Consider the following 46,892-nt stretch of genomic DNA (forward strand, 5'->3'; position numbering starts at 1 on the left):
TAGCCTTCCAAAATGAGTTCGCAGACTTTGTAGCCCTGGTCGACAAATCACAATTTGCTTGTGAGATAGCTATAAAAGTGTGGAGAAATAGCTTGAAATTTAGTATAATATAGCTAAACTATTTGTTTAAAGTGAGAAAAAAATGGGAAATTTTAGCTTTCTTTTAAAAAATGACGAATATGAATCTTTTTCAAAACCTTGCATTGAAGCTGAGAATATGATTGCTACATCAACTGTGGCTACTGCCTTTATGGCGCGTCGTGCTTTAGAGCAGGCTGTCCATTGGATATATAGTCACGATTCATATTTAGAAGCTCCCTATCGTGCTACTCTATCTTCTTTAGTATGGGATGATGATTTTAGGGATATCGTAGATTCTGAACTCCACAAGCAGATAGTTCTGTTGATTCGGTGGGGAAACCATGCTGCTCATGGTGGTGAAATTAAGGAACGAGAAGCTATTTTAGCTTTGCATCATTTGTATCAGTTTGTTAATTTTATCGATTATTGTTACAGCAATGAGTTTGTGGAGCGTTATTTTGATGAGAAGTGCTTACCACTTTCAGCAAACATCAAATACCGAGAAACTCCACAATCTATGATAAAGTTACAAGACAGTTTACCAGAACTGCCTGATTTTCATGAACAGATGGCTGCTCAGTCCGTAGAAGTTCAAGAGACTTATACTGAAAAACGTGAGACTGCAGCGCAACGGCAAGATGTGCCTTTCCATATTGATCAATTATCTGAGGCAGAGACAAGAAAGCTCTTTATTGATATTGATCTCCGTCTAGCAGGATGGATATTTGAAGAAAACTGTCGTGTTGAGATAGCTGTTGATGGTCTGAAGCACGGTTCAGGAATTGGTTACTGTGACTATGTACTTTATGGTAAAAATGGGAAAATTTTAGCGATTGTAGAGGCTAAAAAAGCCTCTGTCAATCCAGAAGTAGGGGAAGTACAGGTCAAAGAATATGCTGAAGCTCTGGAGAAACATATCGGCTATCAGCCAATTTGCTTTATTACAAATGGGTTGAAGCACTATATACTTGATGGTCCGAACCGCCGCCAGATTGCAGGCTTTTACTCTCAAGAAGAATTGCAATTAGTGATGGATAGACGTCATCTTCAAAAACCACTTGAGGATATTTCTAGTAAAATTAGAGACGATATTTCCGGGCGTCACTACCAAAAACATGCGATTGCAAGCGTTTGTGAAGCTTTCTCTAATCATCGTAGACAGGCACTTTTGGTTATGGCAACTGGGGCTGGGAAAACTCGTACAGCAGTTTCTCTAGTTGATACCTTATCACGTCATAACTGGGTAAAAAACGTTCTCTTCTTAGCCGATAGAACTTCCTTGGTTAAGCAAGCCTATGATTCGTTTAGAAAATTACTCCCAGATCTTTCCGTTTGTAACTTCTTAGAAGATAAAGAAGGAGCTCAATCAAGTCGCATGGTCTTTTCAACTTATCCGACCATGATTGGAGCGATTAGTGGTCAAGAAGAAGTAAATCAACGCCCTTTCACTGTTGGGCATTTTGACCTTATCATAATTGACGAGTCTCACCGTTCTATTTATCAGAAATACAAGTCCATTTTTGATTATTTTGATGCAAGGATTGTAGGCTTAACAGCTACTCCGCGTCAAGATTTAGATAAAAACACCTATGGATTCTTTAATTTGGAGAATGGTGTTCCAACATATGCATATGATTTGGAAGAGGCTGTTAAAGACGGATATTTAGTAGCCTATCATTCTATCGAAACTAAACTGAAACTACCTACGGATGGTCTACATTATGATGATTTGTCTGAAGAAGAAAAGGAACATTTTGATAGCAAATTTGAAGACGATAGCTGTGAAAAAGATATTGATGGGAGTGTATTTAATTCTTTTATTTTCAATAAAAGTACAGTAGAAATTGTTTTAAATGAACTCATGACAAGAGGAATTCAGACAGCCTCGGGGGATGAAATTGGTAAAACTATTATTTTTGCTAAAAATCATGATCATGCGGAATATATCAGAGGTATTTTTAACAACCGCTATCCTGAAAAAGGGAGCGACTATGCTCAGGTGATTGATTATAGTATGAAGCATTATCAGACCTTGATTGATGATTTTAAAATTAAGGAGAAGTATCCTCAAATTGCGATTTCTGTCGATATGTTAGATACAGGTATTGATGTACCAGAGGTTGTGAATTTAGTCTTCTTCAAGAAAGTACGCTCTAAAACTAAGTTTTGGCAGATGATTGGTCGAGGAACCCGTCTATGTAAAGATTTATTTGGACCTGAGCAGGATAAGGAAAACTTCTTGGTATTTGATTATGGGGACAATTTTGATTATTTTCGTGCAGATCCAAGAGATGGAGAGGGGCGTCACATTGTTTCGTTGACTCAGCGTTTATTTAATATCAAAGTGGACTTGATTCGAGAACTTCAGGGACTCCAATACCAAGAAGATCAGTTTGCGAGAGCATACCGTCAGCAGCTTGTCTCGGAACTTCAAGGTCGTATAGAGAGCTTAAATGAGTTGGACTTCAGGGTTCGTATGGTTTTAGATACAGTTTATAGCTATAGGAAATTGGAAAGTTGGCAGAATCTAACTGCTGTTACAAGTGAAACCATTCAAAAAAATCTCTCTCCGCTTTTATTTGATGAAGATAAAGAAGATGAGATGGCGAGGAGATTTGATTTGTGCTTACTTCATATTCAGTTGGGGCAACTGACAGCTAAATCTTCCACTGTTCATATTTCCCAAGTGATGAAGACGGCTAGAGCTCTTTCTGCTATTGGCAATATCCCGCAGGTTTTTGAGCAGGTTGAAATTATCAGGAAAGTACAGGAGCCTGAATTTTGGAAAGAAGTTAGCTTGTCTGATTTGGAAAAAATTCGTCTTGCTATTCGAGATTTATTACAGTTTTTGGATAAAACAGACCGTAAACCCTACTATGTTAACTTTGAAGATCGTATACTCTCCACTGTTCACGAGACCACAGCATTTTTGCAGGTCAACGATCTTCGATCTTATAATGAAAAAGTTGAGCATTATTTGAAAACTCATCTGGATGAAGAGTCCATTTCTAAGCTATACCATAATAAAAAGTTGACATCTGATGATATGCTTGCACTTGAAAAATTGCTCTGGGAAAAATTAGGTAGCAAAGCAGACTACCAACATCATTATGAAAATAAGGCAATTCCGAGATTGGTGCGTGAGATTATTGGCTTAGATAGAGAGTCTGCCAATCGTATTTTTTCTAAATTTTTGTCGGATGAGAATCTTAATGCCAGGCAGATTTCATTTGTAAAATTGATTGTAGACTACATTGTAGAAAATGGTTGCTTAGAGATGAAAGTGTTAACGCAAGAGCCATTTAAATCTCATGGATCTGTTCAACTACTCTTTCAACACCAACTACCAGTACTTCGTAATATTGTTCAAACCATTGAGCTCATCAATGATCGAGCTGGAGAAGTGGCTTAAATTCTAAAGTGATTGCCATACTGAGACTCATTTAAAATTAAAAAGAGTAGAAATTTATGCTATATATGAGAAGTTTTATTAGAAAGAATGTCATCGTTTTCCTAGAATACAGTATCAGTTGTTAAGTGGTTGATAAATTTCAAAGTAGATACTTGTACCACGATGTTTGTTGATCGAGTTATTATAAAAGAGCTACTTTGATTTTAAAGAAATAGAAAACAAAAAGCCGAGCAAGAATTCAATTGCAGGAGAAAATGAAGGAATACTCAGTGAAAATCAAAGAGCAAACTAGCCGCAGGCTGCTCAAAACACGGTTTTGAGGTTGTAGATAAGACTGACGAAGTCAGTAACCATACCTACGGCAAGCTGACGTTGACGCGGATTGAAGAGATTTTCGAAGAGTATAAATCTTCCTAGAATAAAGCAAAACGCATAGTATCAAGGGTTTTCAACACTTGATACTATGCGTTTTCTGATGTTAAAGACTTTCTACCAGGTTTTTTAAAGCATAATTGTTAGTTGTAGTCATTTATTATTCTTCAAAGAAAAATGGTGGGGCGAATTTTTTCAGTTCTTCAAAGCACTTTTGAGCAGCATCTGTATCTTCACAGATGATAAGGCAAACATCATCACCACAAAGGGTTGCGATAATATATTGGAAATCAAGAGCATCAATAATTGTAGCGAACGATTGTGCTAGACCAGGAAGAGTTTTGAGTAGGACTTGGTGCTGAATAGGTCGCAACATGATGAGGGCATCTTCCATATAGTTTTCTAAACGTTTTTCCCATTTTGAGATGGAACCATTATTAAGAACATAATAAGCGTTATCTTCTTCGCGGACTTTTGATAGGTTCATATTTTTGATGTCGCGTGAGAGGGTTGCCTGGGTCACTTGAATGTCGTTCTCAGCAAGAAGGGACTGCAATTCAGCCTGTGTATGAATCTTGTTTTTTGCGACAAGAGCGCGTATGAGTTGGTGGCGGTGTTCTGATTTATTCATAATAATGTAACTCCTTTCAGCAAGGTAAGGTAAGCGTGGACTGAGCGAGGTCGACAGTCAAGTGATAGTCGGTATTGTCACGGATGGTGATTTCAAAGTCAGTCGTATAGAGGACTAAACGAAGAGTATCTCCTTCTTTTAGCTTATAAATAGTAGGTTGCAGTTCAAATTGCACATCCATCCATTCATCTGCAGTAACATCCTCTACTAACAGTAAATCATTTCTATTTTGTAAATTAAGGTAACCTTTTGTCATGACTCGTTGTGCATTTGGTCTAAATGGTAATTCACAGAGATTTTCCAACATGTGGTAGCGTCCATTATCAATGGTTTTAGCACTGATAATAGCTGGATAAGGTTGTAGGTATTTCTTCTGTCCAAATTCTAGCAGTTGGGCAGATAAGAGCCCCTTATTTGTACTGGATTTGATACGAAGATTAAGTTGGGCACGACCGTTCAAGTGAAGATCCTTAGTCACAGGAAGGTCAATAGTAATTTGATTTGTTTTCCCTTGATAGAGTTCCGTATTGAAGGTCTGGTATGTCTTACCATAACGTTCAAAATCCTTATCTGAGTACTGGTTTTGAATGACCTGTTCTTCTTGACCGAGTGAGAAGGTTTCAAAGTTTTCTTGCTCACCAAAGTTATCAAGAGATAACCAAGTCTGAGGAGCAGTATTGTCCTGCCAGATAACGGTCGGAAGTTGAAAATCTGTATCTTGTCCCAATAATTTCTTGGTTAATAAGGCATTCATGGATTCACGGAAGTCAATGGACTGCCAGTTGTTCATGTACACATGGGCGCCATTGTGGAAAAAGAGATGCTTGTTTATGTGAGCAGGAAGGGCATGGAACATCTGGTAAACATGAAGTGGTTTGACATTCCAATCCTGTGAACCGTGGGTAAAGACAACCTCTGCTTTTACCTTATGGGCATTGAGCAGATAATTACGGTCATGCCAAAACTGGTTATAGTCCCCAGTTTTTCGGTCTAGCTGAGCTTTCACTTTTTCTAAGTCAGCTTGGTGAGCTTCATTGCCACGGATATAGTCGCCAGCCAAGAGATTACGAGAGTAGGTTAGTTCAGCAAGGGAGTCAAAGTCCTCGCCTGGATAACCACCTGGACTAGTCACCAGACCGTTTTCACGGTAATAGTTGTACCATGAAGAAATGCCAGCCTCAGCAATGATGACTTCTAAACCATCAACACCTGTAGTGGCAAGGCCGTTTGACATGGTACCTAGATAGGAAAGTCCAGTTGTGGCTACTTTTCCATTTGACCAGTCAGCCTTGACTTGACGCTGGCGCGTATAATCGGTAAAGGCACGGCAACGGCCATTAAGCCAATCAATGACATTTTTATAAGCCTCGATTTGCTGGTAGTCGCCATTAGTCATGAAACCAGTAGAGTCTCTGGTACCAACACCTGAAACATAGAGATTGGCAAAACCTCGTGGAAGGAAGTAGTCGTTGAGTGTATAGCTAGAGTTGATGTGACTTAGCTTTTCCTCAGCTTCCGACACAAGCTCAGCTTGGCCTTGGGGTTGGACGAGATTGAGTTGAGGTTCCTCTAGTTCAATCTTATGAGCAGGTTTAACCTCAAGCTCGCCCTCCATCTTATAGAGAGCCTTATCGCTTGCCTTGTCATTTGTTCCCTGATGATAAGGACTGGCTGTCATGATGGCAGGGATTTGGCTCTCATAACGTGGACGAATAATGCTAACCTTGACTAAGTCTGGTAGACCTTTTTGGTCAGTATCGACACGAGACTCAACGTAAACGACTTCACGAATGACATCATGGCTAGAAAAAGTAGCCAAACTCTTGCCGTTAAAGTAGTGGTAGTCATTATCCTCCGGAATAAGACCATCACTAACAAGTTGGTCGATAAGAGTATTTCCCTTTTTGGTGCGAGTATTGAGTAACTGATAAAGATTTTCAATCAAGTCACCATATATAATGGGAAATCCAGTTTCTTTACGAAAAACGTCACTATCTTCGAAGTCAACCAAATAAGAAAAGCCTAAAAGTTGAAAAGCAACAGTATAAAAAATAGCTGCTGTCAAGTCTTTGTCAGATTTGAAAAAAGTTAATATGTTAGTTTCTTTATCTACAGCCAAGCAGAAGAGTGGATAGTCGGTGTTCTCATAAGTGAAAAAGAAGCGACGTAAAAAAGTTTCCAGTAATTCCTTGGGATTGGCTGTGTTTTGTAAATCAAAGCCACATTTTTTTAGTTCAGATAAGATATTTTCTTTTGGAAAAGTGATATAACTATATTGATTAAAACGCATAGAACCTCCATATAGAATGATAGTTAAGGTTATTATATCAAAAAAAAAGCAGAAAGGGAATTGTTAACTGCAAAAGGAAATAATCCAATAAAAATGAATAAAGTGCTAAATTCAATATAGAGAACAGTGTAATAATAGACGTAATAGGTATAATATAAAAATTCTAGGAGATTTATATTATATGTTTTCTATTTTTATATATAATATAGTATAAATATAAAAAACGATGACAAAAATACAAATGAATAGAAAGTAAATTAGTAAGCTGATGAAATTTTTCTCAAGAGCAACCTTTTATAGGTGAAAATGGTATAATATAGTGAGAAGGATAGAGGAGAAGTGTAAATTGATCGCACAACTAGATACAAAAACAGTCTATAGTTTTATGGAAAGCGTCATTTCGATCGAAAAGTATGTGAGAGCAGCTAAAGAATACGGCTACACTCATCTGGCTATGATGGATATTGATAATCTTTATGGTGCTTTTGACTTTCTAGAGGTTACAAAAAAATATGGCATTCATCCTTTGCTAGGGCTTGAAATGACTGTATTTGTGGATGCTCAGGAAGTGAATTTGCGCTTTTTAGCTCTATCTAGTGTGGGCTATCAGCAGTTGATGAAGCTTTCAACAGCCAAGATGCAGGGGGAGAAAACATGGTCAGTTCTATCTCAGTACCTAGAAGATATTGCAGTAATTGTGCCTTATTTTGAAGAGCTTGAATCATTAAATCTAGGCTGTGATTATTATATTGGAGTTTATCCAGAAACACTGACAAGAGAATTTCATCATCCAATCTTGCCCCTTTATCGGGTCAATGCCTTTGAAAGCAGAGATAGAGAAGTTCTGCAAGTTTTAACAGCGATTAAAGAAAACCTACCGCTCAGAGAAGTTCCCTTGCAATCACGACAAGATGTCTTTATATCAGCAAGTTCTTTAGAGAAATTATTCCAAGAACGATTTCCGCAAGCCTTAGACAATTTAGAAAAGCTTATTTCAAGCATTTCTTATGACTTGGATACTAGTCTGAAACTGCCTCGTTTTAATCCAGCTAGACCAGCAGTAGAAGAGTTGAGAGAACGTGCTGAATTGGGACTTGCTCAGAAGGGGTTGTCTAGTAAAGAATATCAAGAACGTCTAAACCAAGAATTGGCTGTTATTCATGATATGGGCTTTGATGATTATTTCTTAGTTGTCTGGGATTTGCTGCGTTTTGGACGTTCAAATGGCTACTATATGGGAATGGGACGGGGTTCTGCTGTTGGTAGCTTGGTTTCTTATGCCTTAGATATTACAGGGATTGACCCAGTAGAGAAAAATCTGATTTTTGAACGCTTTCTCAATCGTGAACGCTATACCATGCCTGATATTGATATTGATATCCCAGATATTTATCGTCCAGATTTTATCAGATATGTTGGTAATAAATATGGTAGTAAGCATGCGGCTCAAATCGTTACTTTTTCTACCTTTGGGGCTAAGCAAGCTCTACGAGATGTCTTGAAACGCTTTGGTGTTCCTGAGTATGAATTATCTGCAATTACTAAGAAAATCAGTTTTCGTGACAATCTCAAGTCGGCCTATGAGGGTAACCTCCAGTTTCGTCAGCAAATCAATAGTAAGTTAGAATACCAAAAAGCCTTTGAAATTGCTTGCAAGATAGAGGGCTACCCAAGACAAACCTCTGTCCATGCGGCTGGTGTTGTGATCAGTGACCAAGATTTGACCAATTACATCCCTCTAAAGCATGGTGACGAAATTCCACTGACTCAATATGATGCTCATGGTGTTGAAGCTAGTGGGCTTTTGAAGATGGACTTTCTGGGACTACGAAATTTGACCTTTGTCCAGAAGATGCAAGAATTGCTTGCTGAAATAGAAGGTATTCACCTTAAAATCGAAGAAATAGATTTGGAAGACAAAGAAACACTAGCTCTTTTTGCTTCTGGAAATACAAAAGGTATCTTTCAATTTGAGCAACCTGGTGCTATTCGCCTGCTTAAGCGTGTGCAGCCAGTCTGTTTTGAAGATGTCGTAGCCACTACTTCCCTAAATCGACCGGGTGCTAGTGACTATATCAATAATTTTGTGGCAAGAAAGCATGGGCAGGAAGAAGTGACTGTTCTGGATCCAGTACTGGAGGATATTTTGGCTCCAACTTACGGAATTATGCTCTATCAGGAGCAGGTTATGCAGGTTGCCCAGCGATTTGCTGGATTTAGTCTTGGGAAAGCCGATATTTTGCGTCGGGCTATGGGGAAAAAGGATGCCTCTGCCATGCATGAGATGAGGGCTTCCTTTATTCAAGGTTCATTAGATGTTGGTCATACTGCGGAAAAGGCAGAGCAGGTCTTTGATGTCATGGAGAAGTTTGCAGGTTATGGTTTTAACAGGTCACATGCCTATGCCTACTCAGCCTTGGCCTTCCAGTTGGCTTATTTCAAAACGCATTATCCAGCCATTTTTTATCAGGTTATGTTGAATTTTGCCAACAGTGATTACTTAATAGATGCCTTAGAAGCAGGATTTGAAGTAGCCCCTCTGTCCATCAACACCATTCCCTATCACGATAAAATTGCCAATAAGTCTATCTATCTAGGTTTGAAATCGATTAAGGGAGTCAGCAAAGATTTGGCGCTTTGGATTATTGAAAATAGGCCTTATTCTAACATTGAAGATTTTATAGCTAAATTACCTGAGAATTATCTGAAACTTCCTCTGCTAGAACCTTTGGTAAAAGTTGGTCTTTTCGATTCATTTGAAAGAAATCGTCAAAAAGTATTCAATAATTTAGTTAATCTATTTGAATTTGTAAAAGAGTTGGGAAGTTTGTTTGGAGATACTATTTATAGTTGGCAGGAATCGGAAGATTGGACGGAACAAGAAAAATTCTATATGGAACAAGAACTTTTAGGAGTAGGAGTTAGCAAACATCCACTACAAGCTATTGCAAGTAAGGCTATTTACCCGATTATCCCAATTGGGAATTTGTCAGAAAATAGCTATGCTATTATTTTGGTTGAAGTTCAGAAAATAAAAGTAATTCGTACCAAAAAGGGCGAAAACATGGCTTTCTTACAGGTAGATGATAGTAAGAAAAAATTGGATGTTACCCTCTTTTCAGACTTATATCGTCAGGTTGGACAGGAAATAAAAGAGGGATCCTTCTACTATATAAAAGGAAAAATACAATCACGTGATGGCCGTCTGCAAATGATTGCACAAGAAATAAGAGAAGCAGTTGCTGAACGCTTTTGGATACAGGTAAAAAATCATGAATCGGATCAAGAAATTTCACGTATTTTAGACCAGTATAAAGGTCCAATCCCAGTCATCATCAGGTATGAAGAGGAACAGAAAACCATCGTTTCTCCCCATTATTTTGTAGCTAAATCCAATGAATTAGAAGCGAAATTGAATGAAATGGTTATGAAAACGATTTATCGCTAAAAATACGGAAAATAGAAGAATTTTAAAATCAAATGTGGTATAATCAAGAAGACTGTTAAAAGAAAAAGGAGCATAAACCAATATGAAACGTATTGCTGTTTTGACTAGTGGTGGAGACGCCCCTGGTATGAACGCTGCTATCCGTGCAGTTGTTCGTCAAGCAATTTCAGAAGGAATGGAAGTGTTTGGTATCTATGACGGATATGCTGGTATGGTTGCCGGTGAAATTCATCCCCTAGATGCAGCTTCAGTAGGAGACATCATTTCTCGTGGTGGTACTTTCCTTCACTCAGCTCGTTACCCAGAGTTCGCTCAACTTGAAGGGCAACTAAAAGGGATTGAGCAATTGAAAAAACACGGCATTGAAGGTGTAGTTGTTATCGGTGGAGACGGTTCTTACCACGGCGCTATGCGTTTGACTGAGCATGGTTTCCCTGCTATCGGTCTTCCAGGTACAATCGATAACGATATCGTTGGTACTGACTTTACAATCGGTTTTGACACAGCGGTTACAACTGCTATGGATGCTATTGATAAGATTCGTGATACATCATCAAGTCACCGTCGTACTTTTGTTATTGAAGTTATGGGACGTAACGCTGGTGATATCGCTCTTTGGGCTGGTATTGCAACTGGTGCAGATGAAATCATCATTCCTGAGGAAGGATTCAAGATTGAAGACATCGTAGAAAGCATTAAATGTGGTTATGAGTGTGGTAAAAAACACAATATCATCGTCTTAGCTGAAGGTGTGATGTCAGCAGCTGAATTTGGTCAAAAACTTAAAGAAGCTGGAGATACAAGCGACCTTCGTGTGACAGAACTTGGACATATTCAACGTGGTGGTTCTCCAACTGCGCGTGACCGTGTATTGGCGTCACGTATGGGTGCCCATGCTGTTAAACTTCTTAAAGAAGGTATTGGTGGTGTTGCGGTTGGTATCCGTAACGAGAAAATGGTTGAAAACCCAATTCTTGGAACGGCAGAAGAAGGAGCATTGTTTAGCCTTACTGCAGAAGGTAAGATTGTAGTTAACAACCCACACAAAGCCGATATTGAGCTATCTAGCTTGAATAAGAGCTTGTCATAATTTACAATTTAGTTAATAAGACCAAAAAGGTCATATCTATAAAGGAGTCACAAAAATCATGAACAAACGTGTAAAAATCGTTGCAACTTTGGGTCCTGCGGTAGAAATCCGTGGTGGTAAAAAATTCGGTGATGACGGATACTGGGGTGAAAAACTTGATGTTGAAGCTTCAGCTAAAAACATTGCTCAATTGATTGAAGCTGGTGCTAACACATTCCGTTTCAACTTCTCACACGGTGACCACCAAGAACAAGGTGAGCGTATGGCAACTGTTAAACTTGCTGAAAAACTTGCAGGTAAAAAAGTTGGTTTCCTTCTTGATACAAAAGGACCAGAAATCCGTACAGAATTGTTCGAAGGTGAAGCTAAAGAGTATTCATACAAAACTGGTGAGAAAATCCGTGTTGCAACTAAACAAGGAATCAAATCAACTCGTGAAGTGATTGCATTGAACGTTGCTGGTGCTCTTGATATCTATGATGATGTTGAAGTTGGTCGTCAAGTTTTGGTTGACGACGGTAAACTTGGTCTTCGTGTGGTTGCTAAAGATGACGCAACTCGTGAATTTGAAGTGGAAGTTGAAAACGATGGTATCATCGCTAAACAAAAAGGTGTGAATATTCCTAACACTAAAATTCCTTTCCCAGCCCTTGCTGAACGTGATAACGACGATATCCGCTTTGGTCTTGAACAAGGTATCAACTTTATTGCGATTTCATTCGTACGTACTGCAAAAGACGTGAACGAAGTTCGTGCAATCTGTGAAGAAACTGGAAACGGACATGTTCAATTGTTCGCTAAAATCGAAAACCAACAAGGTATCGATAACTTGGATGAAATTATCGAAGCTGCTGATGGTATTATGATTGCTCGTGGTGATATGGGTATCGAAGTACCATTCGAAATGGTTCCAGTTTACCAAAAAATGATTATTAAGAAAGTCAATGCTGCAGGTAAAGTTGTTATCACTGCAACAAACATGCTTGAAACAATGACTGAAAAACCACGTGCAACTCGTTCAGAAGTATCAGACGTATTCAACGCTGTTATCGACGGAACTGACGCAACAATGCTTTCAGGTGAGTCTGCAAATGGTAAATACCCTCTTGAGTCAGTAACTACAATGGCTACAATTGATAAGAATGCTCAAACTCTTCTTAATGAATACGGACGTCTTGATTCAGATTCATTTGAGCGTAACTCTAAGACAGAAGTAATGGCTTCTGCTGTTAAAGATGCGACTAACTCAATGGACATTAAATTGGTTGTAACTCTTACTAAGACAGGTCACACTGCACGTTTGATTTCTAAATACCGTCCAAATGCTGACATCTTAGCATTGACATTTGACGAATTGACAGAACGTGGCTTGATGTTGAACTGGGGTGTTATCCCAATGTTGACAGATGCTCCATCTTCAACTGACGATATGTTCGAAATCGCTGAACGTAAAGCGGTAGAAGCAGGTCTCGTTGAGTCAGGTGATGATATCGTTATCGTTGCTGGTGTACCAGTAGGAGAAGCTGTTCGTACAAATACAATGCGTATCCGCACAGTACGTTAAGAAAAATATAAAAACCTATCATATCCAGCTTTAGAGCTTGTGTGATAGGCTTTTTTGGGCTCTTTGTCAACTGTAGTGGGTTGAAGTCAGCTAAGCTCGAGAAAGGACAAATTTTGTCCTTTCTTTTTTGATATTCAGAACGATAAAAATCCGTTTTTTGAAGTTTTCAAAGTTTCGAAAACCAAAGGCATTGCGCTTGATAAGTTTGATGAGATTATTGGTCGCTTCCAGTTTGGCGTTAGAATAGTGTAGTTGAAGGGCGTTAACAATCTTTTCTTTATCCTTGAGGAAGGTTTTAAAAACAGTCTGAAAAAGAGGATGAACCTGCTTTAGATTGTCCTCAATGAGTCCGAAAAATTTGTCAGGCTCTTTATTCTGGAAGTGAAAAAGTAAGAGCCGATAGAGATTATAGTGGTGTTTCAAGTCTTCTGAATAGCTCAAAAGCTTGTCAAGAATCTCTTTATTGGTCAAGTGAATACGAAAAGTAGGGCGATAAAAACGTTTATCACTCAATTTACGACTATCCTGTTGAATGAGCTTCCAGTAGCGCTTGATAGCCTTGTATTCATGAGATTTTCTATCGAATTGGTTCATGATTTGGACACGCACACGACTCATAGCACGGCTAAGATGTTGTACAATATGAAAGCGATCTAGAACGATTTTAGCATTCGGGAGTGAAACAGTCTGGGAGACTGTTTCAGCCTGAGCCTAGAAATTTGAAAGCGAATCTGTTTAGCCAAGGCATAATAAGGACTAAACATATCCATAGTAATAATTTTGACGCGACATCGGACAGCTCTATCATACTTAAGAAAGTGATTACGAATGATAGCTTGTGTTCTTCCCTCAAGAACAGTGATGATATTGAGATTGTTAAAATCTTGCGTAATGAAGCTCATCTCCATCTCCCGATTGAAACAGTCACTCCCCGGACTGTTTCAACGTCCCAAGACATAATCTCAGGCAGATTTCTAACATTACACTCAAAGTGGAAGTCATTGAGCTTTCGAATGACAGTTGAAGTTGAAATGGCCAGCTGATGAGCAATATCGGTCATAGAAGTCTTTTCAATCAACTTTTGCGCAATTTTTTGGTTGATAATACGAGGAATTTGGTGATTTTTCTTGACGATAGAAGTTTCAGCGACCATCATTTTTGAACAGTGATAGCACTTGAATCGACGCTTTCTAAGGAGAATTCTAGTAGGCATACCAGTCGTTTCAAGGTAAGGAATTTTCGACGGTTTTTGAAAGTCATATTTCTTCATTTGACTTCCGCACTCAGGGCAAGATGGAGCTTCATAGTCCAGTTTGGCGATGAGTTCCTTGTATGTATCCTTATTAATGATATCCATAGGGGATTTACCCACTACAAATATTATAGAGCCCAAAAAGGTGGCTATGTCACCTTTTTGTGTCAGTGTAGGTATTTGTGACGCGGTGGTGGGGCATCAATGGAGTTTCTTGAAGGTAATACTCTTCGAAAATCTCTTCAAACCACGTCAGCGTCGCCTTACCGTAGGTATGGTTACTGACTTCGTCAGTTTCATCTACAACCTCAAAACCATGTTTTGAGCTGACTTCGTCAGTTCTATCTACAACCTCAAAGCAGCGCTTTGAGCAACCTGCGGCTAGCTTCCTAGTTTGCTCTTTGATTTTCATTGAGTATGAAATAAGATATGCACAAATTGATTAGAAAAGTCAAATGAATTTCTACAAATGTTTTAGCAATCGCAATCTACTTGTCTAGATTCGATCTGATATATTTTCGATTTAATGATATGGTATTTAAAACCTCCAAAGCAGCTTGCTCCATTATTTTACTTACGTGAGTGTAGATGTTATTTATTGTTTTAGCGTCTTTGTGTCCCACTCTAACCATTATAGCTTTTAATGGGATATTCTTCTCAGCTAGTGTACTAAAGAGTGTGTGCCTGAAAATATGGGAACTAAGGGGCTGGTTTATCGGTTTCGCTAGTTTAGTATTTGCCTTTTGAAAAGTGATCTTAAATGCCTTTCTCTAAATTTACATATCACTATTGTTTAACAAAATATAATCTGCTTTAGGTCACTTATTCTTTTTTGAAATGTAGAATGAACTTTTTCAAAGTTTTTCGAATCTTTTAAAATCTGTTTGTTTTATATCGTCATTCTCCCTCTTTTTTAATTCTCCCTATACAGCCTGACAACTTTTCCGATGGTGCGAATACGGTTGCTTTCGTCTAGGCAGATGTCGGGGTATTCGGGATTGAGTTTTTTGAGGTAGCCTTGGCGAAGTTTCTTGACCTAGTTAGCACCGTCTACTTGGAAGATGACGATGGTATTATAGTCAATCTGTGGGGGATTCTTGATAAATAGGTAGTTGCCGTTTCTTATCTTTGGCTCCATGGACTTGCTGACGACATAAGCGATTGCGTCGTAGTCGTCTGGGATTTCATCCTCATAGAATGGAAACTCCATATCTAAATTGTCGTCCTGCATCGAGCGGCTACCTGCAGAGATAAACTACCTAACACGAGAGTAAGTAGTCTGTCTGTAGTCGTCCAGTCTGATGATTTTTGCGATACTTCGTTTATCATCGTTTTTCTTCTCATACAGTTGCCTCTCGGCATAGGTCAGTACCTTTACCTTGTCTGGGTGATGCCCGTTGGTCGTAGATAGATTGGATATCGCTAGGAGAATCCTTTTGAACTGGAGGAAAGAGGACATCAATCAAGCTACTGAATACTTTAACTAAGTCAAATATAGTATTTTTCTTAGTAGACCTAACCCTTTTTTCATAGTTTCCAAGGGTGTTTTTACTTATACCAATCTTGGTACTCAATTCTTATTGAGTCCAACCATTACTAGTCTATATTGTTTTATTTTTCGCATGTAACAATTGCAATCTCTTCTTTATCCACGAATGAAATCGCTTTCTGTTTTTATAAGTAAAGCATAACACGAAATCCACGAAAATGAAAACTTTGTTGTGTTTTCGTAAAAAAATTGTTGACAGAGCACGAAACGCCTATTATAATTAAATCAAGCTTAAGGAAATAACAAAAAAAACAAATCGGAGGGAAAGACGATGAGCATATTAAATGAGAAAGTAATCAATATCTGTAAATCAGTAGTTAAAGAAACTTTAATCCAAGACATTTAGGAGAAAAAGATGAAGAAATCAAGAAAATTAGCCATATTAGGAATCTGTTCAGCTTTGTTTTTAGGCTTGGCAGCTTGTCAGCAAGATGCTACAACTTCGAATGGGACGAGTCAAAGGCAAAGTAGTTCAACGAAAGTTCCATGGAAAGCTTCATACACCAACCTAAACAATCAGGTAAGTACAGAAGAGGTCAAATCTCTCTTATCAGCTCACTTGGATCCAAATAGTGTTGATGCCTTTTTTAATCTCGTTAATGATTACAATACCATTGTCGGCTCAACTGGCTTATCAGGAGATTTCACTTCCTTTACTCACACAGAATACGATGTTGAAAAAATCAGTCATCTCTGGAATCAAAAGAAGGGTGATTTTGTTGGAACCAACTGCCGTATCAATAGTTATTGTCTTTTGAAAAATTCAGTCACCATTCCAAAACTTGATAAGAATGATCAATTGCTTTTCCTAGATAACGATGCGATTGATAAGGGGAAGGTCTTTGATTCACAAGATAAGGAAGAGTTTGATATTCTATTTTCTAGAGTTCCAACTGAGGCAACGACGGATGTCAAGGTTCACGCTGAAAAGATGGAAACATTCTTCTCCCAATTTCAATTCAACGACAAAGCTCGAATGCTATCTGTAGTCTTGCACGACAATCTGGATGGTGAGTATCTGTTTGTAGGCCACGTTGGAGTCTTAGTACCGGCTGATGACGGTTTCTTATTTGTAGAGAAATTGACTTTCGAAGAGCCCTACCAAGCGATTAAATTTGCCAGCAAGGAAGATTGTTACAAGTATTTAGGCACCAAGTATGCGGATTATACAGGCGAGGGACTGGCTCAGCCTTTTATCATGGATAATGATAAGTGGGTTAATATCTAGAGGTAATCTAACATGGATATAGTATTAGGCATTTTATGTTTATTCTTGATAGGTATATGGGTGAGTACGATAATTAACAGTCGAAAACCAGGAAAAAATGAAAGATTTATAGGTTATATTCAAAGATACGATATTGATGGGGAAGGCTATCAATCAGAAGTATGGGAAGTGACTGAGGAGGAAGATTAAGAAGTAAAAACAGCGTCTTCTTTTTAGTATTGCACCTATTTCCAGACAGTCCATTTGTAGTTTTATCCAGATTGATATATAATTTAAGGTAGAGAAAATAGGAGGATCAATCAGATGGAATTAAAAGATTTTACAGAAAAAGAACAGGAAATGATTAAGAATGGGCTGACGACGTCTAAGATTAGTGACAAGGAAACTGCTGAGAAGATTCTTGCGCTTGTCCCACAAGACTTGATTAAGCGAATCCCATTTTTCGTCAGAAAACATGCTACGACACGTACGATTAAACGCATTTCAATCGAACACCCTGAGCTTTACGCTGCAGCTCAAACAAGTGGTGAGATTCCAGAAAAAGAACGAGAAGAATTACGTCAGATTATCACAACTATCTTTGAACAAAAGATGAATAAGCATAGTATTAAGTAGAGAATGAAAAAATATTTTATTGGTGGTTTGGGAAGTAATGTCTATCATAGCAAGGATCTTCTTCAAGAACTAGATTCTCAGGTTTATTTTCTAAATCCATATGAAAAACATCTTCGAGATGAAACAGAATTGAAATCATGGTTTAAAAAATCGATAGAAGAGGAAGAATCTATCTGTCTGATAGGCCATTCTCTTGGAGGAGATTTGGCTCGTTATCTCGCATCGGAATTTCAAGAAGTGAAGAAACTGATTCTTTTGGATGGTGGCTATCTAGATTTAGATAAGATTTTACCTTTAGATACAGAGTTAGAGGAAACTAAAAATTATATCAAATCTCAAATTGTTTCGGACTTAGCTCTTCTTATTTCTAAAGAAAAATCTGAAGCAAAGCATTGGTCAGAAAATATGGAGAAAGCCGTAAGGCAGTCCTATCACTGGAATTCTGAGTATAATAGATATGAGTTGGCTATAAATTATGAAAATATAGAAGCGATACTCCGCTTACGGAGAAAAATACAAGCTTTTAAGAGAGAAGTGGGAGATACCTTGTTTATTAGTCCTCGCTATCCTAATGAAGCTACATGGAGAGAGGAAACACTAAAAGAATTACCAGATTATTTTGATACTATTTTTCTAGAAAACGTTGGCCATGAGCTTTATACTCAAGCACCCAAAAAAATCGCTAGTATGATTAATGAGTGGCTCTCTTATTCTCACTGAGTTGCTTGTATGGCTTGAAATGGTATAAGATGAAAATCTACAAGTCACTAATTCTCATATAACAAAAAAAACGAACAGGCTCTTTTCTGTCATTCAGAAGAGAACTTGTTCGTTTTTATCTTGATTTTCTTAAAAAGCTCGATAAACATAGGGATTTTCTGGTTTATCGACTTTTGTAAAGCTGTCGATTTCCAAGGTTGGGAGATTTTGTTTGAGTTCTTTATGGTAGTGATTGAGCAGTTTTCCTTTGGCCGTAATCCAAGTGTTGTTTTCATACTGCCGGGTATTTCCCTTGGTCAGCAATCCATAGACACCAGAATCTGCGATACAGTGGATAATGCCGAATCGGAACAGAAATTGACTATTGGCATGACTGGGGTCGTTATAGACAAAGCCTGTAAACTGGATTGTCTTGCCCTCAAACTCATCTGGATAGTCGTAGATAGCCTCCATGACCTCCATATAGTTTTCATTAGTGATCTGAATGCTATCCTGGGACAAGTATTTATCCGCCGCCGTTCGCATTTCCTTTTCATAGGCTGATTTTGAAAAATAAGAACTGGTGTCTGGTTTCAAATATTGGCTTGTCGTCCCTTCACTTGTCTGAATGGCTAGATCCGTTCCTTCCGATAGGGGGAAATGATAACCTTTAGCAGAAACGGTCTGAGAATCCAAGCTAACAGTTGGGAAAGTTAAGCCGATGACAAGTGGAATAGCCAGAAGAGAAATACTCGTCATCTTGGCCAATCGGCTGTTCAGATGACTGTGGGTTTTGATTTGCTTCATCCAGATATACAATTGAACAATTGCCAAGATAAAGGAAAGCACCATGGAGATATAGGGCAGATAGGAATAGTGCATGTTGATGTACTGGTTTAGTTTGCCCGACAGATGGAGGTAAATAGTCAGTTCAAAATAGCCAGCTAAAACTAAAAATCGAATCATAGGATGACTCCAATCAAGAGAGAATAGGCTAAAACGACCAGAGTCACAATCGTAATGAAGTGACTAATAAATCGTGCTTTCAAGTAATTTTTCATCATGAGAATATTTTTGATATCCAGCATTGGGCCAATGACGAGAAAGGCCAGAACTGGAGCCAAACCGAAACTCGAGAGAAGAGAAGCACCTATAAAGGCATCCGCCTCACTACAGAGCGAAAGAAGAAAGGATAAAATCATCAAGAGCAGGATGGCAAAAAGAGGGGTCGCACTGATAGAGGTCAGAATCCGAGTCGGAACGTAGACCTGTATTATAGAAGCAAAGAGGCAGCCAAATACCAAATAACGCCCCGTATCAAAAAATTCATCAATGGCCTGCACAAAGACTTGAAAAACTTTTTTTGCAGAACTCAAGTAAGAAAAATCATGCTCATGACAAGTCAGACGATTTTCTTTCTGAATCGGTTCTTGCCAGAAAAATCCTAGAAAAATTCCTAGTATTACAGCCACAAGAATGGAACCCAGAGCTCGTAATAGGGCGACATGGAAGGAGTTGCCAAAGGCAGAATAGGTCGCAAAAAGAACAATGGGATTGATAACAGGTGCTGTCACAAGAAAGGGAACGGCCGTGTAACTGGGAACCTTTTTTTCCAGAAAACGATTGATAATGGGGACGATTCCACATTCACAAGAAGGGAAAAGTATACCAACGAAGGTGCCAAAAAAGATTCTCCCCCAACGATTTCGAGGGAGAAAATGATAAACCCTGTCAGGTGTGATATAGACCTCAATCAGCCCTGAGACAATGCTTCCTATCAGAACGAAGGGAAGGGCTTCAATGATAATGGAGAGGAAAATGGCTCCAGTTTGAAGTACACTAGATGGGAGTTGTTGAAAAGCAGTCATCTAGTTTTTCTTTTCTGCTTTGGCTTTTTTCTCTTTGTCATCAGGGAAAGTGACTTGTTTCAAATCTGGGAGTTTAGCAAACTCTTCAAACATCTTGTCCAAGTCGTCTCGTTTTGTAAATTTTACAGCCATAGGTGTACCTCGATTCTAAATTCTACCTCTATTATACTATTATTTTGAGGAAAAGGGAAAAGTTAAAATTGAGTATCTAACGAATAATAGAGTTTGATATATCCTGATATACACTATGATTGTGATATAATAGTTGTGGAATAACGGAGGAAATTATGGATCATGAAAAAAATCGGTCAGATTACCGATGAAGTAAAAGAAATTTTTGATATTGTTCTTGAAGCGAGCGACATAAAGGTCAACAAAGACGGTTTGAGAAGTCATATGATAAAAGGCCATCACAATGATGTGATTCATCATATTGAAGACCTGGAACTCATACTAAGGAACCCAGATTTCGTCGGCATCAATCCACGAGAGAAAGACGCCAGTTTTGAATATGTAAAAAGATTTGATAATAATGTTCTTGTTGCGATTAAGTTGCGATTAAGTTACATAAAAGTGGTGATTTCTTTTATGTTCCGACCATGTATCGTTTACAAGATTACAAGTTACAAAGTCGTATTAAGTCTGGTAGATTGAGAAAACATAACATTAAATTGTCTGAAAATTTATTGACAGATTAGAAAAAACATAGTATAATGAAACGTAAGATGAATTCAGGTTTCCTGAACCGATAGGAGTATACAATGAAAAAACTAGGTTTTGTCCTTTTATCTTCAGCCTTGCTATTGACAGCTTGTGCAGTCCGTTTTGAAAAATCAACCGAGACAACCGATTCGTCCAAGGTGACAGCCTTGTCTGAAGACAAGCAAAAAATGCTTGATAAGGCTACTGCTGACTATAAGACTTTTGTGCAAGACCAAATCGATAAACTGTTGACAGATACAGAAGGCTTTGTCAAACTGTTGAAAGAAGGTAAGTTAGAAGAAGCTAAGAAGGTCTATCCACTGATTCGTATGTCTTATGAGCGTTCAGAACCGATTGCCGAGAGTTTTGGTGAGTCAGATGTCAAGATTGACTTCCGTTTGGCAGACTACATGGACGAAAACAAGACAGAAGAGGGATGGTCAGGTTTCCACCGTATTGAGCGTATCCTTTGGGAAGACAATACAACTAAAGGAACTGAAAGCTATGGTGATCAGTTGGTCAATGATATCAAGGAATTGAAAGCCAAGATTGCAACTGTTGATGTGGACTACAAGGTTATGCTGACTGGGGCAGTCGACTTGCTTAACGAAGTTGCAACAAGTAAGATTACAGGGGAAGAGGAAATTTATTCTCATACAGACTTGTATGACTTCCGTGCCAATATCGAGGGAGCTGAGAAGATTTTCCAACTCTTTAAACCTTTGCTTGAAAAATCAGACGCTAACCTAGTTAAAGAATTGGAAGCGGACTTCAAGTCTGTCAATGATTTGTTGGACAAACACATGACCGACAAGGAACACTACAAGCTCTATACAGATTTGACAACAGAAGATACCAAAGAATTGTCAGAAGCTGTGACAAAACTTGGTGAGCCTCTATCACAAATGGGTAAATTTCTTAGTGGAGAATAAGAGTCATGACTGAAAAAGACGAAAAGTTTTTTGAGAAGAAAATGGACCGTCGAGAATTTCTAAAAAAAGCAGGGATTGGAGGGGCTGGTTTAGCGCTAGGACTCTCTGGTGCTTCTGCTTTTTTCGCACCTAAGCTAGGAAGTCAGGAAAAAATCTCGTACGGAAATGAAAAAATTGCTTTTTATGGCAAGCATCAAGCTGGGATTAGTACGCCCATGCAAAAGAATATCTATTTTGTTGTCTTGGACCTGCATACGACGGATAGAGATAAGATTATCCAGCTATTCAAGGATTGGACGGATTATAGTGCCAAGTTGGTTGAGGGGGAATTGGTCAAAAAAGATGGCCAGAATGCTCTCTTGCCTCCGAGTGATACTGGTGAGACAGTCGGGCTCAACCCTCATCGTTTGACGCTGACTTTTGGTGTGTCTGCGAGTTTCTTGAAAAAGATGAACTTGGAAAACAAGCGTCCTCAAGTTTTCAGGGATTTACCGCCTTTTCCTAAAGAGCAATTGCGTGAAAAATATACTGGTGGAGATATTGTCATCCAGGCCTGTGCAGATGATGAGCAGGTTGCCTTTCACGCTATTCGCAATCTCATCCGTAAGGGGAGAAATGCCGTGACCCTTCGTTGGAGTCAGTCTGGTTTTGCAGCTATCGGGGATCGAATGGAGACTCCGCGTAACCTCTTTGGTTTTAAAGATGGAACAGCAAATCCAACCAAGGAGCAAGACTTTGACCGCGTTATCTGGGCTGATAGTAAGGATTGGATGGAAAATGGTTCATATATGGCAGTTCGTCGGATTCAGATGTTTTTAGAGACTTGGGATCGCACTAGTCTTGAAGAACAAGAAAATACTTTTGGTCGTTACAAGGAAAGTGGTGCTCCCTTTGGTAAGAAGAATGAGTTTGATGAAGTGGATTTGAGTCTCTTACCTGATGATTCGCATGTTCGTTTAGCTAAGGAAGTAGACAAGCCCCTTTTGCGACGTTCTTATTCTTACTCTGATGGAATTGATGAAAAAACTGGCCAGTTTGATACAGGATTGCTTTTCATTTCTTTCCAGAAGGATCCTGATAACTTTGTCAAGGTTCAAACCAATCTAGGTGCTACTGATAAGATGAATGAATATATCACTCACATCGGTAGTGGACTCTTTGCTTGCTTTGGTGGTGTGGAGAAAGGAGGCTACATTGGTCAGAAATTATTGGAAGGCTAGAAGCTGGTTACTAGTTTTAGCTTTGTCATTTTTAATTCTTTCCCCAGTAGGTGCCCAAGAAAGCTTGAGTTCTTACTTTGTGAAAATCACAGATGCTTCTAAAGCAGTGAAAAATGGGAATCAGTCTGAGGCCCAGAAACTTGTTCAAGAGATGGCATCAGACTTTGAAAGAGTAGAAGATAGCAATTCTGAGGCTGGTAAAGTCGTTAAGGAAAAGTTAGCTCAGTCAGGCGAGATTACTGAAGACAAACTCACCGAAATTTCTGCAGCCCTATTAGCCTTTGAAAAAGAACAAAATCCTGTTGACCTAGATGCGGAAAAAGAAAAATTGGTAAACCGTCTAAGTCCTTGTTTTGAAGCCTTAGAGCAGGCCATTGCCTCCAAAGATTTGGAAAAGGTACGAGAAGCTTTTAAGAAAATGAATTCCACTTGGACTATCAATGAAAGTGTGGTTCGTGACAATAGTACGGCCCATTATGGACGTGTTGAAACAGCTATTTCTTTCTTGCGTAGTAGTATGGAAACCGAGCCTACGGATTTTAACTCCATCCAGACTTCCTTTGAGGACTTAAAAAAGGCTATCGATGATTTTGCAAGCGGAAAAGAAGTCGCAGAAGCATCTTCTGATTTAAGTCTCAAAGATGGTATTGCTCTTTTGAAGAAAGCTTTGGAACAATTCCAAGCTGGTGACCAAGCATCAGGAGCAGCTAGCATGAAGGAATTCATCACTATCTGGCCAACGATTGAGGGTTCTGTTAGCACGACCAATCCTTCCCTCTATACACGAGTGGAAAGTGAAAGCCCTGTGATTATGGTCAAGGGAGGTGAGAAGGAATACCAAGAAAAATTAGAAAAACTGATTGCAGATTTATCACAAATTGATACTAGCGCACGTTACAATGCCTTTGATGCTATGCTGATTCTTCTAAGAGAAGGAGTAGAGGCCCTCTTAATCGTCATGGCCTTGGTGACGACCTTGAAAGCAGCCAAGATGCGAAAAGGGCTCAAGTGGGTTTATGGTGGTGCTATCACTGGAATCATGGCCAGTCTCCTTATTGCCTTCATCCTGCAAATTTCCTTTCCAGTAGTAACATCAGGCTCCAATCGTGAAATCATCGAAGGAGCAGTGGGGATTTTTGCGGTAGCTATGATGATTTTGATTGGAATCTGGCTCCACAGCAAATCCTCGGTCAAAAAATGGAATACCTTTATGGAGTCACAAATGGAAACAGTGACCAAAACAGGCTCCTTTATTTCCATGTTTGCCCTCAGTTTTCTAGCTGTTTTCCGTGAGGGAGCAGAAACCATTCTCTTTTATGTTGGGATTTTACCAAGAATTTCCAGTTTTGAATTTGTCTTGGGAATTTCACTTGCCTTGCTGGTTCTGGTAATTATTGCCCTTGTGATGAACAAGGCCAGTCAATTCTTCCTGCCACATAAGGTCTTCTTTATCCTGACTTGGATGATTTATGCCCTAGCCTTCAAGATGCTGGGGGTTAGTATCCATGCTCTTCAGTTGACCAATATGGCACCAAATCACTTAGTGACAGGCTTTCCAACGATCGACTTGCTTGGAATTTATCCAAGTTGGGAAGGCTTGGTTAGCCAGCTAGTCTTTGTTATTATTGTCTTGATTGTCACTTTTAGACAGGGTGAAAAATAAATGGATAGAAAAGAATTGACAATCGTTGAACATCTGGTAGAATTTAGAAAGAGACTATTGGCAGTAGTCATTTGTTTCTTTTTGGTATTCTCTGCTTCTCTGCTGTTTGCAGACCAGATTTACCAGTATGTGACCCAATCTTTTCAGCAAAAGTTGATTGTTTTAGGGCCTAATGATATTTTATGGATTTACATACGTTTGGCTAGTCTGATGGCCTTTACTATCACCTTGCCTTACACGGTGTATCATATTTGGTCTTTCATTAAACCCGGTTTAAAGAAGGAAGAAGCTAGAGCTGTCTTTGCCTATATTCCAGCTAGTTTCCTTTGTTTTCTAGTTGGACTGGCTTTTGGTTTTTACTTTGTAACACCGGCCTTACTTCAGGTTTTATTAGGGTTGGGAGAAGGTCTATTTGAAACGCAGTTAACCGCCCAAAATTATCTGTCTTTTGTTTTTCAAACGACCTTGCCTTTGGCTCTGATTTTTGAATTGCCAGTTATCATTGCCTTTTTGACGTCGATTGGACTCATTGGACCAGAATTATTGACTGCTTATCGCCGATATGCCTATTTTATCTTATTGGTACTCGCAGTCATCTTAACACCAGCTGACTTTGTCAGCGATTTGGCAATGACTGCCCCCTTGATATTACTCTATGAATTAAGTATTGCTATTAGCAAACACATTATGAAACGCAAGCAGAAAGGAGAGAGGAATGGGAATCTTACGTGATATTGGAGCACCAGGATTGATTATCATCGTTTTAGGAGCTCTCTTGATATTTGGACCAAAACGATTGCCTGAACTAGGCGAGTCAATCGGTAAAATGCTATCTGAATTTAAAAAAGCAGTTAAAGGAGCTGAAAATCAAGATAAGGAAGACTAAACCTTGTCTAATAAAAAACTTTGTACTCTGGAAGCCATCGCGTGGCTAGCTAGAGTGCAAAGTTTTTTTATTTTTTAGTTAAAATGAAGACTGTGTTCCTTATAAGTACAAGGTTATTAAGAGAGTGGTGGACATTAAAATGATGATTTTGAGTTTTTGTTATTTTTGCTTTGGAGCAAGGTAACATAGTCACTTTTGGTGTGAAATAAGTGGGAAAGAAAAACAGTTCTTTGAGTCTGGTCGATAAAGTAAAGCAAGATATACTGACCGATAATTTTTCCTCGCGTAGGGTACTTACTGTTGATTTTTAGTCCGATTTTTTCATCTGCATCAAAGCCAGCTTCAGGAAAAGTTTCTAAACTTTTTAAGCCGTCTAAAATTCTGGCTACAGTATTCTTAGCAGACTGAGGTGATAAAAGAACAGTAGTAATGTAGTCATGGATACTGTCAATTGCTTGACTCACTTCGGTAGATAGAATCACTTTATAAGTCATATCGTAGCCTCATATCATCTAGGGAAGTTCCTTGTCCGGATTCGTATTCTCTTAAGGAGCGTTCAGATTGGGCTTGTAGTTCCTGAATCAATCGCTCACGATGTATATCTTCTGCAGTTTTTATTGGCAAATCCTGTTCGAGTACAATCTGCTCGATAAAAAGACTAATAGCATCCGTCATAGTCATTCCTTTTTCCTTGATGATAGCTCTAGCTTGTTCCATTGATGACTCATTGATTTTAAAATTGTATTGCTTAGTAAGTGATGTCGTCATGGTATATCTCCAATCTATGCTATATATAGCTAGTATATATCTTTTATATTTTTTAGGCAAGAGAAAACTTTGTACTCTAGAAACTATCGAGAGTGTAAAGTTTTTTTAGTTTGGAACATGAAAACAGCAGTTGATTTCAAGAAACAAAAAAGAACAGCCGAAGCTGTCTTTTTCTCATTATTTGAGACCGTATTTTTTGTTGAAACGATCCACGCGTCCATCTGCTTGAGTGAACTTTTGACGTCCAGTGTAGAATGGGTGTGAGTCTGATGAAATTTCCACACGGATCAATGGGTAAGTTTCGCCTTCGAACTCAACTGTTTCGTTAGAGCGTTTTGTTGAACCGCTAAGGAATTGGTAACCAGTAGTTGTGTCCATGAAGACAACTGGGCGATATTCTGGATGGATATCTTTTTTCATTTTGCAATATTTCCTTTCTGCCATGGTCTCTTTGCGAGCCATAGATTGTTACTATACTAGTCTATCAGATTCTGAAAAGTTTGGCAAGTATTTTATCAGTTTTTAAGCAAGTTTTTTAACTTTTGGTAGATGATTTCGTTTTCCTCTAGGCTATAGGAATTGGCACCGCTTGCTAGAGGATGGCCTCCACCATCATGTTCTTTGGCAATTTCATTGATAGGATGAATTTTACTGCGTAAGCGAACGCGGTAGTGGCCAACAGCCTGCTCCACAAAAATTCCCCAGAGACTAACACTATCAATGCGTCCAGGTGCACCGACAATGGCTGCAGTTTCAGCATCGGTAACATTAAATTGTTTCAAGATTTCCTGACTCAGGATAACACGAGCAGCACCATTTTCATCCACTTCCAGATGGTCGTAGATGTAGCCTTGAAGTTTAGCAATTTTGTAACTCATAGTGTCCATTTTGCGAGTGAGAGCCGCAAAGTCAAAGTTCTGTTCTCTTAGATAGGCAGCCAGGCGAAGAGTCCGTGCAGTGGTAGAAGGGTAGAGGAAACGACCTGTATCGCCAACGATTCCTGCAAAGAGCAACTCAGCAGCGCAATCTGACAAGGCTAGCTGGGTTGTTTGGGCAAATAGGGTAATCATCTCACTAGCGCTACTTGAACTAGTATCTACCCAAGATAAGTCGCCATATACATCATCATTTGGATGATGGTCAATCTTAATGAGAAAATCACTTTGACTATAGCGCTTATCATCGATACGAGCGGTATTAGCTGTATCACAGACGATGACAAGGGCTCCTTGGTAGGCATTATCTTCAACAGAATCCATTTCAGCCATCCAAGTAAGAGTTGGTTCATCAAAACCAACTGCTTTGATGTTTTTTTCTGGGAAATGATGTTTGAGAAGAGCTTTCAAACCCACCTGACTTCCCAAGGCATCAGGGTCTGGTTTCATATGACGATGAATGATAATCGTGTCGTATTCTTTGATTTTTTCTAAAATTTGATGGCAAATTTCCATAAATAACCTCAATTCTTTCTCATTTCATTGTAGCACAAGAATTTTTATTTTTAAAATGAAAAAGATGTGATATAATGGAGAAAGATAAATTGAGGAGGACGATATGGTATTAGCAAAAATTGTATTTGCCAGTATGACCGGTAATACCGAAGAAATTGCAGATATTGTAGCAGACAAATTACGTGACTTGGGCTTGGATGTCGATGTTGATGAATGTACAACTGTTGACGCTTCAGACTTCTTGGAAGCTGACATCGCTATCGTTGCGACCTATACTTATGGTGATGGTGAATTGCCAGATGAGATGATGGACTTCTACGAAGACCTAGCAGATCTCAACTTGAATGGCAAAATCTACGGAGTGGTTGGTTCAGGAGATACCTTCTACGATGAATTCTGTAAGGCTGTTGATGACTTTGATCGTGTTTTTGTTTCGACAGGAGCAGAAAAAGGTTCAGAATGTGTTAAAGTTGATCTCTCTGCTGAGGAAGAAGACATTGAGCGCTTGGAACAATTCGCAGAAGAATTGGCTGCTAAAGTAGGATAAGTATAAACGTGCGCTGATGTAATCAATCAGTGCATTTTTCTTATCGTGAGTTAGGATTTTACTAGCCTATTTGGTGGCTTTTTGATACAATAATTCAAATAAAGGAGGAGACTGTATGGATTTAGATAGTATTCGTCAAGAAATTGATCAAATCGACGACCAAATCGTCAAGCTCTTAGAAGAACGAATGCATTTGGTTGAGGGTGTAGTTGCCTATAAGAAAGCTTCAGGTAAACCGATTTTAGATACCAAGAGAGAAGCGGTTATTTTTGAAAAGGTTAGAAGTCGTGTAGGAGATAAGCGCTATCAGGAAACTATTGTCGCGACTTTTTCGGACATACTCAAACGTTCGCGTGATTATCAGAATCAGAATATCAAATGAAAAAAGAACAATTTTATCCGCTAGGCATTTTTATAGCTGCTATGTTGGGCGGACTTGTGCGCTACCTTGTTTCTACTTGGTTATCAGCCAGTCCAGACTTTCCTTGGGGCACTCTCTTTGTCAACTATCTGGGAATTTTCTGCTTGATTTATCTTGTCAAGGGATATCTGGTCTATAAGGGAACCAGTAAAGGCCTTGTTTTAGCACTGGGGACGGGCTTTTGTGGCGGTTTAACAACCTTTTCCAGTCTCATGCTTGATGCTGTAAAATTACTGGATACAGGGCGTTATCTTAGTTTGATCATGTATTTGTTTTTGAGCATCGGTGGAGGACTGCTTTTAGCTTACTATTTAGGGAGGAAGAAATGGTAATCGTCTATCTTGCAATTGCTTGTGGTTTCGGAGCTTTAGTGCGCTATTTCTTTTCCCGCTATAATCAAACTTCTAAATTGCCCCTCGGAACGCTCATAGTCAATCTTCTAGGTTGTTTTTTAATTGGATTATTCTACAATCATGTGGAGTCTAAGGAAGTCTATGCTATTTTAGCAACAGGATTTTGTGGAGGTTTGACAACTTTTTCGACCTTGAATGACGAACTCCAAAGATTGTTAAGTGATAGGAAGGGATTTTATTCTTATTTAGCTTTGACCTGCCTCGGTGGTTTGCTTGCGATTTTTTTAGGAATTCTGCTATAAATTTCTTTACTTTTTGGTGGAAATTTGGTAAACTGTATCTTGTGTGTAATGGACGCACAAAAATACAGTTTATCCGCTGAGGAAGATTCCTCAAGATTGACAAAGATAGGAGAATAAAATGAATCCATTAATCCAAAGCTTGACTGAAGGTCAACTTCGTACAGATATCCCATCATTCCGTCCTGGTGACACTGTTCGTGTACATGCGAAAGTTGTCGAAGGTAACCGTGAACGTATCCAGATTTTTGAAGGTGTTGTTATCGCACGTAAAGGTGCTGGTATCTCAGAAAACTACACAGTTCGTAAAATCTCTAACGGTGTAGGTGTTGAGCGTATCTTCCCCATCCACACTCCACGTGTTGAAAAAATCGAAGTTGTTCGTTACGGTAAAGTACGTCGTGCGAAATTGTACTACTTGCGTGCTCTTCAAGGTAAGGCAGCTCGTATCAAAGAAATCCGTCGTTAATTCGACTAAAACTCTGCTTTTTCAGCAGAGTTTTTATCTAGCTCCCTTAGTTCAATGGATATAACAACTCCCTCCTAAGGAGTAGTTGCAGGTTCGATTCCTGCAGGGGGCATAATAAGAAGCGTAAAGAAACATAAAGAATATTCAAAGTGTTTATTTGTAGGCAATCATCACAATTTAGTTTTTTAAAATAGGTTAGTATTTTTGGAATCTTTGACCAAAGTGTGACCAAAATTTGACCAAAAGTCAATGAATATAGAATAAAGTAGATCAGGAAGCTGGTCTATTTTATTTTGTAGTTATTGAGAAAAAGTGGTTTGTTTTAATTTGACTATTATACACATAATGCGTATAATAGTAAGTGTAAGGAGGTAACGAATATATATGCCACTTACAGGTAAAGAAATGGTGAAACTAGCTCTTGAGAATGGATGGGTTGAAGTTCGTCAAAGAGGAAGTCATCATCATTTTAAGAAAGAGGGTTTTTCTTATCTTGTCACGATTCCAGTTCATGGAAATGAAGATTTGGGAAAGGGATTGGAGAGAAAGATTCTCAAAGATTTAGGATTGTAATTTTTACTTTCCTAAGTCTTTTTACATCAGAGGTAGTAGAATGTTGGGGGTAGTAGAATGTTAAAAACGTATCCAGCTATTTTTCATAAAGAAGGAACAGGATATTGGGTAGAATTTCCAGAATTTGGTGGTGGTACAGAAGGAAAAAATATCGAAGAAGCGATGAAAAATGCTCGAGAAATGCTTGAAAATGTTTTAGCTTCTTATATCGATGAAGGGATGGCGTTGCCTACTCCAAGTGATATTTTAAAGATTGAAGTTTCAGATGGTTTTGTATCAATGATTCAAGTTGATCCTGCGCCTTTTGTGAGAAGTAACAAGGCGATTAGAAAGAACGTGACCGTTCCTGAATGGCTAGTTCGTCTTGCTGATCGAGAAAAGATTAACTATTCAGAAGTTTTGGCACAAGCATTAGAGAAGAAGTTGCAAGTTTAAATTTAAAGACTGTATTTATTAGGGAATAAGTTTGATATGTATTGGTAAAAGTGATACAATAGATATACAAGAAGAAAAGGAGAAATGCTATGTCACAAATTGCTGTAAGAGTAGATGATGAATTGAAAAAAGAAGCGACTGCGATTTTTAATGAGTTGGGGTTGGATATGTCAACTGCTGTGAAGTTATTTTTGAAGCAAAGTGTGTTGACAAGAAGTATTCCTTTTGAAGTTAAACTTGATTCTGAGTAAGGTGAAATAAAAGTGTGGATAGATATAATCTAAAGGGGTTCGGTTATGGTTTATACAATAGATCAGATAAAGGAAAAAATTGTTCCTGTTGCTAAACAATATGATTTATCTAAAATTTATCTATTTGGCTCTTATGCTAGGGGCGAAGCTGATGGGAAAAGTGATGTTGATATTGCTTTGGAGTTAGAGGATGATTCTATATATTTTGATGTATATGGTAGACTTTTGACTATTTTTGATGGTAATATAGATATTCTATTGGTTAGTGATTTACTTTCTCCAAAAACAAACATTGGGAAGTTAGTCAAGAAAAATTTTTTGAATGATAGAGAGGTTATTTATGAGAAGTCAATCTCTTGAAACTGATATAGCATATTTGAAGGATATGGTTTTATATCTTGATAAGGCCGATGCTGTTTTGTATAAAGCAAGAAGATATAATTTACCTTTAGATGATGATATGGTAGTTGATTCTATCGCTATGAATTTAGGACAGGTAGGAGAACAGTTATCGTTAGGCAAATTATCAGAGGAAGTAAAACAGAAGTATTCAGATAGGATAAACTGGACTCAGATAAAAGGTTTTAGAAATTTTATTTATCATAATTATTCTAACTTAAATTTTAAAATTATAGAGGGTATATTGAAGGAATCTGTTCCCAAAACGAAAGAATCTTTACACTCGATTATAAGAGAATTAGAAGGTGAATTATAAAATAGAAAATGAAAGAGAAACTCTAAAAACGTATGGAAGATTTGCTAGAAATCGACAAATTTTATTCCTCAAAAAACGAATACTTCCATAAGAGAAATTATTATTGATGAAGATTTAATATCTGTATTGGATGCATTGAAAGAGGAACAAGATAAGGTTCTTTATAATCGTGAAGAATTAAAGAAATATGATTTGGTCTCTTGTGATAGAAGGTATAAACTTTCTACAAATTATGGATTGAATAAATACTTGAAAGTATTTTTATCCGAACTTGGGATAGGTAGCCAAACCATGATAGCAAAAGCAGGCAGGCATATTTACGGTTTATATTTATTAGACTTCCTGCAAAACTAGAATCCTAGTTCATGATTGATAATACCAACAATCAAATTCATTCGTAAGCCGAAGCGTTTACGATGATTTCGATAGGTTGTTGAAAATATTTTAAACGTTTTCATAGTGAAATGAAATAAGAACAGGACAAATCGATCAGGACAGTCAAATCGATTTCTAACAATGTTTTAGAAGTAGATGTGTACTATTCTAGTTTCAATCTACTATACTCTGTCAAAAATATTCTCAACCTTGATTCTCTCCTTAGATAGCGCATGGTTACAGGCTTTATCTTCAGCTGTTAGCAGCTTGAGTTTGCTGGATTTCCTCGGAGTTTGCGCTTGAGGATATAGCTTCATGAGCCCTTGATAAGCACTGTCAGCCAAGATTTTACCAGCTTGTCCGATATTTCTGCGACTCATTTTGAACAACTTCATATCATGACAATAGTTCACAGCGAGCTCCAAAGAAACAATTCTCCCTTGACTTGTGACAATCGCTTAAGCCTTCATAGCGTGGCATTTCTTTTTACCAGAATCATTCTCTAATTGTTTTTTTAGAACGATTGATTTTTACTTCCGTCGCATCAATCATTACCGTGTCCTCAGAACTGAGAGGAGTTCTTGAAATCGTAACACCACTTTGAACAAGAGTTACTTCAACCCATTGACTCCGATGGGTTAAGTTGCTTTCGTGGATACCAAAATCAGCCGCAATTTGTTCATAAGTTCGATATTCTCGCACATATTGAAGTCGCCATAAGAAGGTATTCTAGGCTTAGTTTAGGTTTTCGTCCCCCTTTTGCGTGTTTACCTTGATAAGCTGTTTTCAATACAGCTAACATCTCTTCAAAAGTCGTGCGCTGAACACCAACCAGGAGCTTAAATCGTGCATCAGTTAGTTGTTTACTTGCTTCATAATTCATAGAACTATTCTACCATATTTTGTTTCGCAGGAAGTCTATTATCAAAAGGTGTTGATATATGGGCTGTTTCAAGATTACTAAGGCATAAAGATATACAACAAATTATTCAAACTTACGGACATACTCTAAAAGAGGGTTATTGATAAATAGTATAGGAAGAGCCTTAAAATAAGGTTTTTTCTATTTATCGATTCCAGCAGGGGGTATGTAATTAGATACTATAGTAGATTGAAACTAGAATAGTGTATCTGGACTTCTAAAACATTACTAGAAATTGATTTGTCCTATTCCTATTTCATTTTACTATAAAAACCGCTCAACTGAGCGGTTTTCGTCTATTCATACCCTCTTACAGTACCCATGTTCGGATGGCATGGGCAACACCGGATTCGTCATTTGTTTTAGTGATGTATTTGGCGATTTTTTTGATTTCTGGATTTCCATTTTCCATGACAACGGGGTTCCCAACGACTTCCAGCATGGCACGGTCATTTTCTTCGTCACCGATAGCCATGGTTTGATTTTTGGTCAATCCGAGTTTTTCAGCTAGGTGAGTGATGGCTGACCCCTTGTCTACATTCTTTTTAAGGAGTTCGAGGTAGAAAGGAGCAGACTTGTTGATAGAGTAGCGTTCGTAAAATTCTGCTGGTATCTTTTCAATTGCAGCATCGAGAACCTCAGGCTCATCGATGAACATACACTTGACGATTTCCTTGTCAGCCATTTCTTCAGGTGTGCGGTAGAAGATAGGCATGTTGACGAGGGTTGATTCGTGCACAGTGTATGTTCCGATATTGCGATTGGCAGTATAGATACCGTCCTTAGTAATAGCATGCATGTGGACACCGAGCTTACGACTGAGAAATTCCATATCCAGATAATCCTCATAAGTCAAGGATTCGCTGATAATCTCATGCCCTGTAGCAGTTTCTTGGACAAGGGCACCATTGAAGGTCACAACATAGTCACCCTCGTCTCTCAACTGCAAGTCGTCCAGAAGTTTGGCAACACCTGCGATAGGGCGGCCAGTTGCAATGACGACTTTGACACCAGCTTCTTTGGCATCTTGGATGGCAGAAAAGACTTCAGGAGTAATCTCCTTTTGACTGTTGACTAGGGTTCCGTCAATATCGACAGCGATTAGTTTAATACTCATAAAATTCCTCTTCTAGTTTTTATTTGGGGTAAAATGATCGTTCTCAATTAAGTGTAAAAATTGCTGGGTAATGCTAGCAAAGATGCTGTTTTGGTCCAACATTTCTTTTGGAAAATAAAAGCGATTATCTCCGTGGCGACTGCCAGCAAGGGATTGGACGATAGGAGACAGGCTAGAGAGTTCGGCCAGTTGACCATTTTTTTGTAAAATCTCAATCTGTGTCCGTGGATTTTCAGATTCGGGACGATAGATATCATAAGGGAGGTCAAAATTCTTATGAATGGCAGTGTAGTAGTCGGGATCAAAGCCGATATCCTCAACCAATTTTCTCATGCTAGCGAGTTGGTCTTGGTCTTCTTGTGAAAAAGTAATGGATTTAAAGACCTTGCGGTTGACAAAGCGTTGCGACAGGTCTGCAAGAATCTTGTCAGGACTGGTCATCCAGAGTTGGAAGTAGGTATTCATCACACCATCATCCAGAGCTAGATAGTCAGACAAGGTCACATTTTTTTCGAAGAAAGGCAGGAGGTGTGGAGAAGTTCGGGCAAAGAAATCCTTGTCCTCAGGATAGAGTTCCTTGGCGCGTTTGAGAAGATTCTGTAGGAGAACTTCCATGGCGCGTGTTGCGGGGTGGAAATAAACCTGCATGTACATCTGGTAGCGACTGAGGACGTAGTCTTCGATGGCGTGCATGCCATTGCGCTGAAAGGCGATACCATTTTCGACAGGACGAATGACTCGGAGGATGCGAGTCAGGTCAAATTCCCCATAGGATGCTCCTGTAAAATAGGAGTCGCGCAAGAGATAGTCCATACGGTCCGCATCAATCTGACTGGAAATGAGTTGCACCACCTGCTTGTTAGGATAGGTATGGTCTATGACACTGGCAACTTTTTCTGGAAAGTCTGGCGCCACTTGTAGCAGGACTTGGTGAATCTCCGTCTCAGGACTTTGGATGATTTCCTGGGTGATGCCCTCATGGTCTGTATCAAAGAGATGTTCAAAAGTATGGGAGTAGGCACCATGACCCAGGTCATGGAGGAGAGCAGCGGTCATGGTGAGGAGGGATTCGGCAAGATTCCATCCCTCAGGATATTTTTCTTCAAAAATCTCCGTGATACGTCGTGCAATTTCATAGACTCCTAGACAGTGGGAGAAGCGGCTGTGTTCTCCACCGTGGAAGGTATAACTGGAAGTTCCCAGTTGCTTGATACGGCGCAAACGTTGAAATTCTTTTGTATTGATCAAGTCATAGATGATTTGATTATTGACATGGATGTAGTTGTGAACAGGGTCACGGAATACTTTTTCGTTCATATGACCATTATAGCAAAAAGCTAGAGTTTTTGGTAAAATAGTAGGACAAGAGACAAGAAAGAGGACTTGATGTGAAGATTCGGATGCGAAATACGATTCAGTTTGATGAGCAGTTGGAAGTGATTGACCAACTTTATGACGTGGAAGTGCATGAAAAGGGAGATTATAGCTACCTGCTTTTCTATAATGAGGAAAAGGAAAAAGTAGTGATTAAATTTCATGGTCAAGAACTGGTGATGAGTCGTTTTTCCAATCCCAAGACCATTATGCGCTTTTTAAAGGATAGTGATAGTTTAGCCTATATTCCTACACCTATGGGCATGCAGGAGTTTATCATCCAAACGAGTCATTATCAAGTTGATAGACAAAAGATTGAACTAGATTATCAACTACAAAATCAAGAGGGACATCCCTTTGCTAGCTATCAATTGGAAATTACTTGGGGCTAGGCTCTTATTTTTTTCAAATTTACCTGGCTATCTTCTCGGATTGGCTTCCTAATGTGGTAGATTAGGCTAATTTTTGGTATAATAAAAGTTATGGAAATCGAAAAAACCAATCGTATGAATGCGCTCTTTGAATTTTATGCAGCGCTTTTGACAGATAAGCAAATGAATTATATAGAGCTCTATTACGCTGATGATTACAGCCTTGCTGAGATTGCCGAGGAGTTCGGTGTCAGTCGTCAGGCTGTCTATGACAATATCAAGCGAACAGAAAAGATTCTGGAAGATTATGAGATGAAATTGCACATGTACTCGGACTACATTGTCCGCAGTCAGATTTTTGATCAGATTTTGGAGCGCTATACCAAGGATGACTTTCTGCAGGAGCAGATAGAAATTTTAACAAGCATTGATAATAGAGAATAAGAGGAAGAAAAATGGCATTTGAAAGTTTAACAGAACGTTTGCAGAACGTCTTTAAAAATCTACGTAAAAAAGGAAAAATCTCTGAATCTGATGTCCAAGAGGCAACCAAAGAAATTCGCTTGGCCTTGCTCGAGGCCGACGTTGCCTTGCCTGTTGTAAAGGATTTTATCAAGAAAGTTCGTGAGCGTGCAGTCGGCCATGAGGTCATTGATACACTTAATCCTGCGCAACAGATTATTAAAATCGTTGATGAGGAATTGACAACCGTTTTAGGTTCTGATACGGCAGAAATTATCAAATCACCTAAGATTCCTACAATCATCATGATGGTTGGTTTGCAGGGGGCTGGTAAAACAACTTTTGCTGGTAAATTGGCCAACAAACTCAAGAAGGAAGAAAATGCTCGTCCTTTGATGATTGCGGCGGATATTTATCGTCCAGCTGCTATTGACCAGCTGAAGACACTGGGTCAACAGATTGATGTGCCTGTCTTTGCTCTTGGTACAGAAGTACCAGCTGTTGAGATTGTTCGTCAAGGTTTGGAACAAGCTCAAACTAATCATAACGACTATGTCTTGATTGATACTGCGGGTCGTTTGCAGATTGATGAGCTCCTCATGAATGAGCTTCGTGATGTGAAAGTATTGGCTCAACCAAATGAAATCTTGCTTGTCGTTGATGCTATGATTGGTCAGGAAGCAGCCAATGTTGCGCATGAGTTTAATGCTCAGTTGGAAGTAACTGGGGTTATCCTTACCAAGATTGATGGCGATACTCGTGGTGGTGCGGCTCTATCTGTTCGTCACATCACTGGAAAACCAATCAAGTTCACTGGTACAGGTGAAAAAATTACAGATATCGAAACCTTCCACCCAGACCGCATGTCTAGCCGTATCCTTGGTATGGGGGATATGCTCACTCTGATTGAGAAAGCTTCTCAGGAATACGATGAGCAAAAAGCTCTTGAAATGGCTGAGAAGATGCGTGAGAATACCTTTGATTTCAATGATTTCATTGCTCAGTTGGATCAGGTGCAAAACATGGGCCCAATGGAAGACTTGCTCAAGATGATTCCAGGTATGGCCAACAATCCAGCCCTTCAAAACATGAAGGTGGATGAGCGTCAGATCGCGCGCAAACGTGCCATCGTGTCTTCCATGACACCTGAGGAACGTGAAAACCCAGATTTGTTAAATCCAAGCCGTCGTCGTCGTATCGCTGCAGGTTCTGGAAATACCTTTGTCGAAGTTAATAAATTCATCAAGGACTTTAACCAGGCTAAACAGCTCATGCAGGGTGTTATGTCTGGAGATATGAACAAGATGATGAAGCAAATGGGGATCAATCCAAACAATCTTCCTAAAAATATGCCAAATATGGGAGGAATGGATATGTCTGCCCTTGAAGGAATGATGGGACAAGGTGGTATGCCTGACTTGTCAGCTCTCGGAGGAGCAGGAATGCCAGATATGAGTCAGATGTTTGGTGGTGGACTCAAAGGTAAAATTGGTGAATTTGCTATGAAACAGTCCATGAAACGTATGGCTAACAAAATGAAGAAAGCGAAGAAGAAACGCAAGTAAGACGAAGGAAGGCCGCAGAGCTTTCCTTTTTTAGAAAAATAATAAAGGTCTATTTTGAATCTGTAAAGAATAAAAAATAATAATACTCAATGAAAATCAAATAGCAAACTAGGAAGCTAGCCGCAAGCTGCTCAAAACACTGTTTTGAGGTTGTAGATAAGACTGACGAAGTCAGTCACATATATACGGTAAGGCGACGTTGATGTGGTTTGAAGAGATTTTTGAAGAGTATAAATATAAAGAAAAATCAGAAATTGAGATTAGAGAACTCTTTTGATTTCAATCCTTATTTTTGATAAAATGAAGCTGTAATGTATTAAAAATGAAGCATTACAAAGATAGGATAAGCCAACTTAATTTTTTATAAAATTAAAATTACAAAAGCTTGACAAAGCTAAGAAAGGATACTACCATGAGCACAGCACAGCACAGCACAGCACAGCACACAGGTGAAAAGTCTGGACTTGAGAAATTAACTCTCACTTCCAAAGATGTTTTTACAGATAATATTTCAAAAATTGGTCAACTTTTTCCTGAAGTTCTGACGGAAAAGAGGGATGAATACGGCAGATTACATCCTGCGATTGACTTTGAGAAGCTTAAACAGTTTTTATCAGAGGAAATTGTGGATGGTCGAGAATCCTATGAGTTTACTTGGGTTGGAAAGCGTGAAGCTATTGCAGAAGCTGGGCGACCAACTACCAAAACCTTAAGACCAGATCTTGATGAAAGTGTTGACTTTGAAAACAGTGAAAATGTCTTTATTACTGGAGATAATTTAGAAGTCTTGAAAATCTTACAAGAATCCTATCTAGGAAAAATCGATATGATTTATATCGATCCACCCTATAATACAGGGAAAGACTTTGTATACTCTGATAAGTTCCAAAAAACAGACGAAGAGTTGAAGGAAGAGATGGAACTTTTGGATGAAGAAGGACGCCAAGTAATTGGGCTCACAAAAAATGAAAAAACTTCGGCCCGTTATCACTCAGACTGGCTCAATATGATGTATCCACGCCTCCGCCTAGCGCGTAATCTTCTCAAAGATTCAGGTGTCATCTTTATCTCTATCGATGATAATGAACAAGCTAATCTGAAAGCTATCTGTGATGAGATATTTGGGGAGGAGAATTTTATAGCTAATGTAATTTGGGAACGTGCATATTCGCCTGTAAATTTGAAAAAGCACTTTTCAGAGAGTCATGACTATATTTTGGCGTATTCAAAAAATATAGAAATTTCAGTATGTAATGGATTACCTAGAAGTGATGAGGCTAATGATCGTTATTCAAATCCTGATAATGATCCAAGAGGAATATGGAAATCTGGAGATCTATCAGTTGGTCCAGCAATTCAAAATAATATTTACGAAATTGTGACACCAAGTGGACGTAAAGTTATGCCACCAAGTGGTTATAGTTGGAGATTGAATCGAGATAGATTTGAAGAATTTGTTTTGGATAAGCGCATTTGGTTTGGTCCGAATGGAGATAATGTACCATCGATAAAACGATTTTTATCAGAGACTAAACAGACGATAACTCCAATGACAATTTGGAAATATCAAGATGTTGGACATTCACAATCTGCTAGTCAAGATTTAAAGAGACTATTTGATGGAAATGCTTATTTTACATATCCAAAATCAGTACCATTATTAAAACGTGTTATACAGCTTTATAGTCAAGAAGAATCTATTATTTTTGACTTCTTTGGTGGTTCTGGTACTACGGCAGATGCAGTCATGCAACTGAATGCGGAAGATGGTGGAAATCGTAAGTTTATCCTGTGTACTTTGGATGAGGAAGTAGCTGATAAGTCTGCTGCTAAAGAAGCAGGTTATGAAACTATTGATCAGATTTCACGTGAACGGATACGTCGTGCTGCTGCAAAGATTCAGGAAGAGCATCCAGAGTTGGTTGGCAAACAAGACTTTGGATTTAAGGCCTACAAGTTAGCTTCTTCTAATTTCAAAGATGTTTCAGCTCGGCCAGATCAATTTATCCAAGGAGAACTTTTTGATAGTGTATCCAATATCAAGGAAGGACGTACTGGGCTTGACCTACTTTTCCAAGTTATGCTGACATGGGGAATGGAATTGTCATTAGCTATTGATTGGGAGAAAGTAGCAGGAGCAGAAGTTTATGATGTAGATCAAGGATCACTCATGGCTTGTTTTGAAGATGAAATCTCTGAAGAAGTTATCCGTCACATCGCTCAAGCACAACCACTCCGTACTGTTTTCCGTGATAGCTCATTTGCCAATTCAGCAGATAAGATTAACGTAAGTGAAATCTTCAAAGAATTGTCACCACATACGAAAGTGAAGGTGGTGTAGGCTATGAGTTTTAATAAAAACGTCAAAAATATCAAAAAGAAGAATAATAGCAAAAATAGCAATTTTGAGAAGCTTGATGAAATGATTCAAGATGAAATTAGAAAACTAAAAATAGTTAGACGAGCTCGTATTTTGGCTAGTGAACGACTTGAGGGATATGCTAGTAAGTGGGACATGTATTTACTTTTGATGGCTATTTTATCTAGTACCTTATTAGTTATTTCATTGATAGTTCCAAATGAAGGTTTGATAAAAAAAGTGGTTTCAGGATGTTTTTCTATGTATACAGTTATCATTCAATATTATGTGTCCACATTAAACTATAGAGAACGTGCTTTGAAATTCCATTATCACCATATAGAAATTAATAAACTTAAAGAATCACTTCAATGGTTATCTCTACAAGGTTATAATTTTAAAAAGAAGAATGCTAAATTTAAAGTTATAGTAGAAAAATATAATCTTATTCTTCAGCAACAAGAAAATTATAGTGAGTACGATTATCATAGAGCAAAGTGTAAAGAAATTAGACAGTTAGATTTTAGCATGGATAATATTTTCGTAAATATTCAACCGATTGTTATTATCTTATTTATTCTTAGTTACTTGTTCTTGGGAGGTATTTGCAATGAGATTACAATTTAAAAAACAACAATTCCAGTTGGATGCGGTTAGTGCCATTGCAGATTTATTTCAAGGGCAAGCCAAACATACTGGAGTTCAGTATATGGCGGATCCAGGTCGTCTCAAGTCAGATGAGGTAGATTTGGTTTTAGATGCTTATCGAAATGCACCGATTCAATTGAGTCAAGCAAGTGTACGAGAAAATGTTCATGCCATGCAAACTCGCTATGGTTTACGCCCTTCTGATAGTCTTTCTATTGATATGATTGCTGGAAGAGAAGCTTATAATTTTTCAATAGAGATGGAGACGGGAACAGGGAAGACCTACACTTATATCCGTACAATTATGGAGTTGAATAAACGGTATGGCTGGCTTAAATTTGTCATTGTCGTTCCAAGTGTTGCTATTCGTGAAGGAGTTCTCAAGTCTCTTCATATTATGTCAAGCCACTTTCAGATGGAGTATGGGAAGCAACCACGCTATTTTGTTTATGATTCCTCACGTTTAGGTGATTTGGATAGTTTTGCCAATTCGTCAGACCTTCAAATCATGGTCATCAACTCTCAAGCCTTTAATGCGAAAGGGAAAGATGCGAGACGGATTCATTCTGAACAGGAAAGTTTCCGTTGGCGTCGTCCAATTGACGTCTTGGCAGCTATGAATCCGATTATGATTATTGATGAACCTCAGTCTGTTGAAGGGAAACAAACCAAGGAAAGACTAAAAGATTTCAAGCCATTGTTTACGCTACGTTATTCGGCTACCCATAAAGAAAAACATGATATGGTTTATAGATTGGATGCCATGGATGCTTACAATCAAAAATTAGTGAAGAAGATTGCAGTTAAGGCTATTGAGCAAACTGGGACGACTGGGACACAAGGATATCTATATCTACAAGAAATCATTCCACAAAAAACAGGAGCACCCAAAGCAAAAGTTGAGTTTGAAGTAAAAACGCAGTCAGGTGTTAAGAGGAAATTGAAGGTGGTGGAAGAACCCTTTGATTTGTACGCTGAATCAGGGAATTTATCTGCTTATAAAGGAATGACCCTTAGTCACTTTGATGCAAGAGAGAACAAACTTCAAGTTGGTGTGACGCAAGAACTTCATGTCGGTGAAGTGATAGGGGAAGTGGATGAGTCGAGCATCAGAAGAATTCAAATCCGAGAGACTATAAAAAGTCATATCGAAAAGGAAAGTAAACTGTACAATCGAAGAATTAAAGTATTATCCCTATTTTTCATCGATGAAGTGGCTAAGTATAAGCAATATGATGAACATAATGATGCCTATAATGGTGAATATGCTCAGATTTTTGAAGAAGAATATCGAAATCAAGTAAACCAGTTTATCCAAACACAGGAACCAACTCCTTATCGTCGATATTTGGAGGCTAATCTTGAGGGAAATTCAGTTCATGCCGGTTACTTTTCGGTAGATAAAGTGAAGAAGTCAGATAAGACCATTTTTGTGGACTATAAATCTGCCAGTGAAAAGAAAAATAATCTTTCAAATGACATTGATGCCTATGACTTGATTATGAAGGACAAGGAGCGTTTATTGAGCTTTGAAGAGCCAGTTCGTTTCCTCTTTTCTCACTCAGCTCTAAAAGAGGGATGGGATAATCCTAATGTCTTTCAAATCTGTACGCTGAAGCAATCTTCAGCAGAGACTCGAAAACGTCAAGAAATCGGTCGTGGTATGCGTTTAGCAGTTGACCAAAACGGAATTCGTCAGGATTTTGAACTCTTAGGAAATGATGTTCATGAAATCAATAAACTGACAGTAATTGCAAATGAAAGTTATGATCAATTTGCTCGAAGTCTACAAGAAGAAATCAAAGAACTCTTAGCAGAACGTCCTGTAAAAGTGGATGTTACTCTCTTTACGAATAAAGTTCTAACGAATCAAGAAGGTCAAACAATACGAATTACCAAGGAACAAGCAGATTCGATTCATTTTGATTTGATTCGACAAGGCTATATAGACCGTGAAGGGCAATTGACTGCAGAATATTTTACTACAAAAGAAAATCATCAGTTACAACTGTCTGAAACACTAGCAGGTTATGAGGATAAGCTGGTAGAGATATTGGAGAGCGTTTATCATGTTGGACAGTATGAAATTGAAAATGCCAATCATTCAGTCATTCAGTTCTCAAATGAGGTCAATCAAGAAAATATTGCTCGAAAAGAATTCTTAAATCTCTGGAAGCAAATCAATCGAAAGACCAGCTATCAAGTAGAATTTGATGATGCGGAATTGGTAAAACATTCGGTTGACTATATCAATGAGAAATTAGTCGTTAGCAAACCAAGTTTCCAAATAACTCAAGCAAGTGCAGCAGATATGAGTAAAGAAGAGGGACTGAACTTTACGGTAGCTGAAAATGATCGCCAACAAGAATATCTAACGGATTCGCAGATTATGACCAAATATGATTTGCTAGGGGAGATTGCTGAGCAGACTGGTTTAACTCGTAAATTGGTTGCGGAAATATTAAGTAAAATCTATGTCTACCAATTTGACAAGTTTAAACAAAATCCAGAAGAGTTTATTCTTAAGGTTTCAAAGCTTATTAATGAACAAAAAGCAAGTCAAATTATCAAGCATATTCAGTATAATGTGTTAAATGAAGAGTATGATATGGACTTGTTTTATGACAATCCTGAAACTGCTAACAGATCAGATGATCACTTACTTGAATCCAAAAAAGGGATTTACAATTTTGTAAAAGTTGATTCAAATACGGAGAAGACGTTTAAAGAATCTTTGGAACAATACGAGGATGTTCGTGTTTATGTGAAGTTACCAGGGAAGTTCAGTATTGCGACTCCACTTGGAAACTATAACCCTGACTGGGCAATCGCCTTCCGTGAAGGTAGTGTCAAGCATATCTATTTTGTTGCAGAAACAAAAGGCTCTATGTCTAGTCTTCAATTAAAACAAGCTGAGCAAGCAAAAATTTCCTGTGCGCGTGCTCATTTTAAAGCGTTAGCTCAAGCTGGATTGATTAATGATCAGCACATCTATGATGTGGTTTCAAGTTATGAGGAATTATTAAATATTGTAAGATAGGGAGGTAAAAGAAATGGAATTTATTGTATATCGTAAGGGAAGAGAAGTAGCTGTTTTTCAACGTAGGAGTGATGCAGAGAGATATGTGCACTCTAGAACTGGATTTTTTGGTGAACCAGATGCTTACTGTCAGATTGAACAAAGAGGTTGTTATTTGACAGAAGCAGCTGTAACTTACAAGGGATTGGCAGATGACTGTGATGAATTGATGATTTTGCGAAAATTCAGGGATTCTTATCTAGCTTTTAAAGATGGTGGTCAGGAGGAAATTGAATCCTACTATAAGATGGCTCCTCAGATTGTTGCCAAGTTAGAAGAACATTCAAATCGTGAGGAAATACTAGAGTCTATCTGGTCAGGACTTGTCTTACCTTGTGTTTCCTTGATTAAAATAGGAGAGAATCAAACTTGCCATCAATTGTATAAAACATATACACTAGAATTGTCTCAAAAAGTGGTCCAATAAAACGAGTAGAGTATAGGAAAAGAGTTCGGGTCCTCGCTAACTTGTATAGTGAAGAGACCCCCTATTCTATTTAGATCCCCAATACCAAAACAAACGTGTCAAACTAATCACTAATAGAACATACTTGGAAGATTTTGAATGGAATGAGGAAGATACAAAGGAAGACAATTTCTCTAGCTGGCTTGATGAAATGGTAGGATTGTAAGGGGGGATTTTTACCCCTTGGGTTTTAAGAGTATATATAATTAAGATAAACTAAAAAGACTAACACAAAAAAAGAAAGTAGAGAAAAGAAAATGAAGTTATTAAAGGGTTTGGGCTTTGCCTTGGTATTGTTTTACATGGTTATATTTATTGGAGTAAACTTTGTGACTGTTGGGGTTGATAATGATAAAAAAGAAGAAACAACAAAAGAGATACAAAGGTATGAATTGTTAGACTAGACTAAAATAAAAAAGCATTATACAATAGTAATATGAAATCAACTAAAGAAGAAATCCAAGCTATCAAAACACTTTTAAAAGACTCTAGTACAGCTAAATATCATAAACGCCTTCAAATCGTTCTATTTCGTCTGATGGGTAAATCTTATAAAGAGATTATAGAGCTTTTAGACTGTAATCAAACAACGATTTGGCCAACTGTAAAAAAATATGAGGAGTTCGGACTCGACTCTCTCCTTCAAGAAATACGTGGTGGTCGTAACCATGCATATATGACAATTGAGGAAGAGAAAGCCTTTCTTGCCCGTCATTTGAAGGCTGCAGAGGCAGGAGAATTTGTTACAATTGATGCCTTATTTCAGGCTTATACAAAGGAGTTAGGTTCTTCCTACACACGTGATGCCTTTCTCTTTCCACACTTGTTCAATGGGGTTCATCTCTGGTGTGTATGGAGGAATAAAGGTAAAGCCAATATTAGTCGGAATCTTTAAGGTACTTGATTTATGCCATATGGCATTGTCCATAACGAGTAAAAGATAATCATCTGGATAAGCTTGTGAAAGCTCTTCTAAAAAGGCGTTCATCCACTCAGTATGACATCCACCAGCGATTAAGAAAAATGATTCGCCTGTATGGGCATCAACAGCTCCATAACAATAGCAAAATTCTCGTATATAGTGACTATGGACATGTGAACCTACTCCCATTGGAGCCCAACAAGATCCCAGTTTACTGATTCTACCGAAACCAGCCTCATCTTGGTACATCAAGCGAACCTTACGAAAATGCCTACTGGTTTTAAAGCGCTTTCTTGTCTTCTTGAATTGAGATTTTATTTTTAGACGCGACAATGGTTTGAACGTCTGCTTTCTTGGGATGTTCTGGACGTGGCCTAATATTTCGCCAACCATGGCGCTTCAAGAGTTGATAAAAGTCATCACGTGTGTAGGAAGAACCTAACTCCTTTTTATAAGCCTGAAATAAGGCATCAATTGTAACAAATTCTCCTGCCTCTGCAGCCTTCAAATGACGGGCAAGAAAGGCTTTCTCTTCCTCAATTGTCATATATGCATGGTTACGACCACCACGTGTTTCTTGAAGGAGAGAGTCGAGTCCGAACTCCTCATATTTTTTTACAGTTGGCCAAATCGTTGTTTGATTACAGTCTAAAAGCTCTATAATCTCTTTATAAGATTTACCCATCAGACGAAATAGAACGATTTGAAGGCGTTTATGATATTTAGCTGTACTAGAGTCTTTTAAAAGTGTTTTGATTGTTTGGATTTCTTCTTTAGTTGATTTCATATTACTATTATATAATACTTTTTGATTTTAGTTTAGTATTAACATAATCGGCTTTTTCCTCATACCATTGATTAATAGCTGTCATAAATCCGTCATAGTTCCAAGCCAAGTTTTCTGCTAGTGAGAAATTTCCTGAAGACCAGGCGCTCCAAATGTCCTTACTAGACAAGCGTGTGTGATTAATGGTGATCGAAGCTTCTGCTGCACGAATGAAGGTTGTTTTTTCTAGTGCAGTTGACCATTTGATAGGAACATAGCTAGTAACTAGACCTTCGTCTGTTGTTTCTTTTCGAATGGCATTGATACGGTCTAAGATAGCCTGTTTATATGGCGTTAAGAAAGTCCCTTCAATCCCAACTAGAGTAGTACCAGAAGAAGTACTAGTGACCTAAGAGTTTAAGATATTGTAGGATTGACCATTGATTGCTTGAGTGGAAACCAGCCTATCATTAGTGGCTACTGATTGTGATGTAACAATTCCTACCCCAAGAAGTGATAGAGCTGAAATCGTTGCAAGTGTGAACTTTTTAGCTTTGGTGTCCATTTCGTGTCCCCTTATTTTTTATTATATAGTTATTTAGTTTTAAAAAAGCGTTCCAAACATTCAAAAATAGTTGGGACTTCCCTTAATAAATCTGTTCCTTTCTTTTTCAAGATAGCC

46 protein-coding genes, 1 tRNA gene and 8 pseudogenes are annotated in these 46,892 nt (G+C 38.4%); 36 read left to right on the top strand and 19 right to left on the bottom strand.

Annotated features, from left to right (window positions below; all coding sequences use genetic code 11):
* Together B4W83_RS13780 and B4W83_RS02495 are read left to right on the top strand one after the other, a co-directional pair.
* A pseudogene (locus B4W83_RS13780) lies at positions 1-113 on the top strand (restriction endonuclease subunit S); the annotation flags it as partial.
* Between the two features lie 29 nt (positions 114-142).
* Positions 143-3,493, top strand: coding sequence for a DEAD/DEAH box helicase family protein (locus B4W83_RS02495; RefSeq protein WP_000526331.1), 3,351 nt, complete (start codon positions 143-145; stop codon positions 3,491-3,493).
* A 532-nt stretch (positions 3,494-4,025) separates the two neighbouring features.
* On the opposite strand, the gene B4W83_RS02500 is transcribed toward B4W83_RS02495, so the two are convergent.
* Positions 4,026-4,496, bottom strand: a complete 471-nt coding sequence (locus B4W83_RS02500; protein WP_001043011.1) for an arginine repressor — start codon at positions 4,494-4,496, stop codon at positions 4,026-4,028.
* Between the two features lie 16 nt (positions 4,497-4,512).
* A complete protein-coding gene (locus tag B4W83_RS02505; RefSeq protein WP_001212059.1) occupies positions 4,513-6,786 on the bottom strand; it encodes a Xaa-Pro dipeptidyl-peptidase in 2,274 nt (757 codons plus the stop codon).
* 346 nt (positions 6,787-7,132) lie between these two features.
* Between B4W83_RS02505 and B4W83_RS02510 the strand changes: the two genes are divergently transcribed.
* The 3 genes from B4W83_RS02510 (at position 7,133) to pyk (ending at position 12,888) form a co-directional block, all read left to right on the top strand.
* On the top strand, positions 7,133-10,234 hold the full coding sequence (locus B4W83_RS02510; protein ID WP_000561548.1) for a DNA polymerase III subunit alpha: 3,102 nt from the start codon (positions 7,133-7,135) through the stop codon (positions 10,232-10,234).
* An 82-nt stretch (positions 10,235-10,316) separates the two neighbouring features.
* Complete coding sequence (gene pfkA / locus B4W83_RS02515) at positions 10,317-11,324, top strand: 6-phosphofructokinase (protein ID WP_000820864.1); 1,008 nt, start codon at positions 10,317-10,319, stop codon at positions 11,322-11,324.
* A gap of 58 nt (positions 11,325-11,382) precedes the next feature.
* Positions 11,383-12,888, top strand: a complete 1,506-nt coding sequence (pyk, locus tag B4W83_RS02520) for a pyruvate kinase (RefSeq protein WP_001042799.1) — start codon at positions 11,383-11,385, stop codon at positions 12,886-12,888.
* A 90-nt stretch (positions 12,889-12,978) separates the two neighbouring features.
* On the opposite strand, the pseudogene B4W83_RS13120 reads toward pyk, so the two are convergent.
* From B4W83_RS13120 to B4W83_RS13885, 4 genes and pseudogenes are all read right to left on the bottom strand, one after another.
* Positions 12,979-14,245: pseudogene (locus B4W83_RS13120) on the bottom strand (transposase).
* A gap of 49 nt (positions 14,246-14,294) precedes the next feature.
* Positions 14,295-14,552 (bottom strand): hypothetical protein, encoded by a 258-nt coding sequence (locus B4W83_RS13250; protein WP_023933598.1) that lies wholly within the window; start codon positions 14,550-14,552, stop codon positions 14,295-14,297.
* A gap of 76 nt (positions 14,553-14,628) precedes the next feature.
* Positions 14,629-14,895: a tyrosine-type recombinase/integrase gene (locus B4W83_RS02535; protein WP_078929922.1), complete on the bottom strand. Its 267-nt coding sequence runs from the start codon at positions 14,893-14,895 to the stop codon at positions 14,629-14,631.
* 158 nt (positions 14,896-15,053) lie between these two features.
* Positions 15,054-15,714 (bottom strand): annotated as a pseudogene (locus B4W83_RS13885) (S24 family peptidase).
* A gap of 330 nt (positions 15,715-16,044) precedes the next feature.
* On the opposite strand from B4W83_RS13885, the gene B4W83_RS02550 reads away from it, so the two are divergent.
* From B4W83_RS02550 to B4W83_RS02560, 4 genes are all read left to right on the top strand, one after another.
* Positions 16,045-16,917: a DUF4300 family protein gene (locus B4W83_RS02550; RefSeq protein WP_000749591.1), complete on the top strand. Its 873-nt coding sequence runs from the start codon at positions 16,045-16,047 to the stop codon at positions 16,915-16,917.
* A 12-nt stretch (positions 16,918-16,929) separates the two neighbouring features.
* Positions 16,930-17,106: a hypothetical protein gene (locus B4W83_RS12705; protein ID WP_000355833.1), complete on the top strand. Its 177-nt coding sequence runs from the start codon at positions 16,930-16,932 to the stop codon at positions 17,104-17,106.
* A 114-nt stretch (positions 17,107-17,220) separates the two neighbouring features.
* On the top strand, positions 17,221-17,532 hold the full coding sequence (locus tag B4W83_RS02555; RefSeq protein ID WP_000420573.1) for a hypothetical protein: 312 nt from the start codon (positions 17,221-17,223) through the stop codon (positions 17,530-17,532).
* Between the two features lie 3 nt (positions 17,533-17,535).
* Positions 17,536-18,252 (top strand): alpha/beta hydrolase, encoded by a 717-nt coding sequence (locus B4W83_RS02560; RefSeq protein WP_000759787.1) that lies wholly within the window; start codon positions 17,536-17,538, stop codon positions 18,250-18,252.
* Between the two features lie 129 nt (positions 18,253-18,381).
* Here the strand turns inward: B4W83_RS02560 and B4W83_RS02565 are convergent, their stop codons facing one another.
* The 3 genes from B4W83_RS02565 to B4W83_RS13655 are packed head-to-tail and all read right to left on the bottom strand — an operon-like array spanning position 18,382 to position 20,231.
* A complete protein-coding gene (locus B4W83_RS02565; protein ID WP_000617854.1) occupies positions 18,382-19,197 on the bottom strand; it encodes a TIGR03943 family putative permease subunit in 816 nt (271 codons plus the stop codon).
* Positions 19,194-20,099, bottom strand: a complete 906-nt coding sequence (locus B4W83_RS02570; protein ID WP_000123628.1) for a permease — start codon at positions 20,097-20,099, stop codon at positions 19,194-19,196. Before B4W83_RS02570 ends, B4W83_RS02565 begins: the two co-directional genes overlap by 4 nt.
* Entirely contained in the window at positions 20,100-20,231 is a 132-nt protein-coding gene (locus tag B4W83_RS13655) for an SPJ_0845 family protein (RefSeq protein WP_000268685.1), read from the bottom strand. It abuts the gene before it with no gap.
* A 162-nt stretch (positions 20,232-20,393) separates the two neighbouring features.
* Between B4W83_RS13655 and B4W83_RS02580 the strand changes: the two genes are divergently transcribed.
* From B4W83_RS02580 to tatA, 6 genes are all read left to right on the top strand, one after another.
* Positions 20,394-20,753 (top strand): PBECR3 domain-containing polyvalent protein, encoded by a 360-nt coding sequence (locus tag B4W83_RS02580; protein WP_007284914.1) that lies wholly within the window; start codon positions 20,394-20,396, stop codon positions 20,751-20,753.
* A 107-nt stretch (positions 20,754-20,860) separates the two neighbouring features.
* Positions 20,861-21,733, top strand: a complete 873-nt coding sequence (gene efeO, locus B4W83_RS02585) for an iron uptake system protein EfeO (RefSeq protein WP_000732987.1) — start codon at positions 20,861-20,863, stop codon at positions 21,731-21,733.
* 5 nt (positions 21,734-21,738) lie between these two features.
* Positions 21,739-22,953: an iron uptake transporter deferrochelatase/peroxidase subunit gene (efeB, locus tag B4W83_RS02590; RefSeq protein ID WP_000136411.1), complete on the top strand. Its 1,215-nt coding sequence runs from the start codon at positions 21,739-21,741 to the stop codon at positions 22,951-22,953.
* Positions 22,928-24,616 (top strand): FTR1 family protein, encoded by a 1,689-nt coding sequence (locus B4W83_RS02595; protein ID WP_000252108.1) that lies wholly within the window; start codon positions 22,928-22,930, stop codon positions 24,614-24,616. Before efeB ends, B4W83_RS02595 begins: the two co-directional genes overlap by 26 nt.
* Positions 24,617-25,348 (top strand): twin-arginine translocase subunit TatC, encoded by a 732-nt coding sequence (gene tatC / locus B4W83_RS02600; RefSeq protein WP_000375159.1) that lies wholly within the window; start codon positions 24,617-24,619, stop codon positions 25,346-25,348.
* Positions 25,332-25,502, top strand: a complete 171-nt coding sequence (gene tatA / locus B4W83_RS02605; protein WP_000512107.1) for a twin-arginine translocase TatA/TatE family subunit — start codon at positions 25,332-25,334, stop codon at positions 25,500-25,502. Before tatC ends, tatA begins: the two co-directional genes overlap by 17 nt.
* A gap of 134 nt (positions 25,503-25,636) precedes the next feature.
* Here tatA and B4W83_RS02610 read toward each other — a convergent pair whose 3' ends face one another.
* The 4 genes from B4W83_RS02610 to B4W83_RS02625 form a co-directional block, all read right to left on the bottom strand.
* Positions 25,637-25,996 (bottom strand): type II toxin-antitoxin system RelE/ParE family toxin, encoded by a 360-nt coding sequence (locus B4W83_RS02610; protein ID WP_000221462.1) that lies wholly within the window; start codon positions 25,994-25,996, stop codon positions 25,637-25,639.
* Positions 25,986-26,270, bottom strand: a complete 285-nt coding sequence (relB, locus tag B4W83_RS02615; protein ID WP_000213592.1) for a type II toxin-antitoxin system RelB/ParD family antitoxin — start codon at positions 26,268-26,270, stop codon at positions 25,986-25,988. The genes B4W83_RS02610 and relB overlap by 11 nt, the downstream gene beginning before the upstream one ends.
* Positions 26,271-26,447: 177 nt before the next feature.
* On the bottom strand, positions 26,448-26,690 hold the full coding sequence (locus B4W83_RS02620) for a type B 50S ribosomal protein L31 (RefSeq protein ID WP_000710764.1): 243 nt from the start codon (positions 26,688-26,690) through the stop codon (positions 26,448-26,450).
* A 95-nt stretch (positions 26,691-26,785) separates the two neighbouring features.
* Positions 26,786-27,721 carry a DHH family phosphoesterase gene (locus tag B4W83_RS02625; protein ID WP_000401752.1) on the bottom strand — a complete coding sequence of 312 codons (936 nt, stop codon included), beginning with the start codon at positions 27,719-27,721 and terminating at the stop codon, positions 26,786-26,788.
* A 103-nt stretch (positions 27,722-27,824) separates the two neighbouring features.
* Here B4W83_RS02625 and B4W83_RS02630 point away from each other — a divergent pair, with 103 nt between their 5' ends.
* From B4W83_RS02630 to B4W83_RS13785, 12 genes and pseudogenes are all read left to right on the top strand, one after another.
* A complete protein-coding gene (locus tag B4W83_RS02630) occupies positions 27,825-28,268 on the top strand; it encodes a flavodoxin (RefSeq protein ID WP_000241950.1) in 444 nt (147 codons plus the stop codon).
* Between the two features lie 115 nt (positions 28,269-28,383).
* Positions 28,384-28,650 (top strand): chorismate mutase, encoded by a 267-nt coding sequence (locus B4W83_RS02635; protein WP_000362492.1) that lies wholly within the window; start codon positions 28,384-28,386, stop codon positions 28,648-28,650.
* A complete protein-coding gene (gene crcB / locus B4W83_RS02640; protein WP_000712083.1) occupies positions 28,647-29,021 on the top strand; it encodes a fluoride efflux transporter CrcB in 375 nt (124 codons plus the stop codon). Before B4W83_RS02635 ends, crcB (B4W83_RS02640) begins: the two co-directional genes overlap by 4 nt.
* Positions 29,015-29,344, top strand: coding sequence for a fluoride efflux transporter CrcB (gene crcB / locus B4W83_RS02645; RefSeq protein ID WP_000237405.1), 330 nt, complete (start codon positions 29,015-29,017; stop codon positions 29,342-29,344). The genes crcB (B4W83_RS02640) and crcB (B4W83_RS02645) overlap by 7 nt, the downstream gene beginning before the upstream one ends.
* A 118-nt stretch (positions 29,345-29,462) precedes the next feature.
* Positions 29,463-29,810, top strand: a complete 348-nt coding sequence (gene rplS / locus B4W83_RS02655) for a 50S ribosomal protein L19 (protein ID WP_001068669.1) — start codon at positions 29,463-29,465, stop codon at positions 29,808-29,810.
* Positions 29,811-29,850: 40 nt separating this feature from the next.
* A tRNA-Arg gene (locus B4W83_RS02660) sits at positions 29,851-29,922 on the top strand.
* A gap of 272 nt (positions 29,923-30,194) precedes the next feature.
* Positions 30,195-30,383, top strand: a complete 189-nt coding sequence (locus B4W83_RS02665; RefSeq protein WP_001131503.1) for a type II toxin-antitoxin system HicA family toxin — start codon at positions 30,195-30,197, stop codon at positions 30,381-30,383.
* Between the two features lie 57 nt (positions 30,384-30,440).
* On the top strand, positions 30,441-30,818 hold the full coding sequence (locus tag B4W83_RS02670; protein WP_000921490.1) for a type II toxin-antitoxin system HicB family antitoxin: 378 nt from the start codon (positions 30,441-30,443) through the stop codon (positions 30,816-30,818).
* Positions 30,819-30,907: 89 nt separating this feature from the next.
* A complete protein-coding gene (locus B4W83_RS02675) occupies positions 30,908-31,069 on the top strand; it encodes a type II toxin-antitoxin system RelB/DinJ family antitoxin (RefSeq protein WP_000077979.1) in 162 nt (53 codons plus the stop codon).
* Positions 31,070-31,114: 45 nt separating this feature from the next.
* On the top strand, positions 31,115-31,429 hold the full coding sequence (locus tag B4W83_RS02680) for a nucleotidyltransferase family protein (RefSeq protein ID WP_000263130.1): 315 nt from the start codon (positions 31,115-31,117) through the stop codon (positions 31,427-31,429).
* The gene (locus B4W83_RS02685; protein WP_001257560.1) at positions 31,410-31,784 is read left to right on the top strand and encodes a HepT-like ribonuclease domain-containing protein; all 375 of its coding nucleotides are present in this window, start codon (positions 31,410-31,412) and stop codon (positions 31,782-31,784) included. The genes B4W83_RS02680 and B4W83_RS02685 overlap by 20 nt, the downstream gene beginning before the upstream one ends.
* Before the next feature lies 1 nt (position 31,785).
* Positions 31,786-32,120 (top strand): annotated as a pseudogene (locus tag B4W83_RS13785) (site-specific integrase); the annotation flags it as partial.
* Between the two features lie 14 nt (positions 32,121-32,134).
* On the opposite strand, the pseudogene B4W83_RS12220 reads toward B4W83_RS13785, so the two are convergent.
* The 4 genes and pseudogenes from B4W83_RS12220 to B4W83_RS02705 form a co-directional block, all read right to left on the bottom strand.
* Positions 32,135-32,239, bottom strand: a pseudogene (locus B4W83_RS12220) (IS5/IS1182 family transposase); the annotation flags it as partial.
* A 105-nt stretch (positions 32,240-32,344) separates the two neighbouring features.
* Positions 32,345-33,042 (bottom strand): annotated as a pseudogene (locus tag B4W83_RS02695) (transposase family protein); the annotation flags it as partial.
* A 349-nt stretch (positions 33,043-33,391) separates the two neighbouring features.
* The gene (yidA, locus tag B4W83_RS02700) at positions 33,392-34,198 is read right to left on the bottom strand and encodes a sugar-phosphatase (protein ID WP_000023513.1); all 807 of its coding nucleotides are present in this window, start codon (positions 34,196-34,198) and stop codon (positions 33,392-33,394) included.
* A gap of 12 nt (positions 34,199-34,210) precedes the next feature.
* Positions 34,211-35,515, bottom strand: coding sequence for an HD domain-containing protein (locus B4W83_RS02705; RefSeq protein WP_001003510.1), 1,305 nt, complete (start codon positions 35,513-35,515; stop codon positions 34,211-34,213).
* Between the two features lie 71 nt (positions 35,516-35,586).
* Between B4W83_RS02705 and B4W83_RS02710 the strand changes: the two genes are divergently transcribed.
* The 9 genes and pseudogenes from B4W83_RS02710 to B4W83_RS02750 all read left to right on the top strand — a co-directional run.
* Complete coding sequence (locus B4W83_RS02710; RefSeq protein WP_001813294.1) at positions 35,587-35,964, top strand: YwiB family protein; 378 nt, start codon at positions 35,587-35,589, stop codon at positions 35,962-35,964.
* A 90-nt stretch (positions 35,965-36,054) separates the two neighbouring features.
* A complete protein-coding gene (locus tag B4W83_RS02715; RefSeq protein WP_000402074.1) occupies positions 36,055-36,387 on the top strand; it encodes a putative DNA-binding protein in 333 nt (110 codons plus the stop codon).
* An 11-nt stretch (positions 36,388-36,398) separates the two neighbouring features.
* A complete protein-coding gene (ffh, locus tag B4W83_RS02720) occupies positions 36,399-37,970 on the top strand; it encodes a signal recognition particle protein (protein ID WP_000863644.1) in 1,572 nt (523 codons plus the stop codon).
* Between the two features lie 625 nt (positions 37,971-38,595).
* Complete coding sequence (locus tag B4W83_RS02730; RefSeq protein ID WP_000349002.1) at positions 38,596-40,311, top strand: site-specific DNA-methyltransferase; 1,716 nt, start codon at positions 38,596-38,598, stop codon at positions 40,309-40,311.
* A gap of 3 nt (positions 40,312-40,314) precedes the next feature.
* Entirely contained in the window at positions 40,315-40,956 is a 642-nt protein-coding gene (locus B4W83_RS02735) for an SLATT domain-containing protein (RefSeq protein ID WP_000009498.1), read from the top strand.
* Complete coding sequence (locus tag B4W83_RS02740) at positions 40,940-44,017, top strand: type III restriction-modification system endonuclease (RefSeq protein WP_001239260.1); 3,078 nt, start codon at positions 40,940-40,942, stop codon at positions 44,015-44,017. The genes B4W83_RS02735 and B4W83_RS02740 overlap by 17 nt, the downstream gene beginning before the upstream one ends.
* Before the next feature lie 13 nt (positions 44,018-44,030).
* Positions 44,031-44,483, top strand: a complete 453-nt coding sequence (locus B4W83_RS02745) for a CFI-box-CTERM domain-containing protein (protein ID WP_000394497.1) — start codon at positions 44,031-44,033, stop codon at positions 44,481-44,483.
* Positions 44,484-44,779: 296 nt separating this feature from the next.
* Positions 44,780-44,926: a hypothetical protein gene (locus B4W83_RS12920; RefSeq protein WP_000770987.1), complete on the top strand. Its 147-nt coding sequence runs from the start codon at positions 44,780-44,782 to the stop codon at positions 44,924-44,926.
* A 32-nt stretch (positions 44,927-44,958) separates the two neighbouring features.
* Positions 44,959-45,333 (top strand): annotated as a pseudogene (locus tag B4W83_RS02750) (helix-turn-helix domain-containing protein); the annotation flags it as partial.
* Here B4W83_RS02750 and B4W83_RS02755 read toward each other — a convergent pair.
* Positions 45,334-46,231: pseudogene (locus B4W83_RS02755) on the bottom strand (IS630 family transposase); the annotation flags it as partial.
* A gap of 388 nt (positions 46,232-46,619) precedes the next feature.
* Positions 46,620-46,775, bottom strand: a complete 156-nt coding sequence (locus tag B4W83_RS13255; protein ID WP_000379812.1) for a hypothetical protein — start codon at positions 46,773-46,775, stop codon at positions 46,620-46,622.
* Positions 46,776-46,892 lie beyond the last annotated feature (117 nt).

This window comes from Streptococcus pseudopneumoniae ATCC BAA-960 = CCUG 49455 (assembly GCF_002087075.1).
Taxonomy (GTDB): domain Bacteria; phylum Bacillota; class Bacilli; order Lactobacillales; family Streptococcaceae; genus Streptococcus; species Streptococcus pseudopneumoniae.

Coding starts and splice junctions, on each gene's coding strand:
- tatC (WP_000375159.1), top strand. CDS start 24,617: ATGGATAGAAAAGAATTGACAATCGTTGAACATCTGGTAGAATTTAGA.
- B4W83_RS02610 (WP_000221462.1), bottom strand. CDS start 25,996: ATGACTTATAAAGTGATTCTATCTACCGAAGTGAGTCAAGCAATTGAC.
- crcB (WP_000237405.1), top strand. CDS start 29,015: ATGGTAATCGTCTATCTTGCAATTGCTTGTGGTTTCGGAGCTTTAGTG.
- ffh (WP_000863644.1), top strand. CDS start 36,399: ATGGCATTTGAAAGTTTAACAGAACGTTTGCAGAACGTCTTTAAAAAT.
- B4W83_RS02715 (WP_000402074.1), top strand. CDS start 36,055: ATGGAAATCGAAAAAACCAATCGTATGAATGCGCTCTTTGAATTTTAT.
- tatA (WP_000512107.1), top strand. CDS start 25,332: ATGGGAATCTTACGTGATATTGGAGCACCAGGATTGATTATCATCGTT.
- B4W83_RS02635 (WP_000362492.1), top strand. CDS start 28,384: ATGGATTTAGATAGTATTCGTCAAGAAATTGATCAAATCGACGACCAA.
- B4W83_RS02620 (WP_000710764.1), bottom strand. CDS start 26,690: ATGAAAAAAGATATCCATCCAGAATATCGCCCAGTTGTCTTCATGGAC.
- B4W83_RS02570 (WP_000123628.1), bottom strand. CDS start 20,099: ATGACTGCTTTTCAACAACTCCCATCTAGTGTACTTCAAACTGGAGCC.
- B4W83_RS02495 (WP_000526331.1), top strand. CDS start 143: ATGGGAAATTTTAGCTTTCTTTTAAAAAATGACGAATATGAATCTTTT.
- B4W83_RS02630 (WP_000241950.1), top strand. CDS start 27,825: ATGGTATTAGCAAAAATTGTATTTGCCAGTATGACCGGTAATACCGAA.
- B4W83_RS02670 (WP_000921490.1), top strand. CDS start 30,441: ATGTTAAAAACGTATCCAGCTATTTTTCATAAAGAAGGAACAGGATAT.
- yidA (WP_000023513.1), bottom strand. CDS start 34,198: ATGAGTATTAAACTAATCGCTGTCGATATTGACGGAACCCTAGTCAAC.
- B4W83_RS02550 (WP_000749591.1), top strand. CDS start 16,045: ATGAAGAAATCAAGAAAATTAGCCATATTAGGAATCTGTTCAGCTTTG.
- B4W83_RS13250 (WP_023933598.1), bottom strand. CDS start 14,552: ATGAAAATCAAAGAGCAAACTAGGAAGCTAGCCGCAGGTTGCTCAAAG.
- B4W83_RS13655 (WP_000268685.1), bottom strand. CDS start 20,231: ATGGCTGTAAAATTTACAAAACGAGACGACTTGGACAAGATGTTTGAA.
- B4W83_RS02705 (WP_001003510.1), bottom strand. CDS start 35,515: ATGAACGAAAAAGTATTCCGTGACCCTGTTCACAACTACATCCATGTC.
- B4W83_RS02555 (WP_000420573.1), top strand. CDS start 17,221: ATGGAATTAAAAGATTTTACAGAAAAAGAACAGGAAATGATTAAGAAT.
- B4W83_RS13255 (WP_000379812.1), bottom strand. CDS start 46,775: ATGGACACCAAAGCTAAAAAGTTCACACTTGCAACGATTTCAGCTCTA.
- B4W83_RS02745 (WP_000394497.1), top strand. CDS start 44,031: ATGGAATTTATTGTATATCGTAAGGGAAGAGAAGTAGCTGTTTTTCAA.
- crcB (WP_000712083.1), top strand. CDS start 28,647: ATGAAAAAAGAACAATTTTATCCGCTAGGCATTTTTATAGCTGCTATG.
- B4W83_RS02580 (WP_007284914.1), top strand. CDS start 20,394: ATGAAAAAAATCGGTCAGATTACCGATGAAGTAAAAGAAATTTTTGAT.
- B4W83_RS02505 (WP_001212059.1), bottom strand. CDS start 6,786: ATGCGTTTTAATCAATATAGTTATATCACTTTTCCAAAAGAAAATATC.
- efeB (WP_000136411.1), top strand. CDS start 21,739: ATGACTGAAAAAGACGAAAAGTTTTTTGAGAAGAAAATGGACCGTCGA.
- B4W83_RS12920 (WP_000770987.1), top strand. CDS start 44,780: ATGAAGTTATTAAAGGGTTTGGGCTTTGCCTTGGTATTGTTTTACATG.
- efeO (WP_000732987.1), top strand. CDS start 20,861: ATGAAAAAACTAGGTTTTGTCCTTTTATCTTCAGCCTTGCTATTGACA.
- B4W83_RS02625 (WP_000401752.1), bottom strand. CDS start 27,721: ATGGAAATTTGCCATCAAATTTTAGAAAAAATCAAAGAATACGACACG.
- rplS (WP_001068669.1), top strand. CDS start 29,463: ATGAATCCATTAATCCAAAGCTTGACTGAAGGTCAACTTCGTACAGAT.
- B4W83_RS02680 (WP_000263130.1), top strand. CDS start 31,115: ATGGTTTATACAATAGATCAGATAAAGGAAAAAATTGTTCCTGTTGCT.
- B4W83_RS02740 (WP_001239260.1), top strand. CDS start 40,940: ATGAGATTACAATTTAAAAAACAACAATTCCAGTTGGATGCGGTTAGT.
- B4W83_RS02675 (WP_000077979.1), top strand. CDS start 30,908: ATGTCACAAATTGCTGTAAGAGTAGATGATGAATTGAAAAAAGAAGCG.
- B4W83_RS02665 (WP_001131503.1), top strand. CDS start 30,195: ATGCCACTTACAGGTAAAGAAATGGTGAAACTAGCTCTTGAGAATGGA.
- pfkA (WP_000820864.1), top strand. CDS start 10,317: ATGAAACGTATTGCTGTTTTGACTAGTGGTGGAGACGCCCCTGGTATG.
- B4W83_RS02735 (WP_000009498.1), top strand. CDS start 40,315: ATGAGTTTTAATAAAAACGTCAAAAATATCAAAAAGAAGAATAATAGC.
- B4W83_RS02500 (WP_001043011.1), bottom strand. CDS start 4,496: ATGAATAAATCAGAACACCGCCACCAACTCATACGCGCTCTTGTCGCA.
- B4W83_RS02685 (WP_001257560.1), top strand. CDS start 31,410: ATGAGAAGTCAATCTCTTGAAACTGATATAGCATATTTGAAGGATATG.
- B4W83_RS02565 (WP_000617854.1), bottom strand. CDS start 19,197: ATGATTCGATTTTTAGTTTTAGCTGGCTATTTTGAACTGACTATTTAC.
- pyk (WP_001042799.1), top strand. CDS start 11,383: ATGAACAAACGTGTAAAAATCGTTGCAACTTTGGGTCCTGCGGTAGAA.
- relB (WP_000213592.1), bottom strand. CDS start 26,270: ATGACGACATCACTTACTAAGCAATACAATTTTAAAATCAATGAGTCA.
- B4W83_RS12705 (WP_000355833.1), top strand. CDS start 16,930: ATGGATATAGTATTAGGCATTTTATGTTTATTCTTGATAGGTATATGG.
- B4W83_RS02560 (WP_000759787.1), top strand. CDS start 17,536: ATGAAAAAATATTTTATTGGTGGTTTGGGAAGTAATGTCTATCATAGC.